At 64.1% G+C, this 47,571-nt stretch carries 53 protein-coding genes; 32 read left to right on the forward strand and 21 right to left on the reverse strand.

Annotated elements, in window-relative coordinates:
* Together SO156_RS35205 and SO156_RS35210 are read left to right on the forward strand one after the other, a co-directional pair.
* Window positions 1–478, forward strand: a 478-nt coding sequence (locus SO156_RS35205; protein WP_498537978.1) for a GyrI-like domain-containing protein, incomplete at its 5' end; no start/stop codon positions are given.
* Window positions 479–483: 5 nt separating this feature from the next.
* Complete coding sequence (locus tag SO156_RS35210) at window positions 484–1,194, forward strand: SIMPL domain-containing protein (protein ID WP_498537979.1); 711 nt, start codon at window positions 484–486, stop codon at window positions 1,192–1,194.
* Between the two features lie 137 nt (window positions 1,195–1,331).
* On the opposite strand, the gene SO156_RS35215 is transcribed toward SO156_RS35210, so the two are convergent.
* Entirely contained in the window at window positions 1,332–2,327 is a 996-nt protein-coding gene (locus SO156_RS35215; RefSeq protein ID WP_498537980.1) for an MBL fold metallo-hydrolase, read from the reverse strand.
* A 269-nt stretch (window positions 2,328–2,596) separates the two neighbouring features.
* Between SO156_RS35215 and ffh the strand changes: the two genes are divergently transcribed.
* The 9 genes from ffh to SO156_RS35260 all read left to right on the forward strand — a co-directional run bounded on the left by ffh (window position 2,597) and on the right by SO156_RS35260 (window position 10,143).
* Complete coding sequence (gene ffh, locus SO156_RS35220) at window positions 2,597–4,156, forward strand: signal recognition particle protein (protein ID WP_498537981.1); 1,560 nt, start codon at window positions 2,597–2,599, stop codon at window positions 4,154–4,156.
* 160 nt (window positions 4,157–4,316) lie between these two features.
* Window positions 4,317–4,649, forward strand: a complete 333-nt coding sequence (gene rpsP / locus SO156_RS35225) for a 30S ribosomal protein S16 (protein ID WP_027523519.1) — start codon at window positions 4,317–4,319, stop codon at window positions 4,647–4,649.
* Window positions 4,650–4,658: 9 nt separating this feature from the next.
* Window positions 4,659–5,183, forward strand: coding sequence for a ribosome maturation factor RimM (rimM, locus tag SO156_RS35230; protein WP_458151554.1), 525 nt, complete (start codon window positions 4,659–4,661; stop codon window positions 5,181–5,183).
* 106 nt (window positions 5,184–5,289) lie between these two features.
* On the forward strand, window positions 5,290–5,967 hold the full coding sequence (locus SO156_RS35235; RefSeq protein ID WP_498537982.1) for a hypothetical protein: 678 nt from the start codon (window positions 5,290–5,292) through the stop codon (window positions 5,965–5,967).
* Window positions 5,968–6,008: 41 nt separating this feature from the next.
* Entirely contained in the window at window positions 6,009–6,692 is a 684-nt protein-coding gene (locus tag SO156_RS35240; protein ID WP_498537983.1) for a hypothetical protein, read from the forward strand.
* A 48-nt stretch (window positions 6,693–6,740) separates the two neighbouring features.
* Window positions 6,741–7,484 carry a tRNA (guanosine(37)-N1)-methyltransferase TrmD gene (gene trmD, locus SO156_RS35245; protein WP_498537984.1) on the forward strand — a complete coding sequence of 248 codons (744 nt, stop codon included), beginning with the start codon at window positions 6,741–6,743 and terminating at the stop codon, window positions 7,482–7,484.
* A gap of 109 nt (window positions 7,485–7,593) precedes the next feature.
* Complete coding sequence (gene rplS / locus SO156_RS35250) at window positions 7,594–7,974, forward strand: 50S ribosomal protein L19 (protein WP_254101811.1); 381 nt, start codon at window positions 7,594–7,596, stop codon at window positions 7,972–7,974.
* Window positions 7,975–8,434: 460 nt separating this feature from the next.
* Window positions 8,435–9,841, forward strand: a complete 1,407-nt coding sequence (gene leuC / locus SO156_RS35255; RefSeq protein WP_498537985.1) for a 3-isopropylmalate dehydratase large subunit — start codon at window positions 8,435–8,437, stop codon at window positions 9,839–9,841.
* A gap of 98 nt (window positions 9,842–9,939) precedes the next feature.
* Complete coding sequence (locus SO156_RS35260) at window positions 9,940–10,143, forward strand: hypothetical protein (protein WP_498537986.1); 204 nt, start codon at window positions 9,940–9,942, stop codon at window positions 10,141–10,143.
* Between the two features lie 73 nt (window positions 10,144–10,216).
* Here the strand turns inward: SO156_RS35260 and SO156_RS35265 are convergent, their stop codons facing one another.
* From SO156_RS35265 to SO156_RS35275, 3 genes are all read right to left on the reverse strand, one after another.
* Window positions 10,217–10,756, reverse strand: a complete 540-nt coding sequence (locus tag SO156_RS35265) for a hypothetical protein (protein WP_498537987.1) — start codon at window positions 10,754–10,756, stop codon at window positions 10,217–10,219.
* A 208-nt stretch (window positions 10,757–10,964) separates the two neighbouring features.
* A complete protein-coding gene (locus tag SO156_RS35270) occupies window positions 10,965–11,231 on the reverse strand; it encodes a hypothetical protein (RefSeq protein WP_458151562.1) in 267 nt (88 codons plus the stop codon).
* Window positions 11,232–11,327: 96 nt separating this feature from the next.
* Window positions 11,328–11,546 carry a hypothetical protein gene (locus SO156_RS35275; RefSeq protein WP_458151563.1) on the reverse strand — a complete coding sequence of 73 codons (219 nt, stop codon included), beginning with the start codon at window positions 11,544–11,546 and terminating at the stop codon, window positions 11,328–11,330.
* A 352-nt stretch (window positions 11,547–11,898) separates the two neighbouring features.
* Between SO156_RS35275 and SO156_RS35280 the strand changes: the two genes are divergently transcribed.
* Window positions 11,899–12,111, forward strand: coding sequence for a hypothetical protein (locus tag SO156_RS35280; protein ID WP_458151564.1), 213 nt, complete (start codon window positions 11,899–11,901; stop codon window positions 12,109–12,111).
* A 10-nt stretch (window positions 12,112–12,121) separates the two neighbouring features.
* Here the strand turns inward: SO156_RS35280 and SO156_RS35285 are convergent, their stop codons facing one another.
* Window positions 12,122–12,412, reverse strand: a complete 291-nt coding sequence (locus SO156_RS35285; protein WP_458151566.1) for a hypothetical protein — start codon at window positions 12,410–12,412, stop codon at window positions 12,122–12,124.
* A gap of 159 nt (window positions 12,413–12,571) precedes the next feature.
* On the opposite strand from SO156_RS35285, the gene SO156_RS35290 reads away from it, so the two are divergent.
* The 4 genes from SO156_RS35290 (at window position 12,572) to SO156_RS35305 (ending at window position 15,506) form a co-directional block, all read left to right on the forward strand.
* On the forward strand, window positions 12,572–12,970 hold the full coding sequence (locus tag SO156_RS35290) for a metallopeptidase family protein (RefSeq protein WP_498537988.1): 399 nt from the start codon (window positions 12,572–12,574) through the stop codon (window positions 12,968–12,970).
* A 323-nt stretch (window positions 12,971–13,293) separates the two neighbouring features.
* Entirely contained in the window at window positions 13,294–13,899 is a 606-nt protein-coding gene (leuD, locus tag SO156_RS35295) for a 3-isopropylmalate dehydratase small subunit (protein ID WP_458151699.1), read from the forward strand.
* Between the two features lie 114 nt (window positions 13,900–14,013).
* Window positions 14,014–14,799, forward strand: a complete 786-nt coding sequence (locus tag SO156_RS35300; protein WP_458151594.1) for a glycosyltransferase family 32 protein — start codon at window positions 14,014–14,016, stop codon at window positions 14,797–14,799.
* Between the two features lie 287 nt (window positions 14,800–15,086).
* Entirely contained in the window at window positions 15,087–15,506 is a 420-nt protein-coding gene (locus SO156_RS35305; RefSeq protein WP_458151609.1) for a hypothetical protein, read from the forward strand.
* 41 nt (window positions 15,507–15,547) lie between these two features.
* On the opposite strand, the gene SO156_RS35310 is transcribed toward SO156_RS35305, so the two are convergent.
* From SO156_RS35310 to SO156_RS35320, 3 genes are all read right to left on the reverse strand, one after another.
* Window positions 15,548–16,360, reverse strand: a complete 813-nt coding sequence (locus SO156_RS35310; protein WP_498537989.1) for a BA14K family protein — start codon at window positions 16,358–16,360, stop codon at window positions 15,548–15,550.
* A 359-nt stretch (window positions 16,361–16,719) separates the two neighbouring features.
* The gene (locus tag SO156_RS35315; protein WP_498537990.1) at window positions 16,720–16,965 is read right to left on the reverse strand and encodes a DUF3551 domain-containing protein; all 246 of its coding nucleotides are present in this window, start codon (window positions 16,963–16,965) and stop codon (window positions 16,720–16,722) included.
* Window positions 16,966–17,152: 187 nt separating this feature from the next.
* The gene (locus SO156_RS35320; protein ID WP_498537991.1) at window positions 17,153–17,425 is read right to left on the reverse strand and encodes a SemiSWEET family sugar transporter; all 273 of its coding nucleotides are present in this window, start codon (window positions 17,423–17,425) and stop codon (window positions 17,153–17,155) included.
* A gap of 226 nt (window positions 17,426–17,651) precedes the next feature.
* Here SO156_RS35320 and SO156_RS35325 point away from each other — a divergent pair, with 226 nt between their 5' ends.
* Window positions 17,652–18,152: a DUF1269 domain-containing protein gene (locus SO156_RS35325; RefSeq protein WP_498537992.1), complete on the forward strand. Its 501-nt coding sequence runs from the start codon at window positions 17,652–17,654 to the stop codon at window positions 18,150–18,152.
* Between the two features lie 727 nt (window positions 18,153–18,879).
* Window positions 18,880–19,290, forward strand: coding sequence for a RidA family protein (locus SO156_RS35330; RefSeq protein WP_498537993.1), 411 nt, complete (start codon window positions 18,880–18,882; stop codon window positions 19,288–19,290).
* Window positions 19,291–19,368: 78 nt separating this feature from the next.
* Here the strand turns inward: SO156_RS35330 and SO156_RS35335 are convergent, their stop codons facing one another.
* Window positions 19,369–20,250 carry an HpcH/HpaI aldolase/citrate lyase family protein gene (locus tag SO156_RS35335; protein ID WP_498537994.1) on the reverse strand — a complete coding sequence of 294 codons (882 nt, stop codon included), beginning with the start codon at window positions 20,248–20,250 and terminating at the stop codon, window positions 19,369–19,371.
* Between the two features lie 126 nt (window positions 20,251–20,376).
* Between SO156_RS35335 and SO156_RS35340 the strand changes: the two genes are divergently transcribed.
* Window positions 20,377–21,021 (forward strand): carbonic anhydrase, encoded by a 645-nt coding sequence (locus SO156_RS35340; RefSeq protein ID WP_458151604.1) that lies wholly within the window; start codon window positions 20,377–20,379, stop codon window positions 21,019–21,021.
* 124 nt (window positions 21,022–21,145) lie between these two features.
* Here SO156_RS35340 and SO156_RS35345 read toward each other — a convergent pair whose 3' ends face one another.
* Window positions 21,146–22,180 carry an aspartate-semialdehyde dehydrogenase gene (locus SO156_RS35345; protein WP_458151605.1) on the reverse strand — a complete coding sequence of 345 codons (1,035 nt, stop codon included), beginning with the start codon at window positions 22,178–22,180 and terminating at the stop codon, window positions 21,146–21,148.
* A 116-nt stretch (window positions 22,181–22,296) separates the two neighbouring features.
* Between SO156_RS35345 and SO156_RS35350 the strand changes: the two genes are divergently transcribed.
* Both SO156_RS35350 and SO156_RS35355 read left to right on the forward strand, forming a co-directional pair.
* Complete coding sequence (locus SO156_RS35350; protein ID WP_498537995.1) at window positions 22,297–23,079, forward strand: hypothetical protein; 783 nt, start codon at window positions 22,297–22,299, stop codon at window positions 23,077–23,079.
* Between the two features lie 178 nt (window positions 23,080–23,257).
* Window positions 23,258–23,641, forward strand: a complete 384-nt coding sequence (locus SO156_RS35355; protein WP_458151607.1) for a hypothetical protein — start codon at window positions 23,258–23,260, stop codon at window positions 23,639–23,641.
* Between the two features lie 50 nt (window positions 23,642–23,691).
* Here the strand turns inward: SO156_RS35355 and SO156_RS35360 are convergent, their stop codons facing one another.
* Together SO156_RS35360 and leuB are read right to left on the reverse strand one after the other, a co-directional pair.
* Window positions 23,692–24,360, reverse strand: coding sequence for a DapH/DapD/GlmU-related protein (locus SO156_RS35360; protein WP_498537996.1), 669 nt, complete (start codon window positions 24,358–24,360; stop codon window positions 23,692–23,694).
* 169 nt (window positions 24,361–24,529) lie between these two features.
* Entirely contained in the window at window positions 24,530–25,642 is a 1,113-nt protein-coding gene (leuB, locus tag SO156_RS35365; RefSeq protein WP_498538010.1) for a 3-isopropylmalate dehydrogenase, read from the reverse strand.
* A 132-nt stretch (window positions 25,643–25,774) separates the two neighbouring features.
* Between leuB and SO156_RS35370 the strand changes: the two genes are divergently transcribed.
* Entirely contained in the window at window positions 25,775–26,992 is a 1,218-nt protein-coding gene (locus SO156_RS35370; protein WP_498537997.1) for a YbfB/YjiJ family MFS transporter, read from the forward strand.
* A 100-nt stretch (window positions 26,993–27,092) separates the two neighbouring features.
* Here the strand turns inward: SO156_RS35370 and SO156_RS35375 are convergent, their stop codons facing one another.
* The 4 genes from SO156_RS35375 to SO156_RS35390 all read right to left on the reverse strand — a co-directional run bounded on the left by SO156_RS35375 (window position 27,093) and on the right by SO156_RS35390 (window position 30,468).
* Window positions 27,093–27,875 carry a molybdopterin-dependent oxidoreductase gene (locus SO156_RS35375; protein ID WP_458151372.1) on the reverse strand — a complete coding sequence of 261 codons (783 nt, stop codon included), beginning with the start codon at window positions 27,873–27,875 and terminating at the stop codon, window positions 27,093–27,095.
* A 13-nt stretch (window positions 27,876–27,888) separates the two neighbouring features.
* The gene (locus tag SO156_RS35380) at window positions 27,889–28,518 is read right to left on the reverse strand and encodes a cytochrome b/b6 domain-containing protein (RefSeq protein ID WP_498537998.1); all 630 of its coding nucleotides are present in this window, start codon (window positions 28,516–28,518) and stop codon (window positions 27,889–27,891) included.
* 182 nt (window positions 28,519–28,700) lie between these two features.
* A complete protein-coding gene (locus SO156_RS35385; protein ID WP_498537999.1) occupies window positions 28,701–29,255 on the reverse strand; it encodes a fasciclin domain-containing protein in 555 nt (184 codons plus the stop codon).
* 451 nt (window positions 29,256–29,706) lie between these two features.
* Window positions 29,707–30,468 carry an SDR family oxidoreductase gene (locus SO156_RS35390; protein ID WP_498538000.1) on the reverse strand — a complete coding sequence of 254 codons (762 nt, stop codon included), beginning with the start codon at window positions 30,466–30,468 and terminating at the stop codon, window positions 29,707–29,709.
* Between the two features lie 86 nt (window positions 30,469–30,554).
* On the opposite strand from SO156_RS35390, the gene SO156_RS35395 reads away from it, so the two are divergent.
* A complete protein-coding gene (locus SO156_RS35395) occupies window positions 30,555–32,084 on the forward strand; it encodes a malonate--CoA ligase (RefSeq protein ID WP_498538001.1) in 1,530 nt (509 codons plus the stop codon).
* Window positions 32,085–32,239: 155 nt separating this feature from the next.
* Here the strand turns inward: SO156_RS35395 and SO156_RS35400 are convergent, their stop codons facing one another.
* Window positions 32,240–33,100, reverse strand: coding sequence for a sulfite exporter TauE/SafE family protein (locus SO156_RS35400; RefSeq protein WP_498538002.1), 861 nt, complete (start codon window positions 33,098–33,100; stop codon window positions 32,240–32,242).
* A 523-nt stretch (window positions 33,101–33,623) separates the two neighbouring features.
* Here SO156_RS35400 and sdhC point away from each other — a divergent pair.
* The 9 genes from sdhC (at window position 33,624) to SO156_RS35445 (ending at window position 43,373) form a co-directional block, all read left to right on the forward strand.
* Complete coding sequence (sdhC, locus tag SO156_RS35405; protein WP_458151378.1) at window positions 33,624–34,022, forward strand: succinate dehydrogenase, cytochrome b556 subunit; 399 nt, start codon at window positions 33,624–33,626, stop codon at window positions 34,020–34,022.
* The gene (sdhD, locus tag SO156_RS35410; protein WP_283039031.1) at window positions 34,019–34,423 is read left to right on the forward strand and encodes a succinate dehydrogenase, hydrophobic membrane anchor protein; all 405 of its coding nucleotides are present in this window, start codon (window positions 34,019–34,021) and stop codon (window positions 34,421–34,423) included. Before sdhC ends, sdhD begins: the two co-directional genes overlap by 4 nt.
* Before the next feature lie 3 nt (window positions 34,424–34,426).
* On the forward strand, window positions 34,427–36,262 hold the full coding sequence (gene sdhA / locus SO156_RS35415; RefSeq protein WP_458151379.1) for a succinate dehydrogenase flavoprotein subunit: 1,836 nt from the start codon (window positions 34,427–34,429) through the stop codon (window positions 36,260–36,262).
* Between the two features lie 24 nt (window positions 36,263–36,286).
* Window positions 36,287–37,069 (forward strand): succinate dehydrogenase iron-sulfur subunit, encoded by a 783-nt coding sequence (locus SO156_RS35420; protein WP_449383709.1) that lies wholly within the window; start codon window positions 36,287–36,289, stop codon window positions 37,067–37,069.
* Window positions 37,070–37,267: 198 nt separating this feature from the next.
* Entirely contained in the window at window positions 37,268–39,406 is a 2,139-nt protein-coding gene (locus SO156_RS35425; protein ID WP_498538003.1) for an ATP-binding protein, read from the forward strand.
* A gap of 198 nt (window positions 39,407–39,604) precedes the next feature.
* Window positions 39,605–40,465 (forward strand): FkbM family methyltransferase, encoded by an 861-nt coding sequence (locus tag SO156_RS35430; RefSeq protein WP_498538004.1) that lies wholly within the window; start codon window positions 39,605–39,607, stop codon window positions 40,463–40,465.
* Window positions 40,466–40,489: 24 nt separating this feature from the next.
* Window positions 40,490–40,876, forward strand: a complete 387-nt coding sequence (locus SO156_RS35435) for a VOC family protein (RefSeq protein WP_498538005.1) — start codon at window positions 40,490–40,492, stop codon at window positions 40,874–40,876.
* An 86-nt stretch (window positions 40,877–40,962) separates the two neighbouring features.
* The gene (locus SO156_RS35440; protein WP_458151383.1) at window positions 40,963–41,205 is read left to right on the forward strand and encodes a hypothetical protein; all 243 of its coding nucleotides are present in this window, start codon (window positions 40,963–40,965) and stop codon (window positions 41,203–41,205) included.
* Between the two features lie 179 nt (window positions 41,206–41,384).
* Window positions 41,385–43,373 carry an OmpA family protein gene (locus SO156_RS35445; RefSeq protein ID WP_498538006.1) on the forward strand — a complete coding sequence of 663 codons (1,989 nt, stop codon included), beginning with the start codon at window positions 41,385–41,387 and terminating at the stop codon, window positions 43,371–43,373.
* Between the two features lie 206 nt (window positions 43,374–43,579).
* Here the strand turns inward: SO156_RS35445 and argG are convergent, their stop codons facing one another.
* The 4 genes from argG to rlmN form a co-directional block, all read right to left on the reverse strand.
* Window positions 43,580–44,917 (reverse strand): argininosuccinate synthase, encoded by a 1,338-nt coding sequence (gene argG / locus SO156_RS35450; RefSeq protein ID WP_498538007.1) that lies wholly within the window; start codon window positions 44,915–44,917, stop codon window positions 43,580–43,582.
* 96 nt (window positions 44,918–45,013) lie between these two features.
* Window positions 45,014–45,790 carry a phosphatase PAP2 family protein gene (locus tag SO156_RS35455; protein WP_458150771.1) on the reverse strand — a complete coding sequence of 259 codons (777 nt, stop codon included), beginning with the start codon at window positions 45,788–45,790 and terminating at the stop codon, window positions 45,014–45,016.
* Window positions 45,791–45,872: 82 nt separating this feature from the next.
* Window positions 45,873–46,367, reverse strand: coding sequence for a hypothetical protein (locus tag SO156_RS35460; protein WP_498538008.1), 495 nt, complete (start codon window positions 46,365–46,367; stop codon window positions 45,873–45,875).
* A gap of 207 nt (window positions 46,368–46,574) precedes the next feature.
* The coding region (rlmN, locus tag SO156_RS35465) for a dual-specificity RNA methyltransferase RlmN (RefSeq protein WP_498538009.1) at window positions 46,575–47,571 on the reverse strand (997 nt) is incomplete at its 5' end.

Raw genomic sequence — 47,571 nt, forward strand, 5'->3', positions numbered from 1 at the left:
CGCCCCGGTTCAGGCCGCCGATCCCTTTGGCCAGGAGATGACGCTGGAGCCAAAGAAGGTCGTGATGGCCAAGGGCAGTGCCAACTGGGATTCTGCCTTCGACACGCTGATCGATTCGTTCAAGGCGCTGAATGCGCTTTTGGACAAGCAGGGCATCAAGCCCGCGGGCAATCCAATGATCGTCTACACCTCGACCGACGACACCGGCTTCACCTTCCTCGCCGAGATCCCGATCGATCAGGAGCCCAAGAACCTCGGCAAGGACATGAGCATCGGCAAGTCGCCGGAGGGCAAGGCGCTGAAGTTCGTCCATCGCGGCTCCTACGACAACATGGACAACACCTATGAGGCGATCACCAATCACCTCGACGACAAGAAGCTGGAAGCCAAGGACACATTCATCGAGGAGTACCTCACCGATCCCCTGAAGACGGCCGAGGACAAGCTCGTGATCAACGTCTATGTACCGCTGAAGTGAGAGTGATGAAGAGCAACGCGATCATGGCCGCTATTTTTACCGCCGCGCTCGGCGCGTCTCCTGCGCTTGCCGACGATTTTCCGTCAGCGATCTCGGTGAGCGGGGAGGCGAGCGTTTCCGCGGCGCCTGATCTCGCGCAGATCGATGCTGGCGTTGCAAATGACGCGAAGACTGCGAAAGAGGCCTCCGACGCCAACAACGCGGCGATGGGCAAGGTGCTGCTGGCCTTGAAAGGCGCAGGCATCGATGAGAAGGACTATCAGACCTCGCGGCTGTCGCTCCAGCCGCAATATGTGACCTCTTCCAAGACCTCGGACCGCGCAACCAGCATCGTCAGCTTCCGCGCCAGCAACCGCGTCACCGTCAAGATCCACGACGTGACCAAGGTGGCCAATGTGATCGACACGCTGGTGGGTGCCGGCGCCAATGATGTCGGCAACATTTCCTTCGAGGTGACGCAAGCCTCGAAACTGCTCGACGGCGCCCGCGAGCAGGCGCTCGCCGACGCCCGCCGCAAGGCCGAGATCTACGCGAAGGCGGCCGGCGTCACGCTGGGCGCACCCATCAGCATCTCCGAAGGCGGCGGCCCGATGCCACTGTTCAAGAGCCGCATCGCCGCCGCACCAATGGCCGCAGCCCCGGCGCAGGTCGCTCCCGGCGAGGAGACGCTGTCGGTGACGGTGAATGTCAGCTGGGCGATCAAGAAGGATCAGTAACTCTTGTGTCCCGGACGCGCTGCGGCACGTAGTGACGCTGCGCAGAGCCGGGACCCATCTACTTGCGCACAGTCTGGGCCCCGGCTCAGCAGCGCAGCACTGACGTGCTGCGCTGCGTCCGGGGCACGAGACGAGAGCTAGATCTCCACCACCTGCCCCGGCTTCAGCGCCACGAACCGCTCGCGCGGGATGTTCGCCGCATCCAGGGCTTCGTGCAACGCCCTCGCCGGCGCATCAATCGCCTCATCCGTGAGCTGGAACGTACCGTGGTGATGCGCCAGTGCAGCCCGCGCGCCGCAATCGACCAGCGCCTTCACGGCGTCTTCCGGATTCATGTGCTGCTCGCGCATGAACCAGCGCGGCTCGTAGGCGCCGATCGGCAGGATCGCAAGACGCAAGGGCCCATGCGCTTCACCGACGCGGCGGAAATGCGTGCCCTCGCCATAACCGGAGTCGCAAACGACATAGATCTTCCCCGCAGGCGTCTCCAGCACGAAGCTCGCCCACAGCGCCCTGTTGCGGTCGAACAGGCTGCGCGCCGACCAGTGCCGTGTCGGCACCAGGTGCACGGCAATGCCGCCGCCGAGCTCGACGCGGTCGTGCCAGTCGAACGCCTCGGCGCGGATTGCGCCGTCGCGCTCACGCATGGTGAGATCATTGCCGAGCGGCGTGATGACGCGCGGGGCGAAATTCTTGGCGAGCCGCGACAGCGTCGCGATATCGAGATGGTCGTAGTGACCGTGCGAGACCAGCACGACGTCGATCTTCGGCAGCCTGTCGAAGGCGATGCCGGGATCATTATGGCGCTTCGGTCCGGCCCAGCCAACCGGCGAGACCCGCATCGACCAGACGGGATCGACGAGGATGTTGAGCCCACCGGTCTGGATCAGCCAGCTCGCGTGGCCGACAAAGGACAACCGCACCTTGCCGCCGTTGACCTCTGCCGGCGGATAGTCGGCATAGGGGCTTGGAACCCATTTCGGCCAGACCGACCGGTCGCGCTTGCCGCCAAATTGCCAGCGCAGGACCTCGCGCAGCGATTTCGGCGGCACCCCGTTGGGGTCGAAGAACTTTTGGCCGTCGAAATGATCCGACGGCGGTCCGGAATAGGTCTTATTGCTGCGGCGGGTCATTTAACGGCCCGAATGGCCCCAAAATAAAGGTTCCGGCATGGAATAAGCAGCCGGACCGGCCCCTTCAAGATGCGGCATTTCGGCTTGTTTCCTTGACTTTTGTGCCTTGCGGGGGTTTAAGGCCGCACCACTTCTCGGAAAGGCTTTCTTTTCGACCCGCCGACTGGTCCCTGAGGCCAGAGGTCAACGCCCGACAGCGCGATGCGCCCTCGGGCGCAAAGGTGTTTGGAAGATCGCATTTTTCGCGAGCAGGACAAAGGACGACTTCATTGTTCGACAATCTGTCGGAAAGGCTTGGCGGCATCCTCGATCGTCTGACGGGGCGCGGTGCGCTGACCGAAAAGGACGTCGACGCCGCGATGCGCGAGGTGCGCCGCGCGCTGCTGGAGGCCGACGTCGCGCTCGAAGTGGTGCGCAGCTTCACCGAGCGCGTGCGCGAGCAGGCGATCGGCGCGACCGTCGTGAAGTCGGTCACGCCCGGCCAGATGGTCGTCAAGATCGTCCATGACGAGCTCATCAACACGCTCGGCGCCGAAGGCCAGACCATCGACGTCAATTCCGTGCCGCCGGTGCCGATCATGATGGTCGGCCTGCAAGGCTCCGGCAAGACGACCACCACCGCAAAACTCGCCCGCCGCATGGTCCAGCGCGACAAGCGCAAGGTGCTGATGGCTTCGCTCGACGTCTACCGCCCGGCGGCGATGGAGCAGCTGGCCGTGCTCGGCCGCGATCTCGACATTCCGACACTGCCGATCGTCGCGGGCCAGCAGCCGCCGCAGATTGCGAAGCGCGCGCTGGAAGCCGGCAAGCTCGGCGGCTACGACATCGTGCTGCTCGACACCGCCGGCCGCACCACGCTCGACGAAGAGATGATGGCGGAGGCAGCCGCGATCAAAGCCGCCGCCAACCCGCACGAAGTGCTGCTGGTTGCGGATAGCCTCACCGGCCAGGACGCCGTGAATCTCGCGCGCTCCTTCGATCAGCGCGTCGGCCTCACCGGCATCGTGCTGACTCGCGTCGACGGCGACGGCCGCGGCGGCGCTGCGCTGTCGATGCGCGCGGTCACCGGCAAGCCGATCAAGCTGATCGGCACCGGTGAAAAGACCGACGCGCTGGAGAATTTCCACCCCGACCGTATCGCCGGCCGTATCCTCGGCATGGGCGACGTGGTGTCGCTGGTCGAACGGGCCGCCGCCAACATCGATGCCGAGAAGGCCGCGCGCACCGCCGAGCGGATGCGCAAGGGCCAGTTCGACCTCAACGACATGCGCGAGCAGCTCTCGCAGATGGCCAATATGGGCGGCATCAGCGGGCTGATGGGCATGATGCCCGGCATCTCCAAGATGAAGAACCAGATCGCGGCCGCAGGGATCGACGACAGGATCTTGAAGCGCCAGGTCGCGATCATCGATTCCATGACGCGCGAGGAGCGCCGTCATCCCGACCTGCTCAAGGCCAGCCGCAAGAAGCGCATCGCCGCAGGAAGCGGCCAGAGCGTCGAGCACGTCAACAAGCTGCTCAAGATGCACCGGAACATGGCCGACGTGATGAAGGCGATGGGTTCGGGCAAGCGCGGCCCGCTCGCCGGTATCGCGCAGGCCATGGGCTTTGGAGGCGGCATGAAGATGCCCTCGCCCGAAGAGATGAAGGCGCTGCAGGAGAAGATGCAAGGCGCGGGTGGCGGCGGACAGGGCCTGCCCAATCTGCCGAAGGATTTGCCCGCTGGCCTGCGCCAGGGCCTCCCCAATGTGCCGGGGCTCACGGGCCTCAGCAACAAGCCGACCCTTCCGGGGCTCGGCGGCTTCCCCGGACTGGGGAAGAAGAAGTGACGTCACTCTCTCGTCTCGTCATTCCGGGGCACGCCGTCCGAACTCGGGTTTACCCGAGTTCGGTTTTGAATTTGTCCAAGTCGGCAACAGCCGACTTGGATGCGCGCGCCCCGGAATGACGAGCTGATTTTTTCAATTAACCAACACTCAGGAGACCAGAATGTCCGTCGTTATCCGCCTCGCGCGCGCAGGCACCAAGAAGCGCCCCGTCTATCACGTCGTCGTCGCCGACTCGCGCTTCCCGCGCGATGGCCGCTTCATCGAGCGTCTCGGCTATTTCAACCCGCTGCTGCCGAAGGACAACGAGACCCGTCTCAAGCTCGACATGGACAAGGTGAAGGCCTGGCTCGCCAAGGGCGCGCAGCCGTCGGACCGCGTGATGCGTTTCCTTGACGCTGCCGGCGTCAAGAAGCGCGAAGCGCGCAGCAACCCGCAGAAGGCCGTGCCGCGCAAGGAGCGCAAGGCGCAGGCCGAAGCGGCCGCGAAGGCCTAAGGCTAGCGCATGCCGGCGCTGGTCTGCGTCGCGCGGATCGGCGCCGCGCATGGTGTGCGCGGCGCGGTCAAATTGTGGACCTTCACCGAAGATCCCTTTGCCGTGCGGCGCTATGGTCCGCTTCTCACCAAGGACGGCAAGCGCCAGTTCGAGGTCGCGCAAGCGCGCGAGGCCAAGGATCATCTGGTCGCAACGTTCAATGGCGTCACGACCCGCGATGAGGCCGAACGGCTCAACGGCATCGAGCTCTACGTCGCGCGCGAAAAGCTGCCCGCGACGAACGAGGACGAATACTACCACACCGATCTGATCGGGCTCGCCGCGGTCACCACGGCCGGCGAAGCGCTCGGCCGCGTGCTCGCAATCCATAATTTCGGCGCCGGCGACATCATCGAGATCGCTCCGCCGAAAGGCACGACGCTGCTGCTGCCGTTCTCCAACGCGGTGGTGCCGGAGGTCGACCTCGCAGGCGGGCGCGTCGTGATCGCGCTGCCGCAGGAGATCGAAGGCGAGGACGAAGCCCCAGCGACGTGACGAGGCGGTGACGCCGGAGACGCGGCGAAACGACTTGCCATTGCCGTCAGGCTCGTGCACGTTACGGTTGCACCCACCCGCGAGTCCTATCCCTCCGGAGATATCAATGTTGTGTCGCTGTCTTCTGGCAACGATCGGCCTGCTTGCGTCCGTCACCGCCCTCTGCGCCCAAACGCCTCAAAATCCTTCGGCCGCGACCACCGAGACCCCAGCGGTGGAGGCCATGGAAGACCCTCAACTCGGCGACCACTGGACCTACGAGCTACGCGACGAGATCACCGGTGATCTCAAGTCGACGATTACGCGCACCATTACCGACATCTCACCCACGGAGATCGGGATCAGGCTGGCGGTGCTCGGGAAATCGGACGTCGGCTATCAGAGCTATGATCGCTCCTGGGACATGATCACCAATGGCGTGTGGCGATCCACCCCCAATGACGGCATGGGGATTCGCACTCCGCTCGCGGTCGGCAAGAGTTGGCCGGTGAAGGCCACCGACTTCAACAGCACCTCCGGCGTCAGCCTGAAACGGACGGGTACGGCAAAGGTGACGGCCAAGGAGAGCCTCACCACGCGCGCTGGAACGTTCGAAACCTACAAGATCGAGATATCGATCGAATCCCGCAATGCCAACGACACCACCAAGAAATATCTGGCTGAGCAGCAGATCTGGTACGCGCTTTCGATCAATCATTGGGTGAAGCGCACTTCCGTCAGCCGTTCGGACGGCCGGGTGCGCGACCGCAGCATGGTCGAACTGATCGAATACGGGCGCCGCTGACCGGTCGGGTCGAGAAGAGCGATTATGGTGGGGGATTTCTGATGCTTCGAAAATCGATGATGGCGATCGCTTGCCTGCTTGCTGCGAGCACGTCGGCCTGGGCCGCGGACGATGCACCGGCAACTTCGGCGGCCCCTGCCGCTTCAAAACCGGTGGTCACAATGGAGGAGCCCCTCCAGGGCGACTTCTGGACCATTGAGGTGCATGATGAGATCAGCGGGACGGTGAGCGCAGTCCGCACGCACACCGTCACCGAGGTCTCCCCGACCGAGATCAGCATCCGCGTCACGACCGAAGGCAAGGAATCCCCGGGCCTGATCGTCTTCGATCGATCGTGGAATGTGAAGACCTCGGGCGAGTGGAAATATCAACCCGGCGACGGCAGCGGCATCCGTACGCCACTGAAGGTTGGCGATAGCTGGAATTTCTCCGGCGACGACGTCAACTCCGGCAAAGGCAATATCTGGAAGCGCTCAGGCCGTTCGAAGATTGTCGGTCAGGAAACCATCACCACCAAGGCCGGCACGTTCGAGACGTACAAGATCGAAACGACGCTCACCAGGCGCCCGACCAACGACCCGACCCGCAAGAGCAACATTACGACCTTGACCTGGCACGCGCCGGCGATCGACCACTGGGTGAAACGTACCTATGTCTCGCGCAGTAACGGCCACCTGCTGATCAACAACGTCCTCGAGGTCGCCGCATACGGCCGCAAGCAATAGCCCCGGCGGGGGCTCGACCTCTCGGCCGCAATGCCCTAACCAGCGGCCATGACAAACCCCTCACCCTGGCGCGCGACGGTGCTGACGCTGTTTCCGGAGATGTTTCCGGGGCCGCTCGGCGTAAGCCTCGCCGGCCGGGCGCTGGCCGCGGGCCTCTGGGGGCTCGAGGCGCGGGACATCCGGGCGTCCGCGACCGATCGTCACCGCAGCGTCGACGACACGCCGGCCGGTGGCGGACCGGGCATGGTGCTGCGAGCGGATGTCCTGGCCGCAGCCATCGATGCCGCCGAAATCGGCCCGGAGCGACCAAGGCTCCTGATGAGCCCGCGCGGTCGGCCACTGACCCAGGGTCGCGTCGTCGAGCTTGCACAGGGCCCAGGCCCCCTGATCGTCTGTGGCCGGTTCGAGGGGATCGACCAGCGGGTGATCGACGGACGAGGCCTGGAGGAGGTCTCGATCGGCGACTACGTGCTCTCAGGCGGGGAAATCGCCGCGCTGGCGCTGATCGACGCCTGCGTCCGGCTCTTGCCGGGGGTGATGGGCAAGGAGGCCTCGGGAGCCGAGGAAAGCTTCTCGGACGGCCTCCTGGAATACCCCCAGTACACGCGCCCGCAGCTGTTTGAGGGGGTTCCGATCCCCCAAATCCTGACCTCAGGCGACCACGCCAAGGTCGCGGCCTGGCGGCGGGCCGAATCCGAGGCCCTGACGGCCGTTCGGCGGCCAGATCTGTGGGAAAAAGCGGCGAATCGGGCCTCCGGCCAAAAAACGCCAAAAAAAAAGACAGACGGGTGACAAACGCTCCCGCTTGCCTTATAGGAGCGGCCAAATCCGCAATGGCTGGATAAACGAATTTCGCGCAGCCCCCTCTTTTCGTGGCTGGGCGCGCCGATGGAGAATACCCATGAACCTGATCAAGCAGCTCGAAAAAGAGCAATTCGACAAGCTCTCCGCCGGCAAGGAGATTCCGGAATTCGCCCCCGGTGACACCGTGATCGTCAACGTGAAGGTCGTCGAAGGCGACCGCACCCGCGTGCAGGCCTATGAAGGCGTCTGCATCGGCCGTTCCGGCGGCGGTCTCAACGAGAGCTTCACCGTGCGCAAGATTTCCTACGGCGAGGGTGTCGAGCGCGTATTCCCGCTGCTCTCCCCGATGATCGACTCGATCAAGGTGGTGCGCCGCGGCAAGGTGCGTCGCGCCAAGCTCTATTACCTGCGCAACCTCCGCGGCAAGTCGGCCCGCATCGTCGAGAAGCAGGACCGCGCGACTGCAGTCAACGAGTAATCTTCGCAACAGGCGGATCGACAAAAGGCGCGGGGCTTGGCTCCGCGCTTTTTTGTTTGCGCTCACGCCAAGCGAGTAGTGCCCGTCCCTCATTGAGGAGCGCGGAACGCGCGTCTCGAAGGATGAAGGCCCGGTCCGTGGCCTCGCCCTTCGAGATGCGCGCCAAGGCGCGCTCCTCAGGGTGAGGGGCATGCCCTGTGCGAGCATTGAAACCACTCGCGCTTCCAAATCGGCCTGCTATATATTCCTTGGAATGTTTCCAGATCAGACCAGCAACGCCCCCATCAAGCGCATCGTCATCGACGATCGCTCGCGGCTGCCTGGCCGGTTCTTCGGACGCTTTGCGACCTCGGCAACGTCAGAGCTTAGCTGCGCAGCTTGAATGCTGCGCTGACGGTTTTGTTGCCCGCGCGTAACCCGCGCTTCACATCGCTACCAAACATTGCTGGAGCTCACGCTCATGTCCAAACCGACCACGCTGTACGACAAGATCTGGAACGACCACCTGGTGCACGAAGCCGAGGACGGCACCTGCCTGCTCTACATCGACCGCCACCTGGTGCACGAAGTGACCTCGCCGCAGGCCTTCGAAGGCCTGCGCGCCACCGGACGCAAGGTGCACGCGCCCGAAAAGACGCTCGCCGTCGTCGACCACAACGTGCCGACCACCGATCGCACCAAGCCGAACCCCGACCCCGAGAGCATCGAGCAGATCAAGGCGCTCGCGGAGAACGCCAAGGAATTCGGCATCGAATATTACAACGAGTTCGACAAGCGCCAGGGCATCGTCCACGTCATCGGCCCCGAGCAGGGTTTTACGCTGCCCGGCACCACCATCGTCTGCGGTGACAGCCACACCTCGACACATGGCGCGTTCGGCGCGCTCGCGCACGGCATCGGCACGAGCGAGGTCGAGCACGTGCTGGCGACGCAGACGCTGATCCAGAAGAAGGCGAAGAACATGCGCGTCACCGTCGACGGCAAATTGCCGGAGGGCGTGACGGGCAAGGACATCATCCTGGCCATCATCGGCGAGATCGGCACCGCGGGCGGCACCGGCTACGTGCTGGAATACGCCGGCGATGCAATCCGCGCGCTCAGCATGGAAGGCCGCATGACGGTCTGCAACATGTCGATCGAAGGCGGCGCCCGCGCCGGCCTCGTCGCCCCTGATCAGAAGGCGTTCGACTTCCTGCGTGGCCGGCCCAAGTCGCCGCAGGGCGCAGCCTGGGATGCCGCGATGCGCTATTGGGAGAAGCTGCGCTCCGACGACGGCGCGCATTTCGACCACGAGCTGCGGCTGGATGCTGCCAAGCTGCCGCCGATCGTGACCTGGGGCACCTCACCTGAGGACGTGATCTCGGTGACCGGCCTCGTGCCGGATCCGGACAAGATCGAGGATGAGGCCAAGCGCCTCTCCAAGCATCGCGCGCTGAAATATATGGGCTTGGCCGCGGGCACGAAGATCACCGACATCAAGCTCGATCGCGTCTTCATCGGCTCCTGCACCAACGGCCGCATCGAAGACCTGCGCGCTGCGGCGAAGATCGCCGAGGGCAAGACCGTCAGCGCCCATGTCAACGCCATGGTCGTGCCGGGCTCCGGTATCGTGAAGGAGCAGGCCGAGGCCGAGGGTCTCGACAAGATCTTCATCAAGGCCGGCTTCGAATGGCGCGAGCCGGGCTGCTCGATGTGCCTCGCCATGAACCCGGACAAGCTGAAGCCGGAAGAGCGCTGCGCCTCGACCTCGAACCGCAATTTCGAGGGCCGCCAGGGCTTCAAGGGCCGCACGCACCTGGTCTCGCCGGCGATGGCGGCGGCGGCTGCGATCGCGGGTCACTTCGTTGACGTCAGGGATTGGCGCTGAGCCAACCCTGCGCAATTCTAACGATCCCGGCAAGCGTGCCTTAAGCGGCATGCCCCAAGACTTCATCCTCGCGGCGAGCTCGCGAGGATGAAAAGGCCATGGCCAACAAGCCGGAATATGTCGATCTCATCACCGATGCGACGCGCCAGCATCGGCGGCGCGGCGCGCCGCTGCGCGTCCTCGCCAAGCCGGAGGTCGAGGAAACCTCGCGCTTGAGCCGTTGGCCGCCGGCGATGTTCCGGCAATGGAAGCTCGACAATCTGATGCGATGGAAGTCTGCTTCCTGGAAGCTCAGGGATTAGCTCTGAGCTGACGCAGCTCAAACCAAGGGCGCCTCGCGGGCGCCCTTTTTCGATTCAGCCGTTGCGTTTCACATCACCAATAGCGATGCCGCCAGCCCCAGTGGTGCCAGCGATGCCAATGGTGCCAGCGGCAGATGCGGCGCGGACCCCAATGAGTCCAGATCACCCGGCAGCGGTGCCAGCGAGGGTAGCTGTAATAGGGATAGTAGCCGCCGTAGAAGCGCCGGTGGAAGTAGCGATGCCGGTAGTAGGGACGGTAGATTCCATAGTGACGATATCCGCCGTAGCGATAGCCGCCGCCGTGAAAGGCCGGCGCGGCACGGAAGCCGCCGCCGTGGAAACCGCCGCCACGGAAACCGCCGAAATGCGCACCGCCGCCGCCGTGAAAGCCTCCGCCGCCGTGAAAACCTCCACCACCACGGAAGCCACCCCCGTGGCGGACCTGCATGACCATGTCATCGGCGGCGGCTTTCGCGGCCGGTAAGGCGACCGGATTGATTGGGGTCAGCGCCTCGGCGCGCTCTGCAGTCCCTGCCGACAGCACCAGCGCCGCCGCGGCCGCAAGTCCGAACAAGCGGATCATGCCTGCCCGGGGATCAAGACTCCTCAGCATCAAACCCTCCCTGGATCTGGACAGCGCGGCTGTGAGCCTCGCCTCGACGTTGCGAGGCGGGCTTGGCGGGCGCTGTTCATTCGCGGTCGCTCCCCAAGATTAAGTTAGGGACAGCGACGTGAACCCCTCATGAATGAACGAGGCGCAGAGAGTCGGCTGCGACGGATCGTTGCGAGAGAGTGTGCAGGTGTGCGAACCAAGATCGCGCTCACCACCACGGCCCGAAGCCGAGCACGAAGGGAGCGGGCACGCTGTAAGGATAGGGCCGATAGTAGACGGGGCGCGCGTAGTAGTGTGGCTCATAGGGCGCAGAGCGCCGAACGTGACGCGCGCTGCGGTCATGACGCGGCGCACCGAAATCGACTGTTCGCACTGAGACCTGGTGCGGCGTTGCGACTGACGTCGCCGCAACCGATGCATCAGACAAGACCATCGCCAGTCCCAAAGCACCGGTGATGACGATCGCTGTCTTCATGACAATCTCCATGCCGCCAGCATGGGGCCTTCACGATATCATCTGCAAGCGAAAACAGGCCCGGATACCGGGCCTGTTTTGCCGCCGATCGACGCTTCACCACCAGTGACGGTGATGCCAGTGGTGCCAGCGCCAGTGATGATGGTGCCAGCCATGCCAGCCCACTTCAGTCGTCGTGGCCGCGACATCCTGTACCGACTGAGCGGCGCCGGGATTGATCAGCGATGCGGCCTGCGCGCGCTCGATGGGCGCAGCACATATGAGCGCCGCTGCGATGGCAGCAAGACTGAGCACCTTAGCTTTCGTTGATTGCATGTCGTCCTCCTCCGATCACCAAGTGTGACGCAATGTGTGTGACGCAATCCAGCATGACGTCACGGAGAGGACGCTAGAGGCGACCGGCTGAATCGTGTATGAATGGACGCGCCGCAAAGACGCTGCAAAGAAATGCACGAGACCTGCGGCCAGATATTTTCGAGACCCGCGCAATACATTTCATTTGCGCCAACAAAACCAACCGTCAACGATCGGCGTATCTTCTGGACGACTAAGCGCGATGAAATCGGGATGAATCGTCATCGCGCTTTAGGTTTTTTGTTTGCGCATGATCTTTTCGGAAAACCGCTTCGCACTTTTCCGGATCATGCTTCAGATGCAGGAGATGGTGATGGCGCAGTGTCGCGGTGGGCTGCCGGTTTCTCGCCTTGCTGTTTCAACGGTCACGCTGTTCGGCTCGGAGGCGGCGCTCGCCGCGCAGGGACCGGGCGTCGAAGCCGGCACGGCGAGCCCGTTCGCACAAGCGGTGATGGCAATCCTGGTCTATGGCGCATCCGCGCTCGTCGTCGGCGTCGGCCTGATCGGCGCGCTGCGCGGGCGCTAGGCGAGAGACGTCAGCCCCGCCGCCAGTAGCAGCTCATGCGCGGCACGATCACGGTGCCGCTCGGCCGATATTCCTGCACATAGGTGGCATTGCATTCCCGCACCGCGTCCGGGCCGGGATTGTAGCGCGGATAGACCCCATCCGGCGTCTCATACGGCACCACGCGCAATCGCGGCCGGCGGCGCGGCGGCGGGACATCCGGGGGCAAGGCGTCCGGCAAGAAGACCTGGGCCAACCGGATTTCGGCGCCAGTCGTCTGGGCTTTGGCGCCGGAACCCAAAAACAGCGAAAACAACCCCATGCAAAGTAAGATCCGTCCCGCTGTTACCGCCCGCATCGTGCCACCCACCTGAACCGTCCCATCAAGGCGCCGTACGCTCCCCGTTTTGGCGTCGCGCGTCAACCTTGCCACGATCATAAAGCCAGATGCATCGCCGGGGAACCCGCGCTAAGAGGAGGCATGTGGACGGAATTGAAAGCGCCCTCACTCGCCGAAATGGAGGTGGTGGCGCATGACATCTTCGAGCGCCTGCCCAAGCACTTTCGCGATCTCTGCGAAGGCGTGGTCATCCGCGTCGACGACTTCCCGACCGACGAGGTTCTGGACGAGATGGACTGCGAGAGCGAGTTCGACCTGCTCGGGCTGTTCCAGGGGGTCGGCCTGCCGCAGCAGAGCCTTGGTGACGTGGCGCGGCTGCCGAACATGGTCTGGCTCTACCGCCGGCCGATCCTGGACAATTGGGCTGAGCATGAGGAGCGCCTCGGCCATATCGTCCGCCATGTGCTGATCCACGAGATCGGCCACCATTTCGGCCTCTCGGACGACGACATGGCCGCGATCGAGGCTCAGACGGATTGAAGCGGCCCCGCAGCGGCGGCGCGCTCCCTCCCCCGCTTGCGGGGGAGGGCTGGGGAGAGGGTGCGTCCGCAATCGAGAACCCCCAAGAGGAGAGAACCCTCACCCGCGCCTTCGGCATAGCCGAGGCTTCGCCTCGGCGTTCTTAGAACACGGCCGTCGGAGGCGGCCTGCGCTCTCCCGCAAGCGGGAGAGGTGAAGTCCCGATGCCGCACCAGCTCAAGCTCAGACCCGTAAAGCAGATGAGGCCTGCCGAATTTGGCCTAGGATTTGGGCCCCGATCGCGATAAACAGCCGTTCCCCTGACCTACCCGGGAAGCGCAACCATGGACAAGTTCACCACGCTGGAAGGCGTCGCGGCGCCGCTGAAGATCATCAATGTCGACACCGACATGATCATTCCGAAGCAGTATCTGAAGACCATCAAGCGCACCGGCCTCGGCAAGGGGCTTTTCTCCGAGCAGCGCTATAACGACGACGGCAGCGAAAATCCGGATTTCGTCCTCAATCAGCCCGCCTATCGCAATTCGAAGGTGCTGGTAGCCGGCGACAATTTCGGCTGCGGCTCGAGCCGCGAGCACGCGCCCTGGGCGCTGCTGGACTTCGGCATCCGCTGCGTGATCTCGACCTCGTTCGGCGACATCTTCTACAACAACTGCTTCAAGAACGGCATTCTGCCGATCCGCGTCTCGCAGGAAGACCTCGACAAGCTGTTCGACGATGCCGAGCGCGGCGCCAATGCGACGCTCACCATCGACCTGCCCAACCAGGAGATCCGCGGCCCCGACGGCGGCAAGGTCAAGTTCGAGATCGACCCGTTCCGCAAGCATTGCCTGATCAACGGCCTCGACGACATTGGCCTCACGATGGAGAAGAAGGCCTCGATCAACACCTACGAGGAAAAGCTCAAGCGCGAACGCGCTTGGGCTTGAGCTTGGGCCTGAGACCGGCTTTAAGTTTCGAGCCCCGGTGCGATGCGCGCCGGGGCTTTTTCTTTGCCCGCTTGTTCTTTGCCCTCTTGCGTTTGTCATTTATAGCTTCCGCGCATGTTGCCCGACATCGTCACCTTCTGGCATGGCCCGATGGACGCGCTGCGCCAGACCTGTCTGCGCTCGCAGCTCAAGGCCGGGCATAGGGTCACGGTCTACAGCTTCGACACCATTCCCGGCCTTCCAGCCGGTGTCGACAACGCGGAAGCGGAGGCGATCCTGCCGCATGCGTTCTCCGAAAAGTTGCGGCCACCGCAACCGGACGGAAGCTGGCGCGACTGGACCACGCTTCAGTTCAGCGACTTCTTCCGCATGAAGCTGATGGCGCAAGGCGCAGGCCTGTGGCTCGACGCCGACGTGCTGCTCTTGAAGCCCGTCGAGATCGATCCGGCAAAACCCTATTTCGCCTGGGAGCGGCCGCGCCAGCTCGGAAACTCCGTGCTGTATCTGCCGCCCGAGCACGGCATCGTTCGCGCATTCGAGGCGCTGATGAAGCAGGAGGAGCTGACGCCGGACTGGCTGTCGCTGCGCCATCGCGTGACGTTTGCACTGCGCCGCCTGCGCGGCGGCTCGAACCGTCTCTCGGATATTCGCGTCGCGATCTACGGACCCGCCGCGCTGACCGCGCTCGCGCACCGCTTCGGCGAACTGAGCTACGCACTGCCGAAGCAATCGTTCTACGCCGTGCATGCCGAGCCAAGACTGTTCTTCGAGCCATCCAACTATCTCGGCCTCGTCGCCAACCCCGAGATCATCGGCCTGCACATCTCGCCCAAGGGACGCGGTGGCCAGAAGCCGATTCCGGGAAGCCTGTATGCCTGGGCGACGGAGCGGTTTGCGTGACTCGTGCTCCACCCGCCCTGCCGCGACGCCCAGGGCGACCAGCACGTGACCTCAAGAGCTAAGGCGCCGAAGCATCCACATCGTCATGGCCGGGCTTGTCCCGGCCATCCACGCCTTGCCCGGCGGCACGAAGAACGTGGATGCCCGGGACAAGCCCGGGCATTGACGACCTCTCGTGGATGCTCATATGCGATTATCTTTACCCCGCATCGCTGTTTGATCCAGCGCAACGCGATTTCCTGCAGGTCTGCTCTACTCGCTTCAACACCGTCGAATGGAGCTTCGAGATGAGCACCGAGAGCAGACCTTATCCCGTGGTGCAGAACCTCATCGATTCCTTTGCCGGCTGGCTGAAGCATCGCCGCGAGTTGAATGAAATGCGGCAGCTCGATCGTTCCGACTTCAACCGGATCGCAAGCGATCTGCGCGTCTCACCGGATGATCTCGAGGAGCTGGTCCGTCACGGCCACCATGCCGCCGACGAACTGCCGAAAATGCTGGTGCAGCTCGGCATCAGCGAGGAGCAGCTCGGCCGCGCGCAGCCGCTTCTGCTCCGCGACATGGAGCGCGTTTGCGCTCTGTGCAACGAGAAGGCGCACTGTCACCGCGACCTCGCCGACGGCACCGCCGCCGAGAACTACGGGGGTTATTGCCCGAACGCCTCCACGCTGGAGACGCTCGATCGCACGGGCCACGCACCGCACTGACGACCCGCGGGAGCATTCGCTAGGGCGGGTACTTCAAGCAGCTATGGGCAGGGATGGACCTGTCCGTCATAGCCCCTGTAACTTCCGGAGGATGGATTATAGGTTCGATATTGCTGACAGTTGGCGCCCGTGCTCTGGCTCACAGCCCGGTGCCGTCGGCCTGTTTCAGTTGCTCTATTCTCTTGTTCACCTTGCCCCACTGCAACGCCAGCAGGCTGCTTGGTGGCCGGCGAGTCCTCGACCGGGATCGCGTTCTTCTCTTCGATGGCCTGGCGCACTTGTGCCAATTCAGTTGCCAGCGCCTCGGCTCGATCGTGCTCCTGCTGCAGCGACTGCCGCAATTCCGTCGTCGCACTCTCGATTGACTGCTTGGGTTGTTGCGCCACCTCGCTCGCCCCACTGCTGCCGCGTGGACGTGCCAATCCCGTCGTCTCGGTTCTGCTTTGCGCCTTCGCACCGTCCCCCCCAAGCGCAGTGGTGGCCGAGAGCTCCCGGGGATTCAGCATTGTCCGCTGCAAATAGACCCCGCCAATGACACCTGCGATGACCATTGCGGCGATCCACCAACGTGCAGATCCTCGTCGCTCGTGCAGTGGCACAATCTGAACAGTCTCTGCAAGCGCAGAGCCCATCGCGGTGGCGGGTCGCTCGGGGGGCATACCCGACGGCGGGGACTTAAAAAAATTGTAGCACGGGTACCAGTGCGATGGCGTCATCTGGATCACTTCGCCGTACTCGCCGATCCATTCATCGGTCTCGGCAGACCACCGAGCAACCTCAAAGCTTTCGCTCGCTTCATCCTCGAGCACGATGGTGTGCCCATTCTTCGGTGCGATCTCTATCGGATAGCGCATGCGAAGGACGCCTCTTCAACTTGACGGGCAGGTCAATGATGACCTGCGCTGGCTGGGAATTCAGGAAAGTCGCATCGCTTTCATTTTTGTCAGCATCCCTCTCACGACCGTGACCATCACCCTGCTTAGAATGCACAGTGAGGCGACCATAATTATGACTAGAGCAATTGCGCGATGATGTTCCCGTGAGGTTCCTGAGGACGCGGACGCCCAGATCAGCGAAGAGCAGCTCGGCCTCGCGCAATGCGACCGCGACCTCGTCCGCGACGCCGCGGCCGAGAACTACGGGGCTACTGCCCGAACGCCTCCACGCTGGAGAGGTTCGATCGCAGGGGCGGCGCGCCGCCCTGACAAGCGGTCTACTGGGTCAATTTATAGCAGTGCCCGCCGCCCCTATGCTTTACACGCGCGCGGCAAGTATCCAGCGTCGAAAATGAGCAGTCCGGTTGTCCGGCGGCTTTGGCCCCTCTCAATTGCGCACAGAACGTGGCAGCATTGGCAGCTGGAGGACTGAGAACGAAGCCCATCGAGAGAAGCGTCATCGCGGAGATAAGCGCCAGCTTTGCACGCGACATACCGATTCCTCCTATGCGATTCTGCCCCATTCTTCTTGTTCGAGATTGCCAAAACGTGCTGCTCGTTCAGTGGTTGCTAAGCGCGCGTGCAAGGTTTCAAAAATCCTCATTCGGCAGCCCTTCGCAGCGACGGCTCGTTAGCCGGATGCCTGGGTGTTGCGGAACATCCACCCGCTGCCTGGGTTCCGGCGAAGTCAAATGTGAGCGCGCCCTGTCGTCATGATCGCGCCTCTTGGCGACGAAAGTACATGTATGCGCCGACGGTCAGGTAATTGGTCGCGACCGCGATCACATTCCACATGATGATGTTCCTCGAGCCGATGGATGCGCCATAGATCACCCAGAGAATTTGGAAAGTGCCCATGATGGCCGCCATTCTGGGGTTCATGCCGACGCTCGAGCGTCGCTTCAGCATGGCAATGAGGTCGGGCAGTGCGGCGAACGTCGTCCCGAATCCCGCCGCGAAGCCGACGATCTGAGTGAGATCCATCACCCCTCCTCTCACATGCGCGGGCAGGCAAGTTTGCGGCGCGCCCTGTTTGACGACACGTAAGACAATCCCGCTTACTCAATTTGCACGGGCCCTTAAAGCATCTCCGACTCGTGAACACATGGAACCGATTAGCCGACAAGAGACTTTCCGGTCTGTGTTAAACGTTGCCCGCGCGCATCAAGCGCGAGCAGGGGCAGCACTCAAGTCAGTACGGGAGTGTTCAATGTCAGACCTTGTTGCGATCGTGTACCCATCCGAAGCCAAAGCAGAGGAAGTTCGGCAGAAAATACTCAAGCTCCAGAAGGAGTATCTGATCACGATCAATGATGCCGTGATCGCAGTCAAAACGGGGGATTCCGTCAAACTCAATCAGCTGGTGAACACAACTATGACGGGCGCCGCGAGCGGCAGCTTCTGGGGACTGCTGTTTGGCCTGGTGTTCTTGAATCCTCTGATCGGCGTAGCTCTCGGTGCCGGCGCGGGCGCATTGGGCGGCGCGCTGACCGACTTCGGGATTAGAGATCAGTTCATGAAGGATCTCGCCGCGAAGGTGAAATCGGGAGATGCCGTTCTGTTCCTGCTGATCCAGAGCATGACCTCAGACAAGGTTCTCAATGAGATCAAGGTTGCGGGAGGGACGGTCCTCAAGACCTCGCTCGATGAAAAGAAGGAACAGCACCTGCGCGATACACTCGCAGCCGCAGCTCAGTCCAAAGCTGCCTAGGTCCAAGACTGTCTAGGCCAAGACTGTCTAGGCCAAGGCTGCTAGCCGCATGAGGCAAGGCCTGGGAGAGCAAGAGTCGCCGAGGGCGGCCAGGAGCAGATCGTGCGAAAATCGACTTTATGGGCGCTCGCTATCGCCGCTGCTTCGGCGGCGGCGATGACAACTGGCGGTCGTTCGCAGGCGGCCCTGATGGCACCACTGGGCCTGCATGAGGCCGCAGATCAGCTTCGTCTTACCGAAACGGTCCAGTTCACCTGGGGAGGCCGCCGTTACTGTTGGTACAACGGCGGATGGCGGGGCGGCGGCTGGTACTGGTGTGGCTACAATTGGCGGCGCGGCATGGGCTGGGGTGGTCCGGCCGGGTGGCGTGGGTGGCGACGGCCAGGCCACCGCCCGGTAGCTCGCCCACCGACAGTTCGCCCGCCGGCAGCTCGCCCACCGAGGCCAGGTCGACCGGGGCCAAATCGACCTGGGTCAAGCCGGCCGGGAATGCAGCGACCGCAAACACTCCCTGAGCGCATTCCCAACAGGTGATGGTCACCGCTTTGCCCGGCCGTAGGCATCAGACGGCCGGACATCGCTTTTTCTGAGCACAGCCTTTACCCTTGCTCATCGCCACGATCGCATCCGCACTCGCGATCGAGCGGCGCCGCTATGGCAGCGCCTCCAGAAATCCGAGTTGGGACGCCTTTCAGACCTGCCGGCGTGTTGGTAGGTGAGATACGAAATGAGGCAGACGATGAAATCCCGGGTAGAAACACTCACGCCGCCGAACACGCCGAAACCGATTGGACCTTACAATCACATCGCCAAAGTCGGTGAACATATTTGGATCGGGGGGACCGCCGGAGTCGATCCAGCGACAGGACATTTGGCAGGGGCAGACATCGGTGCGCAGACACGGCAAATCTTCAAGTCATTCCAAGTGATGCTTGATGCTGTCGGCTCCGACCTCAGCCACGTGACTCACATCAACGTGTTCTTGCAGCACATGTCCGACTTCGAGGCGATGAATGCCGCCTATGTCGAGATGATGGGCGACCACAGACCCGCGCGCACAGTTTTTTCTGTCCAGGAACTCCCCAAGCCAGGCGTCTTGCTTACGATGAACCTTACGGCGGTGACGCGAGAGCGATGATCCGCGGCGCGCCGCACGGCGCGGTCACGAGCGGCAATTCTCTTCGCGAAAGGCGACCGTCGCTTTTGAGCGTAGGCCCTAGCCCTGGCTCATCGCGGCGATCGCATCCGCGATCTCGATCGTGCGGCGCGCCATGTCGGCGTGCAGGCGCTCGACCATCTGGCCGTCGAGGCGGATCGCGCCGCGCGAGACGTTCTCGGGCAGTTCGAACGCTGCGATGATCTTTCGGGCACGCGCGACGTCCTCCTCAGGCGGCGTGAAGATGACGTTGCAGGCCTCGATCTGCGAGGGATGGATCAGCGTCTTGCCGTCGAAGCCGAGATCGCGGCCCTGCGCGCATTCCGTCGCGAAGCCGCTCGAGTTGTTGATGTCGCTGTAGGGCCCATCGAGGATCTCGAGGCCGTGCGCGCGCGTTGCCAGGATGCAATGGGTGATCATCGGGATCATCGCGGCGCGGCCCTCCAGCATCCTGATCCGCGTCTCCCGCGAAATGTCGTTGGGCCCGAACACGAACCCGACGAGGCGCGTATTGGGATCACGCGAGGCGGCCGAGAGCTCTTCTGCATGCAGGACTGCACGCGCGGTCTCGATCATGGCCCAGACCTTCACCGTCGGCGCGGCGCCGAGTTCGGCGAGGCGCCGGCCGATCGTGTCGAGATCCTCGACGCTGGAGACCTTTGGAACCAGGATGCCGTCGGGCGAGGATTTTGCGGCCATGGCGACGTCGTCGGCCCACCAGGGCGTATCGAGGCCGTTGGTCCGGATCAGGATCTCCCGCCTGCCAAAGCCCTTTGCGGCGATCGCGGCCGCGATCTGGTCCCGCGCCATCGCCTTGGCGTCCGGGGCGACGGAATCCTCCAGGTCCAGGATCAGGCCGTCGGCCGGCAGGATGCGGGCCTTCTCCAGCGCGCGGGGGTTGGAGCCGGGCATGAACAGGTGGCTGCGGCGCGGGCGGGTCATGCGAGCGTTCCCTTCAAGCTTCAAGTGTTCCCTGGAGGTCAAAGCATTCTCTCCGGAGCCGATAGCACCCGGCCTGCCTATTCGAAAGGCTTGTTCGCCCCTGCGGTATATGATTAGGCATAGGCCATGATCACTTTCCCTCAGCACTTGCTTGACGGCTACAAGGCCTTCGCGACGCAGCGGCTGCCGACCGAGCAGACGCGCTATCGCGAATTGTCGGTGAAGGGCCAGTCGCCGGAAGTCATGGTGATTGGCTGCTGCGATTCCCGTGTCTCGCCGGAAGTGATCTTCGACGTCGGTCCGGGCGAGCTGTTCGTGATGCGCAACATCGCCAATCTGGTGCCGACGTATCAGCCCGACGAGAATGCGCACGGCGTCTCGGCGGCGCTGGAATATGCCGTGACGGTGCTGAAGGTGAAGCACATCGTGGTGCTCGGGCACGCGCAATGCGGTGGCATCCGCGCCTTCGTCGACAAGATCGAGCCGCTCAGCCCCGGCGACTTCATCGGCAAATGGATGCAGATGTTCATCAAGCCCGGCGAGGTTGTCGAGCAGCGCGACCGCGAGACGATGGCGCAATTCGTCGAGCGCATCGAGAAAGCCGCGGTGTTCCGCAGCCTCGAAAACCTCATGACCTTCCCGTTCGTGCGCAAGGCCGTCGACGTCGGCCAGATGCAGCTCCACGGCGCTTATTTCGGCGTCGCGGAGGGATCGCTGTTCGTGCTGGACAAGGTCACGAAGGAATTCAAGAGCGTACGCGAAGGCGAGTAGTCCGTAGGGTGGGATAGCCGAAGGCGCAACCCACCGCTTCTTTCACCGCGGAAACCAAAGAGGTGGGTTACGCTTGGCGGACTGCGCTTCGCGCAGCCGCAAAGCTAACCCACCCTACAAATCCTCAAGCCGCCTTCTTTTTCGCCGTGATCAGCTTGCGGTTGATCAGGACCTCGGCGATCTGGATCGCGTTGAGCGCGGCGCCCTTGCGCAGATTGTCCGACACGCACCAGAACGCGAGACCGTTCTCGACCGTGGCATCCTCGCGGATCCGGCTGATATAGGTCGCGTCCTCACCGGCCGCTTCGTATGGCGTGGCGTAGCCGCCGGGCTCCTGCTTGTCGATGACGAGACAGCCGGGCGCCTTGCGCAGGATCTCGCGCGCCTCATCGGCTGCGAGCGGGTTCTCGAATTCGACGTTGACGGCTTCCGAATGGCCGACGAAGACCGGCACGCGCACGCAGGTCGCGGAGAGCTTGATCTTGGGATCAAGGATCTTCTTGGTCTCCGCCATCATCTTCCACTCTTCCTTGGTGTAGCCGTCCTCCATGAAGACGTCGATGTGGGGAATGACGTTGAAGGCGATCCGCTTGGGGAATTTTTTGGCGATCAGCTCGTCATTGGTGTAGACGGCCTTGGTCTGCGAGAACAATTCGTCCATCGCGTCCTTGCCGGCGCCCGACACCGATTGATAGGTCGAGACCACGACGCGCTTGATGGTCGCCTTGTCGTGCAGCGGCTTCAACGCGACAACGAGCTGTGCCGTCGAGCAGTTCGGGTTGGCGATGATGTTCTTCTTGGCAAAGCCCTTGGTCGCGTCCGCATTCACCTCCGGCACGATCAGCGGCACGTCCGGGTCCATGCGCCAGGCCGAAGAATTGTCGATCACGACCGCACCGGCGGCGCCGATCTTCGGCGACCATTCCTTCGACACGCTGCCGCCCGCCGACATCAGGCAGATGTCGACGTCGGAGAAGTCGTAATGCTCGAGCGCTTTGACCTTCAAGGTCCGATCGCCATAGGAGACCTCGACGCCGACGCTGCGACGTGAGGCCAGCGCCACGACCTCATCCGCGGGGAATTTGCGCTCATCGAGGATGTTGAGCATTTCCCGTCCGACATTGCCGGTCGCTCCGACGACTGCGACTTTGTAACCCATCGTTCACTCTCCGGATGAAAAAGGCCTTCCCAAAGCGGCGCGCTTAACCAGGAAGAGCAGCGCTTCTATGCGAGAACCGCCCTCAAGACAACGTTTGACCGTGCCAGAAGGCATTGATGCCGCCGTACCAGGCCCCCGCGGCCGCATTTCCCAGAACCAGGATCCATCTGGCACTCCTAGGCTTTGCCGACGAGATCGTCGGCACGCTGGCGCGCCTGTTCGTCTATGTGGGGACGCTGGCGCTGCTTGCCATCCTCGGCCTCGCCGCACTCGGCCAATTGCCGAGCCTGCATGACGACGAGCCGGCGACAAGACCAGGCTGGAGCGTGGCCGACCGCTCGCATCCCGCCTTTGCTGTCGGCCGCCTCGATTCCAACGACAAAACAGACGCTTACATCATCCTTCGGCATCCCGAGGGTGGCCGCAAGGACATCATGCGCTGGGTGGGCGATACGCCGGTCCCGGTCGCCGAACTCGAAATCTATCGGCTCGGCGATGAATTCGACCCGGCCGCACGCCTGCCTTCGGACATGGCAACCCGAATGGGTCTCGGTGCGGCGGCGCCGCTCGAGGAAGCCGGCGTCATCGACAGCAAGTTCGGCTCCGTAGCCCTGTATCGTCCGAGCGGGCAAGCCTCCGGCTGTCTCGGCTATTTCAAGCGGATCGAAGAGCCGGGCTTGCAGATTTCCGGCTGGTCGTGCCAGGGCGACGCGCTGCCCGCCCGGCGCGCCGCGATCGCCTGCACGCTGAACCGGCTGACGCTGCTCACCTCCGGCAACGAGCCGAAGCTGGCCGAATTGTTCGCCCATGCCGAGCTGAAGCGCCGTCCCTGCGGCCCGCCTTCCTCCGCGGACTGGCTGATGGGCGCCAGAAATGCGCAGCTACGCGGCGCGCTTTGACGCGCAGCAAGCCCAACTAGCTGGCAAGCGGCAGGCAAGTGACTGGTTTTCATGCAACTTTTGGCCGCAGGCGCAATTATTCCGGCGCGGTGTGACCCAATTGACCTAGTTGCGGTCCCCCCCGGCGCGCTAGTATGAGGTGAAATCGATTGGCGGCCTGCCGCCTGAAGGGGACGTGATGAGCTCGAAATTTTCCGCCGCGAACAAATTGGCGCTGTGGCTTGCGGCGGGCACTGTTGCCGCCATCGGCTTCACCGCCTCGGTCGACGCCCAGACCAAGCGCACCTATGACGATCGCGGCCGCGTCTATTACGGAGCGAGCGGCCCCAACGTCGTTTATCAGCAGGGCCCGCGTACCCGCATCTATGTCAGCAAGCGCTCCTGGCTCGACGGCGGCACCGAGGTCAATCCGGGCGACCGCAAGTTCATGGACTATGCGTTTCCGCCGGAGATCGGATATCCGACCTTCGCCCGCGAGAACAACAACCGTCCGATCGATCGCCAGCCGCTGTCGACGCCGGCCGATGTCGGCGGCTATCCGCGGAATTTTCCGCTCTACTGAAGCGGACATGGCAGATAGAATCGAAATGGCCGGGCTCACGCCCGGCCATTTCATTTTGCGATGACGTCTGGTTCTACCGACCGGGTACCAAAAGCCCGGTCGTGGCGTTCGCAAAATCGTTCGATCGCCTCGGAGCGAAAATCCCCCAAGCGCTCGAAGATGATCTCATCCGGCCAATCCCACCAGGCGATACGGCGCAGGCTCTCCGCGACAGAATCGGGAAAGCGCTGGCGGATGGGACGCGCAGGAACGCCGCCGACGATGGTGTAGGGCTCTACGCTGCGGCTGACGACCGCGCCCGCGGCGATCACCGCGCCGTCGCCGACCGTCACGCCCGGCAGCAGGATGGCGGCATGCCCGATCCAGCAATCATTGCCAACGATCACCCGGTCGCTGCGGCGCTCCGCAAAGAAGTCGCGGTCACGGGTCGCTGTCGCCTCGTAATACTCGGGGCAATAGGTGAAGCGATGTTGGGACGGCCGACCCATCGGATGGTTCGGCGCGCCGATCCGCACCGAGTTGGCGATTGCCGTGAATTTCCCGATCGCGGCGTCGGCGACCTCGCAGTTCTCCCCGAGATAGGAATAGTCGCCGAGCGAGGCGAATTCGATGCGCGTGTTGCAGAGGATTTCGCAACGGCGCCCGATCTGCGCCTCGCGCAGGCGCACCGTTTCATGGATGACGGTTTCCGCGATCTTGGGGCGGGGTGAGGCATCCATGAAGCGGCTCCTGAGATGTGGGGCGGTGCATCCCGGTCACGTTTACGCCGGACCGCGTAGGGTGGGCAAAGGCGCTCTTGCGCCGTGCCCACCATCTCTCCGCGACTGCGATAGAAGGGGTGGGCACGCTTCGCTTTGCCCACCCTACAACGCGCTACGACTCTTGCCGTTACGCGTGCAGCTTCTGCAATTCCTTCAGGATCGCTTCGCCCATCTGCGTGGTCGAGGCGGCGGTGGTGCCTTCCGACTTGATGTCCGCCGTGCGCAGACCGCTGGCCAGCACGGCCGCGATCGCGGCGTCGACCTTGTCGGCGAGCGCGCCCATGTCGAAGGAGTAGCGCAGCGCCATGCCGAAGGACGAGATCATCGCGATCGGATTGGCGAGGCCCTTGCCGGCGATGTCGGGCGCCGAGCCGTGCACGGGCTCATACAGCGCCTTGCGCTTCCCGCTCTTCACATCGACCTCGCCGAGCGAAGCCGAGGGCAGCATGCCGAGCGAGCCGGTCAGCATCGCAGCGATATCCGACAGCATGTCGCCGAACAGGTTGTCCGTCACGATGACGTCGAACTGCTTCGGCCATTTCACCAGCATCATGCCGCCGGAATCCGCGAGCTGATGCTCGAGCGTGACGTCGGGATATTCGCGCTTGTGAACCTGGGTCATGACCTCGTTCCAGAGCACGCCGGACTTCATGACGTTGCGCTTTTCCATCGACGTCACCTTGTTCTTGCGCTTCTTGGCAAGCTCGAAGGCGACGCGGCCGATGCGCTCGATCTCGTAGGTGTCGTAGACCTGGGTGTCGATGGCGCGCTTCTGGCCGTTGCCGAGGTCGGTGATGGTCTTCGGCTCGCCGAAATAGACGCCGCCGGTGAGCTCGCGCACGATCACGATGTCGAGGCCCTCGATGGCCTCACGCTTCAGGCTCGAAGCATCGGCGAGCGCCGGATAGCAGACGGCGGGACGCAGGTTGGCGAACAGAGCGAGATCCTTGCGCAGCCGGAGCAGGCCGGCCTCGGGGCGCACCTCGTAGGGAACCGCATCCCACCTCGGACCACCGACCGCACCGAAGATGACGGCGTCGGCGTCCTTGGCCTTGGCCATGTCACCCTCGGAGATCGACGCCTTGTGCGCGTCATAGGCGGCGCCGCCGATGAGCCCGGCGTCGGTCTCGAACTTGGCGATCCCGGCCGCATTGAGCCAGTCGATCAGCCGCTTCACCTCGCCCATCACTTCGGGGCCAATGCCGTCACCGGGGAGCAGCAGCAGTTTATGGGTCGCCATCATCGGTTCCTCTTCGATCGAATTCGGCCGGAGTGCTAGAGCGGCGTTGCGTGCTTGGCAAGACACCATTGCCGCGGCGCGGCTGTGCAAGCCGGGCGGGGCCTGCCACAATCGGTCTCGCCGGAGTATCCCTTGCACGCCCAAAACTACCTCGCTCAAGATCGCCGCCCCCTACCCGATGCGCGCCCTGCGCGGCGGATCCTGACACTGTCGCTGGCGGCGACGGTCGGGCTCGGCATCGGTCGCTTTGCCTATGCGCTGGTGCTGCCGGACATGCGGGACAGCCTGAACTGGTCCTACTCGGCCGCCGGGTTCATGAATACCATCAACGCCGTCGGCTACCTCGCGGGCGCCCTGATGGCCTCACGGCTGATCAAGCGGGTCGGCTGGTCGGCCGCGATCCGCGGCGGAACGCTGGCCTGCCTCGCGGCCCTGGCAGTCTGCGCGCTCACCGGGGACTTCATCGCGCTCAGCCTGGCGCGGCTGGTGCTGGGTCTGGGCGCGGCGGCCGGCTTCGTCGCCGGCGGCGCGCTGGCCGCCACCATCGCGCAGTCGCACCCTGAAAGGGCCAATTTCCTGCTCAGCCTGTTCTATGCCGGCCCCGGCATCGGCATCCTCGCCTCAGGGCTGATCGCGCCGTTCACGCTGCAATATTTCGGGCCGGGCTCGTGGTGGATCGTGTGGTGGGCGCTGACGCTGCTCTCGGCCGCCATGACCATCCCGCTGTTCCTGATCCGCATCGAGAGCAAGGCGCGCTTCAGCGAGGCAGGGCACGGCTCGTTCGCGATCCTCCCCATCCTGATCTATCTCGCCGGCTACTTCCTGTTCGGCGCGGGCTACATCGCCTACATGACCTTCATGATCGCCTATGTGCGCGATGCCGGCGGCGGGGCGGCGGCGCAGGCTGCGTTCTGGAGCCTGATCGGGATGAGTGCCTTTGCCACGCCCTGGGCCTGGCGCGGCGTGCTCGCGCTCGACCGCGGCGGACTCGCAACCGCGATCATCCTCGGCACCAATGCGCTCGGTGCGGCGCTGCCGATGCTCGGCGCGTCGACGGCCTGGCTCGCCATCTCGGCACTCGTCTTCGGGGTCGCCTTCTTTGCCGTGGTCGGTTCGACGACGGCCTTCGTGCGCTTCAACTATCCGCCGCAGGTATGGCCGACCGCGATCGCGGCGATGACGATCTCGTTCGGCGTCGGTCAGACCGTGGGGCCGATCGTGGTCGGCGCGATCACGGATGCGCTGGGGAGCCTGTCATATGCGCTGAACGTTTCGGCGGCGCTGCTTGCGCTTGGTGCGCTGGCGGCGCTGTGCCAGCGGAAGGTGGGGCCGAACAGCTCGGTGTCGTAGGGTGGGCAAAGGCGCTTTTGCGCCGTGCCCACCATCAGTCGTTAACGCGATACGGAAGTGGTGGGCACGCTTCGCTTTGCCCACCCTACAATCTCTGACGCTAGCTCCCGCTGAACGAATTGTATCCCTGGTCTTCCCAGTAGCCGCCCTTGTACTCGTTGGTGACTTCCATCGAGACCACGTATTTCGGGCTCTTGAAGCCGAGTTTTGTCGGCACTCGGATCTTCATGGGGTAGCCATAGGCGCGCGGCAGAATGTCGTTCGCATATTTGAACGTCATCTGCGTCTGCGGATGCAGCGCGCTGCGCATGTCGAGCGGTGAATTGTAGCCGTCCTTGTCGGCGCACTGGAACCAGACATATTTCGCGCGGGTATCGGCACCGATCCGCTTCAGGAAATCGCGGAGCGGCGTGCCGGTCCAGCTTCCAATCGCGCTCCAGCCCTCGACGCAGATGTGCCGCGTGATCTGCGTGACCTGCGGCAGCTGGTAGAGCTCGTCCAGCGTCCAGGATTTCTTGTTGTCGACGAGGCCGCGCACCTCGAGCTTCCAGTCCTTGCCGTCGACCTCGGGGGCTTCGTCGAGATCGTAATAGCCGTTGAACGGGAATGGCTTTGTGATCGCGCTTTCCGGGAAGGTCGGCGCCAGCGCGTCCGGATTGAAGATGAAGGCCTGCACGGCGTCGTTGAATTTCGAGACCGTCTTCAGCATTTCTTCAGCCGACGATGAATCGACGACGTCGCAGCCGGTGAGCAGGCTCAGCGCGCCGAGGCTCGCGCCGCCCGTGATGAAACGGCGGCGGGTCAGGTCCGGCATCACCTTGAGCGAATCCTTGATCAGGAGACGCTTGTCGACGCCGGGGATCAGGAATGAACGCTTGGCCATGGCTCCCTCCCTCTCAGCGGCCGACGATCATCGCGCGCAGGCTCTTCGGCACGAGCAACGCGAGCGCAACGTGGACCACGAGGAAGGCGCAGATCGCGGCCATGCAGAAGAAGTGGACGTAGCGCGCGGTCGGATAGTCGCCGAACAGCATCACCAGATAGTAGAGCTGCACCGGTTTCCAGATCGACAGGCCCGACAGCACGATCAGCACGCCGACCACGATGATCCCGGCATAGAGCAGCCGCTGCACGTAATTGTAGACGGTGAGGTCGTCATGGCCGAGCCTGAAGGTCAGCGCCGCCTTGACGTCATGAAGCACGCCCGACGGCGTGATTGGCAGAAGTTTCTTGGCAAAGCGGCCAGTGGCAAAGCCCGTGATCAGATAGGCGAGCCCGTTGATCATCAGCAACCACATCGCCGCAAAATGCCAGAGCAGCGCGCCGCCCAGCCAGCCGCCGAGCGTGATGTCGCGGGAGAAGCTGAAGTTGAACAGCGGCGAGGCGTTGTAGATCTGCCAGCCCGACATGATCATCAGGATCATGGCGAGCGCGTTGATCCAGTGCATCACCCTCACCCAGGCCGGCTGAATGACCTTCGCCGGCGAGGCGGTAGCGGGTGCATCGGTTGCAGCAAGGCTGGACATGGTGGTTCCGTCCTCAAGGGGTCGCTTGACAACAAATATACGCCGGCAACTTCGGTTTCGTTACGCCCTCATGGGCATCGAATCGATGCCTATGAAACATCGTGGTCACAAAAAAGCGAGCCGGGATCCCCCGGCTCGCCGTTTCGCGCGTCTGTTCGGGGATGAAACAGGGTGCTGCGGTGTTACGTCGCCGGCATCAGCACGGTGTCGACCACATGGATGACGCCGTTCGACTGATTGACGTTGGTGATCGTCACCATCGAGCTGCCGCCCTTGGCATCGACGATCCAGGTCTTGCCGTCCATTTTCTTGACCGTCAGCTCCTCGCCTTCGGCGGTCTTGAGCTTCTTGCCGTCGGTGAGGTCGGAGGCCTCGAGCTTGCCGGGCACCACATGGTAGGTGAGGATCTTGGTCAGGGTCGCCTTGTTCTCGGGCTTGACCAAGGTATCGACGGTGCCGGCCGGCAGCTTGCCGAATGCGGCGTTGGTCGGCGCGAACACCGTGAACGGGCCCTTGCCTTCCAAGGTCTGCACGAGGCCGGCGGCCTTCACCGCCGCCACCAGCGTTGTGTGGTCCTTGGAGTTGACGGCGTTCTGGATGATGTTCTTGGAGGGGAACATCGCGGCGCCGCCGACCATGACGGTCTTTTCCTCGGCGCGAACCGGCGCGACGAAGGTTGCGGTGATGGCGAGTGCGCTGAAGGCGGCAGCGGCGAGATAGGCAATACGCTTCGACATGGAGAGTCTCCCGATATCTGGATGAGGTCCAACAACAACGGCACCTGCGACAGGTGTGAGGCGATAGCGCCGTCGTTGGCCGAACTACGGGACGGTTTGCGAAGCGGTTTCGGACAATAATTTATTGTGATGCGTGAAACTTTGGGTGGGGGTTTTCGTGGGGTGCATCGCGCTCGCGCCAAGCACGCCGGTGCCGTAGGGTGGGCAAAGGCGCGCAAGCGCCGTGCCCGCCACTTAGGTCCAGATTCGCGGAAGGATGGTGGGCACGCTTCCGCCTTCGCTCTTCGAGCTACGGCGGACAAGTCGCTTTGCCCACCCTACGGCAGTGTACGTGTGGGAGCGCGCGCATGAGGGTTGTAGCCCGGATAGAGCGAAGCGAAATCCGGGGTTGTCGCATCGCGGACAGACTTGTCCCGGATTACGCTTCGCTCCATCCGGGCTACGGTCGTCGTCAATCCCTGCTCAATGGCGTCTGGATGAACCCGCGATTGTGGGTCGGGCTGATCAGCACCTCGTTGATGCAGACGCGCGGCGGCATGGAGGCGATGAAGGCGATGGTGCGGCCAAGATCCTCGGATTGCAGCATCCTCGCCTGCTCCTCCTCGCTCGGCACGACGGGCCGTAGCTTCAGGATCGGCGTCGCCACCTCGCCTGGCATCAGGCAGCAGGCGCGCAGGCCGTTGACGCACTCGTCCATGTTGAAGGAATGGGTCAACGCGAGCACCGCATGCTTGGTCGTGGTGTAGGCCGGGCCCGGCATCTTCGAGACGTGGCGGCCGGCCCAGGACGAGACGTTGATGATGCATCCGTCCTGCTGCCTGCGCATCGCCGGCAGCACCGCGCGCATGCAATAAAGCACGCCGTTGAGATTGATCTCGACGAGCTTGTCCCAGCCCTCCAGTTCCAGGTCGTTCCAGCTGCGCTTGGGAACATTGATGCCGGCGCTGTTGACCAGGAGGTCGATGCGGCCGTGCTTCGCCAGGATCGCATCCACCGCTTTCTGCACATCGGCGGCAACGCTGACATCAAGCGGGATCGCCTCGGCCGCCCCGCCGTCCCTGGTGATTTTGGCCACCACGGCATCCAGCGCGTCCTTGCGCCGGCCGGATACCACTACCGTCCAGCCGTCGGCGGCGAGCGCCTCTGCTCCGGCCTCCCCGATCCCGCTGCCGCCGCCCGTGACCCAGGCCACGCGTTTCCTTTCCTTGGTCATGCAAACTGTCTCCGTTGCTTCATCGGGGCTGTTTTTGCTAATCCAGCCCTCGGTTTTGACCGGCCTTCGCCGGCAAGGGATGTTGCATGAACCAAGCTGCGAACGCCAATCTGTTTTCCCGCCTGTTCGATGCCCTGAAGGATCCGACGCGGCTTGCGATCGAGACCCATGACGGCAGCCGCATCACCTATGGCGAGCTGATCGCGCGCGCGGGCCAGATGGCGAATGTGCTGGTCGAACGCGGCGTAAAACCGGGTGACCGCGTCGCGGTGCAGGTGGAAAAATCCGTCGCCAACATCGTGCTGTATCTCGCGACCGTGCGGGCCGGCGCGGTCTATCTGCCGCTCAACACCGCCTATACGCTGAACGAGCTCGACTACTTCATCACGGACGCCGAGCCATCGCTCGTGGTCTGCGATCCCTCCAAGGCCGAAGGCATCGCCGCGATAGCCGCCAAGGTGAAGGCCAAGGTCGAGACGCTCGGGCCCGACGGCAGGGGCTCGCTGACGGAGGCGGCCGACAAGGCGAAAAGCGAATTCACCACCGTCCCGCGCGCGAATGATGACCTCGCCGCGATCCTCTACACGTCAGGCACCACGGGCCGCTCCAAGGGAGCGATGCTGTCCCACGACAATCTGGCCTCGAACTCGCTGACGCTGGTCGACTACTGGCGCTTCACCGACAAGGACGTGCTGATCCACGCGCTGCCGATCTACCACACGCACGGCCTGTTCGTGGCGACCAACGTGACGCTGTTTTCGCGGGCGTCGATGATCTTCCTGCCGAAGCTCGACCCCGACCTGATCATCAAGCTGATGGCGCGCGCCACCGTGCTGATGGGCGTGCCGACCTTCTACACGCGCCTGCTGCAGAACTCCGCGCTGTCGCGCGAGACGACCAAGCACATGCGGCTGTTCATCTCGGGCTCGGCGCCGCTGCTCGCCGACACCCATCGCGAATGGTCTGATCGCACCGGGCACGCTGTGCTCGAGCGCTATGGCATGACCGAGACCAACATGAACACCTCGAACCCGTATGACGGGGAGCGCGTGCCAGGCGCGGTGGGCTTCCCGCTGCCCGGCGTCTCCGCACGCGTCACCGATCCCGAGACCGGCAAGGAGCTGGCGCGTGACGAGATCGGCATGATCGAGGTGAAGGGGCCGAACGTCTTCAAAGGCTATTGGCGCATGCCGGAGAAGACCAAGTCGGAATTCCGCCCCGACGGCTTCTTCATCACCGGTGACCTCGGCAAGATCGACGCCAAGGGCTACGTTCACATCCTCGGCCGCGGCAAGGATCTCGTGATCTCCGGCGGCTTCAACGTCTACCCGAAGGAAATCGAGAGCGAGATCGACGCCATGCCGGGCGTGATCGAGTCCGCCGTGATCGGCGTGCCGCATGCCGATTTCGGCGAGGGCGTCACCGCCGTGCTGGTCTGCAACAAGGGCGCTGAGGTGAGCGAAGCCTCGGTGCTGAAGGCGCTCGACGGCCGGCTCGCGAAGTTCAAGATGCCCAAGCGCGTCTTCGTCGTCGACGAATTGCCGCGCAACACCATGGGCAAGGTGCAGAAGAACGTGCTGCGGGATACGTACAGGGATATTTACGCGAAGAAGTAGGGGCGCACCCTCTAGCTACCACATTCGCTGTCATGCCCCGGCTTGACCGGGGCATCCAGTACGCCGCAGCTTCTCGGTTCAATCGCGAATACTGGATTGCCCGCCTTCGCGGGCAATGACAGCTGAGTGTGTGGTGTGCGCCTTGCCACGAGCCATCATTGCCCGCCAAGCAAACTCACCACAAACCGGCTGCCGACAATGAAGAGATAGCAGCCGAACGCGGTCTCGAGCGTCCGCTTCGACATCGCATGCGCGGCTCGCACGCCGAGCGGTGCGGTGACGAGGCTCATCGGCATCACCAGGACAGCGCCGATCAGCGAGACGAAACCGAGCGCGAACGGGAATTGCAGAGCGGCAACTGACGGAAAACGCGCTGCCGCCGGCCAGCCGGCATAGATGTAGCCGAGCGCGCCGGGGATCGAGATCAGCACCGCGAGTGCCGAGGAGGTCGCGACCGCCTGATGGATCGGACGGCCGTAGAAGGTCATTAGCAAGTTGGAGAACAGGCCACCACCAATGCCCATCAGGGTCGAGAGGAAGCCGACCACGAAGCCGTAGATACGCATCAGCGGGCCCGTCGGCAGGTCGTCACCGAACTTCCAGCTCTCGCGCGCGAAAATCAGCCGCGCGGCGGCCGAATAGGCGACGGCGACGAACACGATCTTGAACAGCCGCTCCGGCGCATAGCGCGCGACCACGCTGCCGGCGATGACGCCGATGACGATCGGCAGCCACCAGACGCGCAAAATCGCCATGTCGACAGCGCCGCGCTTGTAATGCGCCTGGAACGAGCGGATCGAGGTCGGGATGATGACCGCAAGCGAGGTGCCGACGCAGAGCGGCATCCGCACCTCCAGAGGGACTCCGGCCATGCGAAAGCATTCGTAGAACACGGGAACCAGGATCGCGCCGCCGCCAATGCCGAACACGCCGGCAAGAAAGCCCGAGAGCGCACCGACCGCGATGAGCAGCAGCGCCAGCTCGACGATATCCTGGAGATTGAGACCTGCAATCACGCGAATCATATCCCGGCGCACAACGACAGGGCTCCAGGTCGATACGCCCGGACGAAGAGCGGTGCATCCGCAACTTCCAGGCGATCCCGCTCGCGTGCGGGAGGCGACAGGCGCGGAATGCGGGGCACGCATATCGGAAACGCCCTGGCGAGATGATGGAGGGTGAAAACCGGTCAAGCGACGGGCGCGGCGGGCTCTTTTGCGGTTCCCTCCAGGGCTATTTTGACCCCACTTTGCAGCATGAACGGACTGGTTCGCGTGACGACGATCCTCTTGCGATTTCAAGTCGCGAGGCGAGCGTCAGAAAAACTGGCTATTGGTTCACTTCTTCAACATCCCGATCTCGCTCTGGTATACCAAGCCCCTGATCAGTCTCGCTTCATCACCCCTCTAAAGCTGAACGACAGTTCGCTTTATGGCGATTTGGTGATTGCGCGGATAGATTCGACTCCGTAAATAGGGCCGACCTTTCGCGATCCCCGCGCGCCCCATGCTGGGCCGCAATAAAACACCAAAGCCGCCCATGACCGCACGGATCGAACGACCGCTTTCACCCCACCTGCAAGTCTATCGCTGGACGCTGACGATGGCGCTGTCCATCGTCCACCGCGCTACCGGTATCGCACTTTATGTCGGAACCCTGCTGTTGGCCTGGTGGTTGATCGCCGCGGCCTCCGGCCCGACGGCGTACTCCCATGTGCAGGCCTTTACCGGCAGCATCATCGGCCGGCTGATCGTTTTCGGCTACACTTGGGCGCTGATGCATCACATGCTGAGCGGCATTCGGCATTTCGTCTGGGACCTCGGCTACGGCTTCAAGGCCAATGAGCGCGAGGCGCTCACCTGGGGCGCGCTGATCGGCGGCATCGCGCTCACTGTCCTGATCTGGATCATTGCCTACGCGATCGGAGGCGGACGATGAGCACGACCGATACGCCCAAGCGCAGCATGCGCACGCCGCTCGGCCGCGTCCGTAACCTCGGCGCCGCGCATTCCGGCACGTCTGACTTCTGGCGCCAGCGCCTCACCGGCGTTGCGATGACGCTGCTGATGCTGCCCGTGATCGTCGTCGTCATGATGCTGCTTGGCCGCAACCAGGCGGGCGCTGCGCAGATTCTCGGCTCGCTGCCGATCGCGCTGATCCTCCTGCTCTTCATCTTCGCCAGCGCCTGGCACATGAAGATCGGCATGCAGGTCGTGATCGAGGACTACGTCCACAACGAGAAGCTGAAGCTCGTTGCGGTCATGCTCAACAACTTCTTCTCGATCGCGGTGGCGCTCGCCTCGACCTATGCGATCCTCAAGCTGTCATCCGGAGTGTAACCCATGGCCGCCAGCACGAATGGCAAGGGCAACGGCGCTCCCGCCACCAACGGAAAAGCCTATCCGATCGAGGACCATACTTACGACGTCGTAGTGGTCGGCGCCGGTGGCGCGGGCCTGCGCGCCGTCGTCGGCTGCAGCGAGGCGGGCCTGCGCACGGCCTGCATCACGAAGGTGTTTCCCACCCGTTCGCACACCGTCGCGGCGCAGGGCGGCATCTCCGCTTCGCTCGGCAACATGCACAAGGACGACTGGCGCTGGCATATGTACGACACCGTGAAGGGGTCGGACTGGCTGGGCGACCAGGACGCGATCGAATACATGGTGCGCCACGCCCCCGAGGCGGTCTACGAGCTCGAGCATTGGGGCGTGCCGTTCTCTCGCACCGAAGATGGCAAGATCTACCAGCGCCCGTTCGGCGGCATGACCACGGAATTCGGCAAGAGCCAGGCGCAGCGCACCTGCGCCGCCGCCGACCGCACCGGTCACGCCATGCTGCACACGATGTACGGCCAGTCGCTGCGCCATGCGGCAGAATTCTTCATCGAGTTCTTCGCCATCGATCTGATCATGGACGACCAGGGCGCCTGCCGCGGCGTGATCGCGCTGAAGCTCGATGACGGCACGCTGCATCGCTTCCGCGCCCAGACCACGATTTTGGCGACCGGCGGCTATGGCCGCGCCTACGCGTCCTGCACCTCGGCCCATACCTGCACCGGCGACGGCGGCGGCATGGTGCTGCGCGCCGGCCTGCCGCTCCAGGACATGGAGTTCGTGCAGTTCCACCCGACCGGCATCTACGGCTCGGGCTGTCTCGTCACCGAAGGCGCGCGCGGCGAAGGCGGCTATCTCGTCAACTCCGAAGGCGAGCGCTTCATGGAGCGCTACGCGCCGTCGGCCAAGGACCTCGCCTCGCGCGACGTCGTCTCGCGCGCGATGACCATCGAGATCCGCGAGGGGCGCGGCGTCGGCAAGAAGAAGGATCACATCTTCCTGCATCTCGACCATCTCGATCCGAAGGTCCTGCAGGAGCGCCTGCCGGGCATCTCCGAGTCGGCCAAGATCTTCGCCAATGTCGACGTGACGCGCGAGCCGATCCCGATCGTGCCGACCGTGCACTACAACATGGGCGGCATCCCGACGAATTATCACGGCGAGGTGCTGACGAAAAAGGACGGCGAGGACAACGCCGTGATTGCCGGACTGATGGCGATCGGCGAAGCGGCCTGCGTCTCCGTGCACGGCGCCAACCGCCTCGGCTCCAACTCGCTGATCGACCTGGTGGTGTTCGGCCGCGCCGCGGCGCTGCGCTGCGCCGAGAAGCTCACCGCCAACGGCAAGCAGCCGGAGTTGCCGGCGAACTCGGCCGAGCAGTCGCTCGGCCGCCTCGACCACTACCGCTATGCCTCCGGCGGCACCCCGACCGCGAAGCTGCGCGAGGGCATGCAGCATGTGATGCAGAACAATTGCGCGGTGTTCCGCACCGGGGAGGTCCTGAGCGAAGGCCAGAACCTGATCCAGAAGGTCCATGGCGGCATCACCGACATCGCGGTGTCCGACCGCTCGCTGGTGTGGAATTCGGACCTCGTCGAGACGCTCGAGTTCGACAACCTGATCTCGCAGGCGGTGGTGACGATGAACTCGGCCGCCAACCGCACCGAGAGCCGCGGCGCACATGCCCGCGAGGACTATTCGGCGCGTGACGACAAGAACTGGATGAAGCACACGCTGGCCTGGCTCGACGATGCCGCCAAGGTCACGATCGACTACCGCCCGGTGCACAACTACACAATGACCAACGACGTGCAGTACATCCCGCCGAAGGCGCGCGTGTATTGAGCGAAAGCGAAGGCCTGATCGAAAATGGTTGAATTCGCACTTCCGAAGAACTCGAAGATTTCCGGCGGCAAGACCTGGCCGAAGCCCGCGGGCGCGACTGAGCTTCGCGAGTTCCGCGTTTATCGCTGGAACCCGGACGACGGCAAGAATCCGAGCGTCGACACCTATTACGTCGACACCCACGACTGCGGTCCGATGGTGTTGGACGGCCTGATCTGGATCAAGAACCACATCGACCCGTCGCTGACCTTCCGCCGCTCCTGCCGCGAGGGCGTCTGCGGCTCCTGTGCCATGAACATCGACGGCCAGAACACGCTCGCCTGCACCCGCTCGATGCACGACGTGAAGGACGGCGCGGTGAAGATCAACCCGCTGCCGCACCAGCCGGTGGTGAAGGACCTCGTCCCCGACCTCACCAATTTCTACGCGCAATATGCATCCGTCGAGCCGTGGTTGAAGACGACCTCGCCGACGCCGCAGAAGGAATGGCGCCAGAGCCACGAGGACCGCGAGAAGCTCGATGGCCTCTACGAGTGCATTCTCTGCGCCTGCTGCTCGACCTCCTGCCCGAGCTACTGGTGGAACAGCGAGCGCTATCTCGGCCCCGCCGCCCTGCTCCAGGCCAACCGCTGGGTGTCCGATTCGCGCGATGAGGCGACCGGCGAGCGGCTCGACAATCTCGAGGACCCGTTCCGGCTCTACCGCTGCCACACCATCATGAACTGCGCCAAGGCCTGTCCGAAAGGCCTCAACCCCGCAGAGGCGATCGCCGAGCTGAAGCTGAAGCTCGTCGAGCGACAGGTTTAAGCGAACTTTTTATGCATCCGCCGCGGCCGCTGCGAGTGTCTCGGCCGCGTTGCTACCTGCGGTAGTTTAACATAAGATTGCTACTGGCGCATCCTTTGCGCGCGGCATCGCTCCGGCTGCAACCAAAGGTTCCCATCACAAGCCACTTCCTTCCCTGCGGGAAATTCAAGTAAGCTTCGTTCCGGGTCAGGAGCGACTGTGCAGGGCGCGCAACGCAATTCGTTGAAACTGCTACAGTGGATGATGGCGGCATCCCTGGCGCTGCCGATTGCGCTGTTCATCATCGCCTCGGCGATCTCCTACAATTCGACCAACGACATCGCCGACCGCGAGATCGAGCGTACGCTCGACGTCGCCCATGAGCATGCGCTCAAGGTGTTCGAGACCATCGATCGCAGCCTCGCCGAGCTCAACGAGGTGGTGCACGGCCTTTCGGACGAGGCGATCCGGTCGCGCGAGCCGGCGCTGCATCTGCGCCTGAAGCGGCTGACCGATTCGCTGCCGCAGCTCAAATCCGCCTGGATCTTCGATGCGCAGGGCCATGCGCTGGTCAACAGCCTGTTGTCGCCGGCGCCGCAGCTCAGCTTCGCGGACCGCGACTATTTCAACGCCCATGTCGACCAGAACATCGGCACGTTCATCGGGACGCCGCTGACGCCACGCCAGCCCTATCAGGGCGCCCGCTTCTTCGGCGTGAGCCGCCGCCGCGAGTCCGACGACGGCAGCTTCATCGGCGTGATCCAGGCCTCAGTGTTTCCTGAATATTTCGAGAGCTTTTATGCGCGCATCGGTAGCGATCCCGGCAGCTTCTTCGCCATGGGGCGGACCGATGGCGTCCTGCTGGCGCATTATCCGCACCTCGACCACGACGTCCGCCTCGATCCGGGCGGGCCGGTCGGCCGGAAGATCGCGCTGAGCCCCGAGCACGGGCTGATGACCATCGCCTGGCCCGCCGACGGGATCGAGCGGCGCATCGGCTACAAGCGCGTCGCCGAATATCCGATCTATGTCAGCGCGGGGTTCGAGACCTCGGCGATCCGGTCGCGATGGCTCGCCACCATGGGCCAGCACCTGATCTTCGGCCTGCCTGCGACGGCCCTGCTCTTCCTCATCCTCGCGCTGGCATTCCGGCGCACGCAGAACCTCCAGACCGAAGCGGCACGACGGCGCGACGCCGAGGAGGCGCTCAAGCACAGCCAGCGCCTGGAGGCACTCGGACAGCTCACCGGCGGCGTGGCACACGACTTCAACAACCTGCTGACCGTGATCCGCGCCTCCATCGACCTGTTGAACCGGCCGCAATTGTCGGAGGAGCGGCGGCAGCGCTACATCAACGCCATCACGGATGCGGTCGCGCGCGCCGCAAAGCTGACCTCGCAGCTCCTGGCCTTCGCGCGGCGGCAGACGCTGAAGCCCGAGGTGTTCGACGTCGGCACACGCGTGCAGTCGCTGCGCGACATGATCGCGACGCTGACGGGACCGGCCATCGAGATCGTGATGCGGCTGCCGGCGGAGTCCTTTCTCGTCAACGCCGATGCCGGCCAGTTCGAGACGGCGCTGTTCAACATGGCGGTCAATGCGCGCGATGCGATGCAGGGCCGCGGCAGGATCACGTTCACGGTGGAGGCTGCGACAACCATTCCCGACAGCCTGGCACATCTCGTCGGCAGCCATGGCTTCATCACCGTCAAGGTCACCGATACCGGGTCCGGCATTCCGGCAGGCCAGCTCGACCGCATCTTCGAGCCGTTCTTCACCACCAAGCAGATCGGCCAGGGCACCGGGCTTGGCCTGTCGCAGGTGTTCGGCTTCGTCAAGCAGTCCGGCGGCGAGGTGACGGTTGCGAGCGAGGTCGGTCGCGGCAGCACCTTCACGCTCTTCCTGCCGCGCGTGCCCGCCGAGGTGCTGCCACAGCGGCAGGCGCCCGACACCGCGCCCGCAGTGGCCGGCAGCGGCATGTCGGTGCTGGTCGTCGAGGACAACATCGAGGTGGCCAATTTCGCCGCCGACGGGCTTACCGAGCTCGGTTACAGCGTCACGCTGGTCGACAATGCCAGCGATGCGCTCGCCGAGCTGACGGTGGACGCGGACCGCTTCGACGTGGTGTTCTCCGACGTGGTGATGCCGGGTATGACCGGACTCGATCTCGCGCATGCGATCCGCGACCGCGGCATCGACGTGCCTATCGTGCTCACCAGCGGCTACAGCCACGTGCTGGCGCAGGACGGCAGTTTCGGCTTCGAGCTGCTGCAAAAGCCCTACTCGATCGAGGCACTGTCGCGCATGCTGTACAAGGCCGCACGGCTGCGCCGCGTGCGGGACGGCGCTGCGGAGTAACTCAAGGTCCATAGCCCGGATGGAGCGAAAGCGTAATCCGGGAACGGCTCACGCCGGCTCCCGGATTTCGCAGAGCCTGTCATCGGGCGCGCATTCGCGCGACCCGTTGGCTCCATCCGGGCTACATTCCCCGGCCGCGACGTTGGAGTCGGGGGCAAAACCGGCTATGCATGCGCCGCTTGCAACGAGGACTTCTGCTTGACGCCTGATACCGCCCCCACGCCCGCGCCGTTCGGCGCGTTCGCGCCCAATGCGGCGCAGGCTGCGATCATTTCGCTTGCGCACCGCTCCGGGCTGAAGCGCGGTGCGTTCCGCCCGTGGCTGTCGCGGCTGGTCAATTTGCTGCGCGCAGGTCCCGTCGACGTGCAATATCAGGGCGCCTCGTTTCGCTTCCATCACCAGGCGAGCGCGACCGAGCGCGGCGCGCTGTTCAACCCCGACTACAATCTCGACGAGCTCGACTTCCTGCGCCAGCATACGCCGGGCGGTGGCGTGTTCGTCGACGTCGGCGCCAATGTCGGCACATTTGCGCTGGTAATGGCGCGCCACGTCGGCGCGCAGGGCAAGGTCGTCGCGATCGAGCCGCATCCCACGACCTTCGCGCGACTCTCGTTCAACAACGCGGCGTCGGGATCGATCCAAGGATCGATCCAAGGATCGACCCGAGGATCGACGCAGGTCCGGCTCGTCCAGGCTGCGGCAGGCGAAGCCGACGGCGAGCTGATGATCGAGACCGACGGCGACAATCTCGGCGCCAGCCATGTCGTGACGGGCACGGCGACGGCAAGGGCCATCAAAGTGCCGTCGTTACGGCTGATACGCATCCTCGAGGAGTCCGACGTCACGAAGGTCGATGCCCTCAAGATCGACGTCGAGGGCTTTGAAGACCGCGTGCTGATCGGCTTCTTCCGCGATGCGCCGCAATCGCTATGGCCACGCGCTGTCGTGATCGAGCATCTGTCACAAAACGAATGGCGCGAGGATTGTATTGCAGACATGATCGCGCGCGGCTTCGCCATCACGAAGAGGACGCGGAGCAACACCTTCCTGTCGCGCTGACGACAGTCAACGACGGAGATTCCGATGATCGATCACATGGGTTTTCCGGTTTCCGACTATGAGCGGGCCAAGGCGTTCTATGCCAAGGCGCTGGCTCCACTCGGCTACAGCCTGATCATGGAGGTCACGCAGGAGCAGACCGGCCACGATCCCGCCGCGGGCTTTGGCGTCGACGGCAAGCCGGACTTCTGGATCGGCGGCGAAGGTGCGTTGAACAAGCCCGTGCATGTCGCCATTCTCGCCAAGGATCGCGCCACGGTGGATGCATTCTACAAAGCCGCCATCGCGGCCGGCGGTCGCGACAATGGGCCGCCGGGCATTCGCGCGCATTATCATCCGACTTATTACGGTGCATTCGTGCTCGACCCCGATGGTCACAACATCGAAGCCGTCTGTCACGCGCCCGAATGAGTCTGTTCCATCATCACGGTGGACGGGAACATCGATGCATCGGCAACGTTACCGTCTTTCGAGCAACGACATGTCGATGATGCATGATGCCGATCGAACCCCCGGAGATTCCGCCGGCAACACCGGGCACACCGAGTGAGCCGCCACCGGGAATTCCGCCGGGCAATCCGCAGCCTGATATCGCACCGCCGGTGCGCGAGCCCGGCGAATCACCGCGACCCGATGAATTGCCCGGCCGTGTCCCGGAGGAGATTCCGCCGCGCGGACCGAACGGGCCGCGCACGCCCAATCCCGCAACGGACGCGAATTTGTCGCAACCTCACATGTGAGGCGATTGCAAGATGGGCCTGAATGCGCAATGAACGTCGATGTTCTGAAGTGATTTGCATGCAGAAATAAATCGAGACGCGGCTGGTTCGCCCGCCACAATCCGGCCTAATGCGTATCCGTTGATCGCAACACTGAACTTCCAAAAAACTCTACAGAACCTTCGCTAGGATCTCACCACATGACCCAATTTCGCTTCGTGCTGCTTGCCACGACGGCTCTGACCGCGCTGCCATTCGCAAGCTCCACATCGCACGCGCAAAGCGCGCCCATCGTGATCGCGCAGGCGCAGCCGCAAGGCGAAGTCGGCCCTGACGGAAAACCGAAGCAGCCATCCCGGGAGCAGCCGAAGGCGCCGCCCGCTCAACAACCGCCCGCGGCTCGCCCCGCACCGACCCCGCCGCCGCCACCGCCCGCGGCTCCCCAGCGTCCGAGCGCGCCGCCACCGACGGCTGCGCCTCCGCATGCCCCGACACCACCGCCGACGCCGCCGGCGCCCGCGCGGCCGACGCCGCCACCTCCGCCGCCGTCTGCGGCCCCGAAGCAACCGTCAGCGCCCCCGGCGCCGGCTCCGCAGCAGCATGCGCCGACCCCGACACCGCCGCCTCCGGCCGCGGCGCCCTCGCGCGTGGCTCCGACGCCCACGCCAACGCCGCCACCTCCACCGCCCCCAACCACGCGGGCGACACCGACTCCGCCACCTCCTCCGGCGGCCGCGCCTCCGGGACGGGTCGCGCCCTTGCCAACGCCGGCACCGGCAGCGCCAACGACCCGCGCCACGCCGACGCCTCCACCGACTGCGACGCCGGCCCCGGGCGGTACGCCGACCCCACCGCCGCCCGTGCGTACGAGCCCGACGCCCGCGCCAGGAGCGGCGCCAGGTGCGGCGCCAGCACCGACCGCAACACCCGCTCCAGGCGGAGCGACGCCGCCAACCGGCCGTCAGGGCGCAACACCGCCGGCCGGCACGCCGCCTGCGGGCGCGCCCGCTGCCGGAACTCCGCCTGCGCCGCAGGCGGGCGCGCCAGCCCGGCCCATAACTCCTCCCGCCGGCGCCGCGGCGCCAACTGTCGTGCCTGGCACGCCAGCCGCAGCGCCGCCGCCCAACAGGGCGCAATACGCGCCGCCGACGGTTGCTCCGGCGTTCCGGGCCGCGCCCGCGGTCGCAGCGCCGCTACCGCCCCCGCCGCGCCCGCCGCAGCGTGACCTGACGCCGCTTGCGATCGGTGCAGGCGTGGTGGCCGGCGCTGTCATCGGTGCGACGATCGCGGACTACCGCAACCAGCGACAGGAGGTCGTCGAAGGCGGCCGCACCATCTACACCGAGCCGGACCGCATCATCATCCGCGACCCCAGCGGTCAGGAATATGTCCGCGGCAACGATCTCTATCGCTTCCGCTATGGCGCCCGCGACATCCGAACCGAGACGGTCGGCGGCGAAACCCGCACCGTCGTGATCCGTCCTGATGGCACTGAGGTGATCACGGTGGTCGGTCCAGACGGCAGTCTGCTGCGGCGAATCCGCAGGGACCCGCGCGGACGCGAGATCGTGATCATCGACAACACCTACCGCGATCCGCGGGCGGTCGGCGGCTTCTATGTCGACGTGCCGCCGCCGGTGGTCAGCATCCCCTACGATCGCTACATCGTCGACGCCGAGGAGGCGTCCCCGCAGGTGATCTACGACACGATGCGCGCCCCGCCGGTGCAACGGATCGATCGACGCTACTCGCTCGATGAGATCCGCTACTCGCCGAACGTTCGCATGCAGATGCCGAGCATCGACGTCAACACGATCAACTTCGAGACGGGATCGTGGATCATTCCGCCCGACCAGGCGGCGCGGCTCCAGGTGATCGCCGACGGCATCAACCAGGCGATCCAGGCCAATCCGCAGGAGGTGTTCCTGATCGAGGGCCACACCGACGCGGTCGGTAACGACGTCGACAATCTGTCGCTGTCGGATCGCCGGGCGCAGGCCGCGGCCGAATTGCTGACCCAGCAGTTTGGTGTGCCCGCGGAGAACCTGACCTCGCAGGGCTACGGCAAGCAGTACCTGAAGGAGCAGACCGACGGCCCGAGCCGCATCAACCGTCGCGTCACCGTCCGCCGCATCACCCCGCTGCTCAACGGCGGCCAAGCCAACGCGGCACCACCGCCGCGGCAGTAAGAATATCGCAAAGAGAAAATGACCGGGAGCGATCCCGGCCATTTTTTTTTCTTGCACTCTCGTGCCCCGGACGCGGCGCAGCACGAAGTGATGCGCTGCTGAGCCGGGGCCCATCTACTATCGATGCAATTGGATCGAGATTCTGGGTCCCGGCTCTGCGACGCACCGCTTCGCGCTGCATCGCGTCCGGGACACGAGCGAGGATTCTAGCCCTTGTCGCTCTCGAGCCTGAAGATCTGCGAGCCTTCGCCGCCCGACAGCAAGCCGTTCTCAGCGTAGAGCTTGAGCTTGGTGCGGGTATCGGCGATGTCGAGGTTGCGCATGGTGAGCTGGCCGATGCGATCGGCCGGCGTGAACGCCGCATCCTCCACCTTCTCCATGCTCAGCCGCTCCGGCGCATAGGTCAGGTTCGGACTTTCCGTGTTCAGAATCGAATAATCGTTGCCACGACGCAGCTCCAGCGTCACCTCGCCGGTGACGGCGCGCGCCACCCAGCGCTGCGCGGTCTCGCGCAGCATGAGGGCCTGCGAGTCGAACCAGCGGCCCTGATAGAGCAGGCGGCCGAGGCGCAGGCCGCTGATGCGGTATTGCTCGATCGTGTCCTCGTTGTGGATGCCGGTGACGAGGCGCTCATAGGCGATGTGCAGGAGCGCCATGCCGGGCGCCTCGTAAATGCCGCGGCTCTTGGCCTCGATGATGCGGTTCTCAATCTGGTCGCTCATGCCGAGGCCATGGCGGCCGCCGATCGCATTGGCTTCCAGGAACAGCGCGACCGGATCGGCAAAGGTCTGGCCGTTGAGCGCCGTGGGCTGGCCCTCCTGGAAACGCACGACGACCTTCTCGGCCTTGACCGCGCAGTCGTCGCGCCAGAACGGCACGCCCATGATGGGATTGACGATCTTGATGCCGCTGTCGAGGCTCTCGAGATCCTTCGCCTCGTGCGTGGCGCCGAGCAGATTGCTGTCGGTCGAGTACGCCTTCTCCGCGCTCATCTTGTACGCAAAACCCTGGGCGGTCATGAACGCCGACATTTCGGCACGGCCACCGAGCTCGTCGATGAACTGCTGGTCGAGCCACGGCTTGTAGATGCGCAGGCTCGGATTGGTCAGAAGGCCGTAGCGATAGAAGCGCTCGATGTCGTTGCCCTTGAAGGTCGAGCCGTCGCCCCAGATGTTGACGCCGTCTTCCTTCATCGCGGCAACCAGCATCGTGCCGGTCACGGCGCGGCCGAGCGGCGTGGTGTTGAAATAGGTGATGCCGCCGGTCGAGATATGGAAGGCGCCCGACTGGATCGCGGCGATGCCTTCGTGGACGAGCTGGGTACGGCAATCGACGAGCCGCGCCTTTTCGGCGCCGAACTCCATCGCCTTGCGCGGGATCTCGTTGTAGTCGGCCTCATCCGGCTGACCGAGATTGGCGGTATAGGCGTAGCAACGCGCGCCCTTCTGCTTCATCCAGAGCAGCGCTGCGCTGGTGTCGAGACCGCCGGAGAAAGCGATGCCGACCTTTTCTCCCTTGGGCAGGCTCTTCAGAATCGTAGTCATGGCGCTTCCAATCGGATCTTAAGGGGCTGATATCGTCTTTCGGTTTGGACTTGCGCGATTATCAAATTTCGCGCGCATGGGCACGCCTTTAATGGCTCACGTCGACGCCGCCGGACCGGTTTTGCGGCCGAACAGGCGCTGCCGGAGCCGATAGGCCGGCCGGGCCAGCCGGGTCAGGGCGGCATCGACCGCCTCGTCGGAAATCCGTGTCCGCGGCCAGCGGTAAATCAGGGCGTAGGCGAGCCAGATCACCAGGAAGGTAACCAGGCCCGCGATCGAGACGTCGGTGAAAAAGTGCCCGCCGAAGGCCATGCGCAGACCGCTGGTCGCGGCGCCGAACACCACGGCCCCGGCATAAGCGAGCGGCCGCCAGGCGGGCGGCGCCAGCGCGGCTGGCGCCAGCGTCCAGAACGCGGTCGCGCCCTCGCCGGAGAAGAACGAGCAGTTGCGCCCACAGCCGCCACGCGGATCCCACCACGGCACGAATGGCAGATCGCCGGCGAACTCGGTCACGACCACCGGGCGCGGCCGCCCCCAATAGGACTTGAAGGCGAGATTGGTGAGAATGCCCGCTGACAGCGTCAACGTCACCAGCAGAAAGACGATGGTTCGTCCCGAGACCAGCAACGGCCGATCGGGCCTGATCAGCTTGACTACCAGCGCCACGATCGATGGCAGTGCGAACGCCCAGGCGATCCACATCGCCGCATCGCGCGCAAAGCTCGCCCAGCCATTCAGCTTGAGCGGAAACGTCTTCGTCTCGGGATCGAAGAACAGCGCGGCGAGCTTGAGATCGAGCTCGGGAAAGACGCCGAAGACGACGCCGATCACGAGCCACAGCGCCAGCGCGATGAAGAGTCCAGTCCGGTTCATGGCACGCGGTTTAGCGGAGTGAGGAGGAGATGGAAACCCCGCGGCGAGATGCCCACCCTCCACTGGAGGGCGTCAGAAAGCATCACCGCGCATCCGGCCTTGAATGCGAGGGCAGCGGTGGGGGCGGCTTGCGCGGGGGCGGCGGATGACGCCAGGCGCCCGCGTTGCGGCCGGCGATCATCCAGTAGACGACGCCGGCGACGATGCCCGCGCCGGTCATGATCTCCAGATGACGTCGCACGATGCCCTCGAACTCCAGCGTCTCGGGATGGAAGGGAATGAGGCCGAGATAGCAGGCAAGCCCGACGAGCCCGCCGCCGACCGCGTAGGCGAGCGCGCTGCGGATGAAGAAGGCCTCGGTGATCGCCACGATGACCAGCGCCGGCAGCAGCGCAAATCCGGAGACGAAGATGAAGCCGAAGCCGAGCAGGATGTCGATCGTGCCTTCATCGACGGGACCCGCACCGAGATCTGCGAATTCCGGAAACAGCAGCGCAGCCACGACGATCATGCCGCCGACCAGGCATGAGGCCAGAAAGCCGAGAAAGATCACGACGAGGCGGCCGATCAGTGCCATCGGACGCATCCATCATCGTTCACCGAATGCAACACAACGTTCCCCCACCGTCATTCCGGGCTCGCAAAGCGAGAACCTCCGAGCGCAATTGCGCTTCGGGGAACCTCGAGATTCTCCGGTGCGCAACTGCGCACTCTTCGAGCCGCCCCGGAACAACTGCCTAGAAAAAGATGCCCGGCCATGCCGCACGTTGATGGCCGCTTCATGTCAATCGGTCATCGCCATCGCGCGCAGCGCCTGGCGCTCGCGGGCCGAGAGCTTCTCCGTCTCCGATTTGAGCTGGCCGCAGGCGGCCAGGATGTCGCGGCCACGCGGCGTACGCACCGGCGAGGAATAGCCGGCGTTGAAGATATATTCGGAGAATTTTTCGATCTGGTCCCAGTCCGAGCATTCATAGGCCGTGCCGGGCCAGGGATTGAACGGGATCAGGTTGATCTTGGCCGGGATGCCCTTGAGCAGCTTCACCAGGAGCCTGGCGTCGTCGAGGGAATCGTTGACGCCCTTGAGCATCACATATTCGAAGGTGATGCGGCGCGCATTCGAGGCGCCCGGATAATCGCGGCAGGCCTGCAACAATTCCGCGATCGGATATTTGCGATTGAGCGGCACGAGCTCGTTGCGCAGCTCGTCGCGCACCGCGTGCAGCGAGATCGCGAGCATGACGCCGATCTCGTCGCCGGCGCGGACGATGTTCGGAACTACCCCCGAGGTCGACAGCGTGATGCGGCGGCGGGAGATGCCGATGCCCTCATTGTCTCCAACGATGAGCAACGCATCGCGCACCGCGTCGAAATTGTAGAGCGGCTCGCCCATGCCCATCATCACGATGTTGGTGACGAGGCGTGTGCCGTTCTCGCGATCGGCCCAATCGTTCAAGCGATCGCGCGCCACCATCACCTGCCCGACGATCTCACCGGCGGTGAGGTTACGCACCAGCCGCTGCGTGCCGGTGTGGCAGAACGCGCAGTTCAGGGTGCAGCCGACCTGCGAGGAGACGCACAGCGTGCCGCGATCGGTCTCGGGGATGTAGACGCATTCGACCTCGTGCGCCCTCTCGACATTGTCGCCGCTCGGCAGGCGCAACAGCCACTTGCGGGTGCCGTCGTTGGAGATCTGCTCGGCCACGACTTCGGGCCGGTCGACGGTGAAGTGGTTTGCGAGCTCGGCGCGGATGTCCTTCGAGATCGAGGTCATCTCGTCGAAA

It is taken from the genome of Bradyrhizobium sp. UFLA05-125, from assembly GCF_059803515.1.

Bases quoted from the DNA above. Each gene is read 5' to 3' on its own strand.
- SO156_RS35210 (WP_498537979.1), top strand. From the start codon at position 484: ATGAAGAGCAACGCGATCATGGCCGCTATTTTTACCGCCGCGCTCGGC.
- SO156_RS35215 (WP_498537980.1), bottom strand. From the start codon at position 2,327: ATGACCCGCCGCAGCAATAAGACCTATTCCGGACCGCCGTCGGATCAT.
- rpsP (WP_027523519.1), top strand. From the start codon at position 4,317: ATGTCCGTCGTTATCCGCCTCGCGCGCGCAGGCACCAAGAAGCGCCCC.
- rimM (WP_458151554.1), top strand. From the start codon at position 4,659: ATGCCGGCGCTGGTCTGCGTCGCGCGGATCGGCGCCGCGCATGGTGTG.
- SO156_RS35235 (WP_498537982.1), top strand. From the start codon at position 5,290: ATGTTGTGTCGCTGTCTTCTGGCAACGATCGGCCTGCTTGCGTCCGTC.
- SO156_RS35240 (WP_498537983.1), top strand. From the start codon at position 6,009: ATGCTTCGAAAATCGATGATGGCGATCGCTTGCCTGCTTGCTGCGAGC.
- trmD (WP_498537984.1), top strand. From the start codon at position 6,741: ATGACAAACCCCTCACCCTGGCGCGCGACGGTGCTGACGCTGTTTCCG.
- rplS (WP_254101811.1), top strand. From the start codon at position 7,594: ATGAACCTGATCAAGCAGCTCGAAAAAGAGCAATTCGACAAGCTCTCC.
- leuC (WP_498537985.1), top strand. From the start codon at position 8,435: ATGTCCAAACCGACCACGCTGTACGACAAGATCTGGAACGACCACCTG.
- SO156_RS35260 (WP_498537986.1), top strand. From the start codon at position 9,940: ATGGCCAACAAGCCGGAATATGTCGATCTCATCACCGATGCGACGCGC.
- SO156_RS35265 (WP_498537987.1), bottom strand. From the start codon at position 10,756: ATGCTGAGGAGTCTTGATCCCCGGGCAGGCATGATCCGCTTGTTCGGA.
- SO156_RS35270 (WP_458151562.1), bottom strand. From the start codon at position 11,231: ATGAAGACAGCGATCGTCATCACCGGTGCTTTGGGACTGGCGATGGTC.
- SO156_RS35275 (WP_458151563.1), bottom strand. From the start codon at position 11,546: ATGCAATCAACGAAAGCTAAGGTGCTCAGTCTTGCTGCCATCGCAGCG.
- SO156_RS35280 (WP_458151564.1), top strand. From the start codon at position 11,899: ATGGCGCAGTGTCGCGGTGGGCTGCCGGTTTCTCGCCTTGCTGTTTCA.
- SO156_RS35285 (WP_458151566.1), bottom strand. From the start codon at position 12,412: ATGGGGTTGTTTTCGCTGTTTTTGGGTTCCGGCGCCAAAGCCCAGACG.
- SO156_RS35290 (WP_498537988.1), top strand. From the start codon at position 12,572: ATGTGGACGGAATTGAAAGCGCCCTCACTCGCCGAAATGGAGGTGGTG.
- leuD (WP_458151699.1), top strand. From the start codon at position 13,294: ATGGACAAGTTCACCACGCTGGAAGGCGTCGCGGCGCCGCTGAAGATC.
- SO156_RS35300 (WP_458151594.1), top strand. From the start codon at position 14,014: ATGTTGCCCGACATCGTCACCTTCTGGCATGGCCCGATGGACGCGCTG.
- SO156_RS35305 (WP_458151609.1), top strand. From the start codon at position 15,087: ATGAGCACCGAGAGCAGACCTTATCCCGTGGTGCAGAACCTCATCGAT.
- SO156_RS35310 (WP_498537989.1), bottom strand. From the start codon at position 16,360: ATGCGCTATCCGATAGAGATCGCACCGAAGAATGGGCACACCATCGTG.
- SO156_RS35315 (WP_498537990.1), bottom strand. From the start codon at position 16,965: ATGGGGCAGAATCGCATAGGAGGAATCGGTATGTCGCGTGCAAAGCTG.
- SO156_RS35320 (WP_498537991.1), bottom strand. From the start codon at position 17,425: ATGGATCTCACTCAGATCGTCGGCTTCGCGGCGGGATTCGGGACGACG.
- SO156_RS35325 (WP_498537992.1), top strand. From the start codon at position 17,652: ATGTCAGACCTTGTTGCGATCGTGTACCCATCCGAAGCCAAAGCAGAG.
- SO156_RS35330 (WP_498537993.1), top strand. From the start codon at position 18,880: ATGAGGCAGACGATGAAATCCCGGGTAGAAACACTCACGCCGCCGAAC.
- SO156_RS35335 (WP_498537994.1), bottom strand. From the start codon at position 20,250: ATGACCCGCCCGCGCCGCAGCCACCTGTTCATGCCCGGCTCCAACCCC.
- SO156_RS35340 (WP_458151604.1), top strand. From the start codon at position 20,377: ATGATCACTTTCCCTCAGCACTTGCTTGACGGCTACAAGGCCTTCGCG.
- SO156_RS35345 (WP_458151605.1), bottom strand. From the start codon at position 22,180: ATGGGTTACAAAGTCGCAGTCGTCGGAGCGACCGGCAATGTCGGACGG.
- SO156_RS35350 (WP_498537995.1), top strand. From the start codon at position 22,297: ATGCCGCCGTACCAGGCCCCCGCGGCCGCATTTCCCAGAACCAGGATC.
- SO156_RS35355 (WP_458151607.1), top strand. From the start codon at position 23,258: ATGAGCTCGAAATTTTCCGCCGCGAACAAATTGGCGCTGTGGCTTGCG.
- SO156_RS35360 (WP_498537996.1), bottom strand. From the start codon at position 24,360: ATGGATGCCTCACCCCGCCCCAAGATCGCGGAAACCGTCATCCATGAA.
- leuB (WP_498538010.1), bottom strand. From the start codon at position 25,642: ATGGCGACCCATAAACTGCTGCTGCTCCCCGGTGACGGCATTGGCCCC.
- SO156_RS35375 (WP_458151372.1), bottom strand. From the start codon at position 27,875: ATGGCCAAGCGTTCATTCCTGATCCCCGGCGTCGACAAGCGTCTCCTG.
- SO156_RS35380 (WP_498537998.1), bottom strand. From the start codon at position 28,518: ATGTCCAGCCTTGCTGCAACCGATGCACCCGCTACCGCCTCGCCGGCG.
- SO156_RS35385 (WP_498537999.1), bottom strand. From the start codon at position 29,255: ATGTCGAAGCGTATTGCCTATCTCGCCGCTGCCGCCTTCAGCGCACTC.
- SO156_RS35390 (WP_498538000.1), bottom strand. From the start codon at position 30,468: ATGACCAAGGAAAGGAAACGCGTGGCCTGGGTCACGGGCGGCGGCAGC.
- SO156_RS35395 (WP_498538001.1), top strand. From the start codon at position 30,555: ATGAACCAAGCTGCGAACGCCAATCTGTTTTCCCGCCTGTTCGATGCC.
- sdhC (WP_458151378.1), top strand. From the start codon at position 33,624: ATGACCGCACGGATCGAACGACCGCTTTCACCCCACCTGCAAGTCTAT.
- sdhD (WP_283039031.1), top strand. From the start codon at position 34,019: ATGAGCACGACCGATACGCCCAAGCGCAGCATGCGCACGCCGCTCGGC.
- sdhA (WP_458151379.1), top strand. From the start codon at position 34,427: ATGGCCGCCAGCACGAATGGCAAGGGCAACGGCGCTCCCGCCACCAAC.
- SO156_RS35420 (WP_449383709.1), top strand. From the start codon at position 36,287: ATGGTTGAATTCGCACTTCCGAAGAACTCGAAGATTTCCGGCGGCAAG.
- SO156_RS35435 (WP_498538005.1), top strand. From the start codon at position 40,490: ATGATCGATCACATGGGTTTTCCGGTTTCCGACTATGAGCGGGCCAAG.
- SO156_RS35440 (WP_458151383.1), top strand. From the start codon at position 40,963: ATGCCGATCGAACCCCCGGAGATTCCGCCGGCAACACCGGGCACACCG.
- SO156_RS35445 (WP_498538006.1), top strand. From the start codon at position 41,385: ATGACCCAATTTCGCTTCGTGCTGCTTGCCACGACGGCTCTGACCGCG.
- argG (WP_498538007.1), bottom strand. From the start codon at position 44,917: ATGACTACGATTCTGAAGAGCCTGCCCAAGGGAGAAAAGGTCGGCATC.
- SO156_RS35455 (WP_458150771.1), bottom strand. From the start codon at position 45,790: ATGAACCGGACTGGACTCTTCATCGCGCTGGCGCTGTGGCTCGTGATC.
- SO156_RS35460 (WP_498538008.1), bottom strand. From the start codon at position 46,367: ATGGCACTGATCGGCCGCCTCGTCGTGATCTTTCTCGGCTTTCTGGCC.